Below are 57,671 nucleotides of genomic sequence, written 5' to 3'. Positions count from 1 at the left end.
ACGGCTTGGTCAGCCCTGAGGATGTCGGATTATCTACAGCGCTCGACAGATACCGGGGTAGTGTCGATCAACTGAATAGAATCGAATCCAACCTGGAGTACAGAGATACCGGTGTCGAGCACATATCGACCGAAGAATTACCGAAAGAGCTCAGACGAGCTCGGAGCCGAGTGGAGAATACACTCAATGATCTAGGGGAAACCCTGACGATTGCCGCTGACGAAGGGCTGGGCAGGACAGGGGATGGAGAATTCAACCAAATGACGTCCGCGAGGGAGAGAGAAATACTGGGATCCCTCTCCCATGCGGTCGATGAGATAGAGACGGAAATTCACAAGGTATCGAAGGTGGCCGACGATGCCGCACGGAATATCGACGAACATGCTCCTGATCACGATGACGACGCTTCTTCTTCGACAGCCGAGGAAGAGGAGCTGGCGACTGTCGAGGAACAGCGGGAGGCCGCGGAAGAGGAGCTGGCGGTTGCGGAGGCGGAACTGGCAGCCGTGCAGGAAACAGCAGTAACGCAGGAGGAACTCGCAGCGGCGGTGACGGCGGCCCAGGCATCCGGCACCGACGAGTCGGCGCCAGCGTCCGGTTCCGACGACAGCACTGGCGGTGCCGACAGTGACAATTCCGACGACGAGGATCCCGGCCCCGGCGATTCCGGCAGCCCGGGCACGGAGCCGGGATCCAACTCGGATTCGGAGACAGATCAGACCGACGAGGACGTCGCTGCGGCTCCGCCGGAAGCGTCATCGGACTCCAGCAGTGGCATGCTGGAAATGCTGCCGATGCTGGCGATGTCAGCGATCTCGGCTCTCGTACCTGCGATACAGCCCTTGCTCTCCGGTCTAGCGAACCAGTCGGATCAGCAGAACAACGACACCGAAACGGCTCCGGACGACACCCCGGCGCCCGCCGCTGGGGCGCCGCCGGAGCCTGGGGGAGCTCCGGACGCGGCGCCACCTCCCGACGCCGCAGCCGCCGACGCTGAGGCGGCTCCGCCACCGCCCACCGCGGCGATGTCGTGGGGGACCGTGGATATGACGTTGCCGGACGGGACGACACAGAAGGTGTCGCCGGCGGTAGCAGAAGCGGTGAACAAAGAGCTGAACAATCCGAACGGTAGCGATGCACGGGCGGCGTACACCGGCACGTCGGCGGGACCGTGGACCGCGGTCGACACGGCGGCCGTGCGGACGGGCGATATCCTTCAATGGGCCGAGATCGAGGACTCGGACGGAGTGTCTGGGGCCACCGTGCAGAGCGACCACACAGCATTGGTCGTCGAGACCGGTGCGGGGCGGCAGATAATCGTGGGCGGGCAGCTCGTTCCGTTGGATCCGAACAATCCGCCGATCGAGAAACCGGGTGGGCGTAGTGAGTTTCGGGGGTTCTTCCGTCCGAGTGGTGCCGGTGTCGAGGCCGGCGGTGAATCTGTGACCACGGGAGCAGCGGCTACGTCCGCGTGATTGATGCGGGGTCCTCCCTGGTTGCGAGTTCAGCCGGCGTGCAATGCACGGCTACGTGAGGAATTTCTGAAAACCATCCAGAGCTACTTCCGATTCCTCGTCGATTGTGACACGTTCGAATAGAGTATGACAGTGCTCTACCCTTTCCTTCCTGTCGTGTGATCGGTGGTGAACTTGATGGATCTCTGGGGTGCCGTTAAGGATATTGGGAGTGATGCCTTGGGTGCCGCGCCCGACATCTTGACGACGGCCATACCGGTCGCCACAACTGCAATTGGAGGTCTCACCCCGATACCGGGTGACGAGCTCGTTTGGGCTGCGGTCGGCGGGGCGGTCGGGGGCGTAATAGGCGCTGGTGTTGACGGAAATATCGACAGCTTCAGTGATGTCGTAAACTATGGCCTGATCGGCGGCGCTGTCGGTGCCGGAGGCGCCTTCGGAGCCGGGAAGCTAGCGAGTTCGATAGCGACAAAAGCGGGCAAGACGCTGTCGGATGGTCGGCTTACGGGAATCCGTGCAGCTGGCAGTGGGGTCTCCACCCACTACGCCAATGCATTTGGTGACAGCAATGGAAATTCAGAGCAGCCCTCCTCGTCCGATCAGCGCCGCGGTACGGTTCCTCTGGTCGCAGTGAACCCGACAGCGTGACAGGTTTGCGATGGCACCGCAGTGGCCCGATGGCGAATTATCTCGCATATACATGCCTGATCCGAACCATCGGAATGTAGAACTTGCTCCCGTCGTTGTGGACCTTTATGAAGGCCCCAAAGGAATCGCGGTATTTCTGCGTGATTGGTTCCTCCTCCTGAAGCGGGAGCCTACTGCGCCGCCGCCCGATCTCCCCGAGCTGGATATGACAGTACCTGCACAAGATGTGGGTATTCCAAACTACACGGTATACGCCGATAAACTGAACGTCGCTTTGTCAAATCTTCGTGATGCGCATAACTCCGTGCCGGAGCAGGCGGAAAATTCCAGCCGAAATTCGGACAACGCAAAGGCTTGGGTGGAGGGACTGATCAGTAACCATAACTCGAAAATAAGCGAATGGCCTGATCCAGGTGTGAGTCTCAGCGAGCACTGCATGAACGAGATCCTCGCGGCTACCAATGAGGCTTACGAAAAAATGCCCGGTTACGAGGAGAACCAAGAGGAAATCGCCGACGAAATCGATACTCTGACAAGCCAGCTCGAGGAGACGAGGCGGCAACTGGAAGAGGCTCGGCAGTCGGAGGACACATCCGGTGACGGCCAGGGGAGCCAGGAAGGCTCGTGGGATCCGGCAGGCCTCGACGACTGGCCGTCCATGGACGGAGCGGGCACATCGGACGGGACGGGAAGCGACGACGATGTGGCTCCGGGCAGTGAGACGGATACTCAGCAGGACGGTGCAGGCGTTACCGACGGCGTAACCGAAGAGCAAGATCCGAGTGACTACGGCTCGACTCCTGACGACTTCGAGACCGATACGCCGGATCCCGCCACGCCAGTTGACGATGGGGCGTATTCCGGCTACGACCCGATGGCCGGAATGATGTCGAGCTTGCCGTGGCAGCTGGCGTCGATGATGGGGAACGGCATGACGAATCCTTACGCGCAGGATCCCGCAGCACAGACAGATGCAAACGATCCGCGAGAAGTGATCGCCGCGCCGCCGCCGATCGCGCCCGCTCCACCGACATCGACCGCCCCACCTGCACCACCGGCAGCGGCCGGTGCAGCGCCTCCTCCGAGTCAACCGGCCGTGGCGCCCGGCGGACCATCGGCCCAGCCTGCAGCCAACGGCACGCCACCGAGGACACCCGGCGCCGACGGGACGGTCGACTACACCTTCCCGGACGGCAAGGTGCAAAAGGTCTCGGCGGTGGTGGCGCAGGGGCTGGACGCGGCATTCGCTAACACGGATGGCACAGACGCGCAGACCGCGTATGCGGCGACGCCGGCGAAGTGGACGGATAGGAAGCAGATCGGCGACCGGACAGATCCGTCTCAGCTGATGACCGGCGACGTCGCCGAATGGGAGAATCGAACAGCCCTCGTGCGGGTTCTCGGTCCCGATGACGGTGATTTGGTAGAGATCATTGTCGAAGGTCGGTTACAGCATCTGGTAGCCGAGAAGGCCGACAAGTTGACCGACAGTGGTGGCGAGTTCGGGCTGTTCGTCGGTTTTGCCCACCCGCCCGGTATCGGTGTCGCAGCGCCCGAGCCGGGCGCTGGCGCCCCCGCCGAGACGCCGGTGCCGGCCGATCAACCCGCTGGCCCCGTGGCGTCGTTCAGCGAATAAGGGACGATCGCGGCGCTCGACTCGCCGACGCTATAGGTTGACGATTCTTTGCTCGACGCGTGCGATGCAGGTTTCCGGGGCAGCCGACGAATATTCGAGTACGCCGTCGTCTCCGATGTAGAAGGTCGCCCTGCCGAGGGCGATTTTCCCTTCCGGAACTGGGACCGACACTGCCCATCCGACGCTGAATCGCTGGGCTGCCAACTGTGACGTCGGATATCCCGTGGTATCGAGCCCGAGTCCGGCGATGTAATCACGTACCCGGGCTATCGCTTCCTCGGCCGTGATTGGTTCGTATGTCGGTCCGACCAGGCCGGCGAGCATGTACTGGTGGAACGCGCCGTCGATGTCGAACCGTTCCTCCGCTCCGAAGACATGGTGCAGGTGGGCCCGGGTCACTCCACCCTCTTCGGCGGCGGCCACCAGGGTCGCGATTGCCTCCGCGCGACCGTCCGGGGCAAGGTCCTGTACGAGGCCAGTTGTGGTCTCGCGAGTCCACATTCCCGGTACGGCCGGGGCGCATTCAGCTGCCGACGGCGACTGACCGCGATACCAATGGCCGGCATCCCACCAGTAGCAGAACGAGAGCAGCCCGACTTCGACGCGTGGGTTCAGCGCGGGCTCTGCCACCCAGTCGGGCGCTCCCACATACAGGTCCGGCATGGGCGCGCCGTCGTTGTAGGTGGCATCCAGGGTCGACGCATTCCAGACGCCGCCTGACAGCACGGCCCGTCCTCCGGGTAGCACGTGCAGTGTGGATCCGTCGTGTGCGGTGCCTTCGAAGACACCGGTCCATGGCAGCATTCGCGGGCCCCGCTCGGAGCCGGCGGCAACGAATGCCGCGGCGATCGTGGCCCAGCGTGCCCACAGTGCCGGGAAGGGTGGGAACTCGTTCTCTGCCAACCTCGCCCATGCCCTGTTCGAGCGATCGAGATATGCCTGCCGAGCCGCCTGCCGCGGCCTGCGCCGCTGTCGGTCGCCGTGTGCGATATAGGCGCCCAGCCACACCGGCAGACGCTCACGCGGGTACACCGACAGGTCGGCGCGATACGCCTCGGGCGGGAACAGGTACCGCGCAGGGAACGGTTCGCTGCCGTGGTCGAGGTCGACCTGCATGGCGCCCGAGACATCCATTACTACCAGAATCCGCCACCATGCCCCCGATCTCGACCGTCCGGCCGCGGCTCGTGCATCCCGTGCCGCAGCGAAAGCGGCCTCGGAAGGATGAGCAGAAAACACACGACCACCTACGGAATACACGACGTCGCCAACTTCTGCAGACACCGTCATTGCGAAGACCGCATCGATGCGGCGCCAGCCCGCAGGCGCATGGGCTGCCAAGGCGTGGCTGAGCGGATGGTCGACGGTGAACTCGGGTGGCTCTGATGTCACGTGAGGAAACCGTATTGTTCCTGTCGAATTCTTGCCTGCGGTATTCATGAAGGTTTTCTGAGGAAGCCATTTCTTAAGAACTCCTGAATAATTCATACACGATGGCCGTATGCGCATCGGCGACATGGCATGGTGGGGTTCGGTGCAGGCCGGTCAGGGTAATTCGAAGAAGGCCGGAGATCGGCGGCCCACCGATCCGGACTTCGACGAGAGGTGGCGATGGACCCCTGGGAGCAGGAAGCGTTGCGTTCAGCGAACCTCGGTATGCGCAAACAGATCGACCAAGTTTTGGACGCGCTCGCCGATCAGCAGACGCGCTTGACCGCCATTCAGGAAGAGCTGGAGACGAAACGAGTCGCAGCAAGTTCGGTCGACGGCCTCGTCGAAATGACTGTCGACATTGCCGGCGTCGTGACCGACGTCCGGTTCAGCGCCGATGCCCGGCGCGTCACACTCGACCAATTGAGCAGATCGGTGACCGAGGCCGGGCGTGAGGCAGCGAGCCGGGCGCAGTTGTACACGCGCGAGATGCTCGCTTCGATCGCCGACGCGTTCCCGGATATGCCAGATCTGGTGGCCGGCGCACCCAGTTTGCGTGCGCGGTGCGAAACGAGATCGGACGGTCGATGAGAGGGGGCGACGGTTCGGCTCCGGATGAGGACCGCGGCACGCGACAGAGACGTATCCGGTGCCATGGGCGGGAGTGAAGGTTTGTCGGGTTCGACACCGTTGCTGTATGTCGACGAGGAGCTTGTCGACACATTGGTCAACGGGCTCATCGCGATTGCGGAGGAGTCGCAGCAAGACCTGGACGAGTTGACCGGCATCCTTGCACGGGAAGGCCGACCATGGGGAGACGACGAACCCGGCCGGATGATCAACGATGCCTTCGAGCCGCGTGCTCGGGAGACCCTCGACGGATACCAGAATCTCGTTGACAACCTGCACCGATTGAGCGCTGGAATATCGCGGGCCGTCGATAGTTTCGGTAGCCAGGATCAGGACGGGGCAAATCAGATCGAGAACACCGGCTTCGGCATGGCGGCGGCACAACAGCTGGGCACACAGCCTGCTGCGATGCGGGATGTCGGTGTGCCGCAGTCGGTTGTGCCGTTGAAGAGTTTTCCGCCAGTGGACTACGGACAGGTCGACGAGCAACAGACGGCACCGGATGCAGGTTCCCTATTGGAGGCGGCCCAGCCTGCCGCAGGTCTGGCTGATTTCTCGCAACCGCCCGTCGGCGGGCACGACCGGGACGATAGCTCACCCCGTGCGGCGACGCCGCCAACCGGTATGGATCCCGTTGCACAGCAAAATGTTCCGGGCAGTGCACCCAACTGGGCGACGGGAACAGCCGGGCGGTCGGCAGCACGACCGGCACCTCACCCGGTCGGCAGCGCGATGTCGGCCGCCACAAACCCCCACGGCGTCAACGCGCCGATAGCTCCGAAGCATGCCACGACGCCCTGGTCGGAGAAACCGGGCACACGCAGGGGTGTATCATCCGCCGTCAGTTCTCCGTGGTCGCGGATAGGTCCCGGAAACCACCCACCGAGCCGGGTCTTCGCGCCGGCGCCTGCAGGACCTGGTGCCGCGGCGCCTGCAGGACCTGGTGCCATGGCTGGTTCGGCCGAGCGGAAGCGAAACGACAGGGCCCGCAACAATCGCCGCACCTCGGACGACCAGGCCGAATGTCCGGTGCCGACCGATCCCGTGGCGATCGAAGCGATATGGGCGCTGGCTACCAAGCACGGTTTGCTGGTTCAAGGATTCGATGGTTCCGGCATCACCGTCGACGCGGTGGCCGAGATAACCTCGGCCTTCGATCACATTCTGGGCAGATATCCGTTTCTCGAAATCGGCGGAATCGAGATCGCCGGACTCGGAGGTAAGCAGATGTCGGACGTCGAATGGGGGAGGTTCGGTACCAAAACAGTGGGTCGTAGAGGCAAGCCGTGGATACAGCTTGACCGCGTAATCGCGGCGGACCCGGCCCTACTGGCAGAAAAGGTCGATGCCGCAATCCACGCTGGGATGCTGACGGTCGAATCCGCGAACAGGCCTATATATGGAAGCGTAGTCAATGCCATCGGCCAGATTATGGAGAGTTCCGCGGGGCCACGCCCTCGACGATCGGCGCAGCGCACGCTGATCACCGAGTATCATCGGTTGTACGGACCGTGGAACAAAGGCGCCACCCTTGCAGGGGTCGTTCATGGGTATCGCGAGTGGCGAAACAGACTGGGTGGCCGCAGCATCATCGACGGCCGATTCCAACCGCGTTCGGCCCTACTGGCGGCATTCGCCGAGGTCGAGCTGTGCGCTGATGCATGCCAGCCAGCGAAACCACTGCACCGGCTGCTGGTGGAGTGCGCCCGTGGCAGGTCGAAATCGGCAGAGCCGGAAAGCCTCGTCAACTCACCCGATCGGCCGTGCTGACCGTCGACGCATGGAATTCGTATTCATGGTGAGAACGGAGTGCAAAGGGGTCAACGGCGGTGGTAATCGAGATTCCGTCATATTTTCCCGACGAGGTCACTCGATGGGTAATCGGTCATATTCCGGACGGGGCGCGGGATGGAAATCTCGAGGCAACGCGGCGTGTGGCCGATGCCTTTGCGCGGTCGGCGCGGCGGCTGACGGGGACGCTACACCGGCTCGAGCAGCAACGCCGTGATGCCCTGGAGTGGGCGATCGAAGGGGAGACGGGTGCGGCAATTCGTGAAGGTGTCGATCGTCAGATTGCGGCTACTCGGGCGCAGCTCGATGCGAACACAGCGGTTGCGCAGTTCCTGTATGAGGCTGCGAACACCCTCGAAGTGTTGGTGTACGAGGTAATCTCGATTGCTTGCGCGCTGGTGGTGAGTTGGTTGTGGTGTGCGGCGTCGCCGGGAACCGCGTTGGCGGCCAAGTTGCGGGCCGATGTCGAGGCGGGGCTGGTGCGCCGGCGTGCGCTGACGTGGTTGATGCAGAGGTGGACCCGGTTCGCCGAGGCTTTCCCGAAGTTGGCGAATTCGGCCGGAGCGGTGGTCGCGGGGGCGTCGACGATGGGCGGGGTGCAGGTGGCTGCACAGTCGATGCAGATCGCGGCGGGAGACGGGCGACCGGGAAGCCGCACGAGTTTGGACTGGGGCCGGGTGGGTTCGGCGGCGGCGATCGGTGGTGTCGGCGGCGTGGCAGGTGTGCTGGCCGGCCGCTGGTTGCTGCCCCGGATCACCGATACCGGCGTACCCGCGCGGCTGGTGGCGCCTGTGACGGGTGCTGTGGCCGGTGCTTCGGGTGGTGCGGCCGCAACCTTGGCGATGCCGATGTTCGGCGGTGACGCGATCCAGCCCAAGACGCTAGCGGAGATGATGATTATGGGCGCCGCTGGGGGACTGGTGGTCAGCACCGCTGCTGCATTTCGTGTCCCGTCGACCGCGCAGGCCGACGGAACACCCTCGCCGTGGGCGACACCGGATAGCGTCTCTCGACGTGGCGTATCGCGTGATGACCTGATGCCGGGGGGCGGCGAGCCCGATACGCCTGGTGCGCGGGCGGCGAAATCGGACGCTGGGGACGGGCACACATCGAAACCCGAACTCTCGGCGGAACTCGCTGATCTCGGCAGGGAGATTGCGAGGGAATTCACCAGGAACGCGCGATTCGACGACCTGCCGCCGCATGCGCGCCACGGAGCAGCCGAGTTCATCAACGAACACGCCGACGCCACCGCGAACGGGAAACAGAGAATAGAGACCGTAGACCCGAGGCAACTGCGGGAACGCGCTGATGCCGAGGCAATGCAGGTACTCGCCGAGATGTCGGGTCCCGAAGCCCCGCCGCCCAACGCACCGCCCGGCGGGCAGTCGTCGCCCTCGGGTGGTGCGAGGCCGGTGTCCGGGCGTGGTCCTGGCTGGCGGGGCTGGGACCTGGTGTTCGACCATTTCCGCGCACAGGGGGCCGACCTGACCGCGCCGATGTCGGGACACTCGGCACTCGGGGGCCGGACACCTGGCACAGCGGCCGGTCATGGTGAAAACCGAGCTGCCCAGCTGAGTCTGGCCGGTGTCCTCGTAGACGCGGCACGGATCGACGGCGGGGTCGGCGTACGGTCCGGGCCGGACGCCGAGCCAGGGCTCACATCGACGAACGCCCATAGCCCTCAGGTGGATACACATACGGCGACCGTGACAGACGTCAGCACCCGCACTCCTGACTCATCGCCACAACCGGGAGCCGCGTCGGTGCCATCCTCAGCTCCGCCGGGCGGGTCGGATGCTCATGTGCATCGCGGCATCAGTACCTCCGACACATCAGAACCGCCTCCCGGTCACCCGCTGAACCATCCCTTCGTCGACATCCTGGGATCAAGTACCGACCGCCCTGGCTCAGGAACCTTCGCCTCGCAACCCGGTCTCGGCACACATTCAGCGCCCACCTCTGCAGAGCCGCCGCAACCAGTGCGGTCGTCACCTGTGACGGCCTCTGCGACTCCGGATGTGGTCCAGACTCCGAGTACCATGCCGCGATTCCCGGTACCGCCGTCCGCAGCAGGTGCACCACCTGCCACATCCGGCCGCGAAAACCAGCCTGCGGACCGGGACCCGGAAAGCCATTCGGACCTGCCGGCGACCGGCACCGACGACGACGTAGCCAGACGTGACCCGGAGGAATGGCGAAGTCCGAACGAGATCACGACGATCGCGGACCTCCCCGCCCCCGGCTACATTCCTGTTCCGAGCAACCCACCGGTCCCGGAATTCCCCACTGCGACACCAGAAGAGCATTCGCAACCGCCGCGGACTACATACGTCATTCCCGGCACGCCGAACTCTTCGGACGAGCCGCCCCCAAATACGATTCCCGTCGTCCCCCATCTACCGTCGGCTGCTTCCACCGAGGCCGACGCGCTGCCTCCCGCCTACCGACCACCGATCGACATCCCCGACACAGCCGTCCCACACAGCGCGAACGACGAAGCAGGCCGACACGCACCCCCACCGGAAGTCTCGCCACACCCGCGCCCCTCTGCTGCGCCCGCGACCCACCTCTCCGCCAGCCCATTTCCAATCCCTGCCGAAATGCCTCCCATCTCGCATTACGCTATCCAACCCGGTCCGGATACCCCAGGGGCGCCGCACGATCCGACAACTCGTCCCTTCCTGTACGCAGACAGTCTCGGCTACATCCCCGATCAACGTGGCATACCATCCCCCAATGAACTCCCGCCCTGGCAGTTGGCGCGAGCGCCCGGGCCCGTGGTCCCGGCTCGTCCGACACCATGGGCCAAGGCATCCGACATCAGCGCCGAGTCTGGCGGGCCGCGTCGCCGCAAACAACAGGCGCCCGCCCCGCCGGAACAGAATCCGCGGATAGCTCGCGCGGCGGCCGATGACGCCTTCGCTGCCTGGAGTCAGGGCCTTCGGGATCGAGGGGTCGATACCGACAAGATGCTGTCCGAACTGGCATCTATATTCGACTATTTGCGGCACGACCCGATGTGGGAGTTCGATCCCAGGGGCCATTACGATGCCGGCATCGTACTCGGTAGCCCATATATCGGTACGGCCGCCGTCGCGGCAAACTATTTTCCGGCGGATATTCCGGTCGTGTTCACAGGATGGTCCGGAAACGAGGAGAGCCGACCCGGGTCAACGGAAGACGATCAGGTCCACAGAACCCTTGATGAGTTGAGAATCAATTCCGAGGCCAAGCGGTTCAGGTTAGCCGCCGAGAAGCTGGGTCTGAACTCCGGCAGAAGCATCGAAGAACCGTTCGCGGAGAATACCAGGCAAAATGCTTCGAAATCTGTGGCCATTTTGGAACGTCATGGTTATAGTGTCGCCTCGCTTGTCGTCGCCTGTAAACAGGAACACGCGAGGCGCGTTTACCTTACATTCCGGAAACAGACCCCGTGGGTTGGTAATCTGAGTATCATCACCGCCGATGTATCTGTTGAGAACAACCTTCGATACGAGGTGCGATCGGATTCCAGCGAGAAGGGGAGGGACCAGATCGCGGTGGATATTCTGCTCGAAATAAGGGGACTCGTACAGTCGCCTGGCAAAGGTCATATAATCGGACAGCGCATACCGGCCGATATTCTGAAGAATTATCATCTACTGAGTTCCGTATTTCCCGAGGTCAACGAACGTGACGTGCGAATGTTGGTGGAGGCCGAGCTCGGTAAGGGCGCCTCGGCAGAGGCGGCGATAAGTGCCGTCGTGGAGTATGCACGACATCAGGTAACCGATATCTTGACGAAGAATGGATGGGAAGGGCTCGCGCGACTGTCTGACCGGCACCCTGTCCATTGGGCCTCCGCCCTCAGTGGCTGGGCGGCAAGCCAGTACGGGCACTGGCCCGCCATTCTAGAGTCGGCGAACGGGCTGGACTGGGCACTTGCCATCGATTCGCTCGACGAAGAAGCCCGCGCCCGGGTCGGACGGCTTCTCGTACGGTACCTTTACGGGGGGCAGATCGAGCACGAATTGATTGCCGAGGCGGAACCTGCGCTGCGCCGTATTGCGGACTTGATGATGTCGGAACGTAATTCACCGAAGCAGGATCGCGGCGGCGACCGTGGCCCCGCGCCTGATCAGGTAACTGCTCCGGTTATGCGGCCGCTGCCGGTGCCCATATCGGCCGGTCCGACCACACCATGGACACCGTCAGAACTCTCGAAGCAGGAACCCGCCGACGCAGCACCAGCGGTAGCAGGGAACCGGCACAACCTTCTCGAATTCAAGCGGGACCACCTATATCACACCGACAGACCACATCTGTTTGTCGAATCCGAGGACGGCCTGGCAACCTTCATCGCACCGTTTCATCTCCACGATCCGCTGGACGGCCGTTCCCTGGCACTGTTGTCGGCCGCAGAGCAGTGGTTCGACCGAACGGTCGGCATGCCGCGAGCTGTCAAACTGGAAGGCTTGGTCGTGGGCCGGCAGGAGGCGGTGCCTTGGGCAAGCATCGACGAAGCCTTCCGAAGTCAGCGTGGGGAGATCGGTGCAATCGCCTACATGGCAAAAAGCCAGGGGGTAAAGGTCGAAGGCTTGGAGGAACCTTTGGCGGATACCGGCGCCGGCCTGGTCGCTGCCGGTCACGGTATCGACGCTATATACGTGTACGCGGTCACGAGAATGCAGCGTCAAGGACTCCAGAGCGGCCGTGACCCGCGGGAGGTCCTGGAGGAAGCTGCCCGCGGGCAAGCACGGCGGTTCTTCCCGAACTACACAGGCGACGACCCTGTCGGATGGTTCCGCCAGGCGTTTCACCAGCTCTGTCCGGACTGGCCGCTCGGTGACGGTTTCCGCAACGACCAGGACGACATCGATCGCCTCCTCGACATGACCGGATCGGCCCCGCCCGCCGAGGGCACCGTGATCCACCCGGTGAAGGCAGTCGCGTTGGCCTGCCACGAGCGTCGCAGGATCTTTGCGGCGGAAGAGATCAACATCTCGATCGACGCAGGTAATGCTGTATTGGTGATTATGGGCGACCGCCACCTCGACCCGATTGCCGGCCTGGTGCCACAGTGGCGCAACCGACCGGTATTCATCCTCGACGCCGGATCTCCTCCCCAAGGCCCGGCCATTCGGTAACACAGGAATTTCGTGATATCCGGAGGATCAGTAACCCATCGGGGTTCGGGACGGATCGGCTTGCTGGACATTGGCGGCTAGATTCGAACCGTCACGAGACACTCCGTACCTGCTCATCACGTAATTCATGCTGGCCGCGATGTTGGCTGTAGGATCGGTTATCGAGTTGGAGGTCCCGGCAACGTGGTAGGCCTCGAAAGTACTGGGAATTGTCTGGGTGAGCCCTTGGGAGGGGTGCCCGGCAGCTGCATTGGAATCCGACAGATTTATGGCTTCGACATCACCACCGGACTCACGCGCGATCAGCGTCAGATACCCTTTGGTCCATCGTTCACGCGCCCGCGGGTCGGTGATCCCCAAGGAATCGAGGGCTTTGCCGATGAAGTACGTCAATTCGGCGGTGCTGAGAACCTCGTGGGAGGCGTTACCGTCCACACTCTCGACCGGCTGTGTATAGGAACTGTCGTACCCGCCCGTACTGTAGCCGAGCGGGCTTCCCATGCCAGAGCCGGTGCCGACGGCGGAATCGGCGCTACCTGTGTATGACGGAGTCGCGCTGCTGATCGCCTCGGCCTGGCCCTGTATCGCCGTCCGGGCTTCAGTGATCCTGTCATACGTCTTTCCGACGGCATCGGCGACGGCCGACATGAGGGTTGTTTCGGTACTCGTAGTCAGATACTTCGGAGGATTCGGGTTCGCCCTCGTCGGTGGATCCTGAACCGGCGCAGGCGCATTGTTCAAAGTTATTCTGAGTTCGATGACATAGCTCTTGATGTCCGAGAATGCGCCCTCCGATATCTCGGATGTCGCGAAAGTGGAAGTGTCGACACCTCGATCGCTCACCTGTATCGACTCCTCAGCGGTACGGATCGTCTCTGCCAATTCGGGGTAATTCTCGACCGTGAGGGACCTCGTTTGATCGTTGATGTCGACCACTCGGCCGTCTCCTTCCAATTGCGCCGAGTAGTCCGGAAGAGTGGCGCTGCCCGATCCCAAGGTTGCCAGCATGGCTTCGATCGCTGTACCGCCCCAATCTATGAGATTGTCGAGCGCCTGAGACGAGCCCTCTGGATGTGGCAAGGGATTTACCCGGTACCGATCTTCAGTCATCGCAAGAGGACGAATGAATCGTAGGAGAATGCGTGGAACGTCCTACCGGGCAAGGGACATTGCCTCCGCCTTTCAGTCAGCATCATTTCCTTCTTCGGGAACTACACTGATATAGGGGTCGGGAAGTTCGTCAAGCCTTTTCTGCATCCGCTGTGCGGCCTCTTGCATTCGGGCCTCTGCGATGGCACAGCCGGGAGAACCACCAGAGGCGATCAGCGATGAGGCAATGGCGATGAGCTCGAGCTTTCCCAGCTCGATTACTTCCGCAGTCTTGACAAGGTGCGTAGCCATATTGTAGCAGTACAAGACTCGGCGATGGAGGTGGGCGAATATTTCCAGATTTAACTGAGCCAATGGGGCGTCGATCACCCCCTGCTCCCCGGTCAGATACTGTTTATGCAACGTTTCATGAGTCTGCGCCATGATCTCTAGGTACCCGCCCATGGTGACCAATTCTTCAGCCTGGCGACGTATCGTGCGGTCGTCAACTGCCGGTAGGAATTCTGTCGCCAAGGCCATGGCGCGATCCGAAATTTCTTCGATTGGCTGTACCGTCATGAATAAGCTCGAATCTCGAGTCGATCTGTGTATCGAGTGGAGCGGATGCTTCTCGCTACCGTGACGAGGGTAGTTGCGCATCGATCGCTGCGACTTAGTCAACTACCTCCCGGCAACCGGGGCATGGTCTGCCCGCACACCCTCATGAACTCTTCAGACTCCGTACTGCGGATTTCGAGCGCTTCGAGGGGCAATGGTCGGCCGGGCTCGGGCTGCATCCAGTGAATTGCGTACACCGAATCGGCGGACGTTCGTCGACGCGGCCGTGTGCCGGCGATGACATGCGAGATGGTGTTGGATTCCCCTCTCGGGGGACAAATTTCAGAAATCTTTCAGAAACATCGGTGGCCCGGGCTGACATACTGCCTCCGTCCGGTGCACACAGTCGGCAACCTCGACCGGGCCCGTCGCAGAAGGCAATCGCAATGCTCGAACGGGTTGCGGGGTCAGCTGCCGACCTCGTTGGATGAATGGAAGCAAGTGATGCCTGTGTCGGCGACGACGAATCCTGAGATCGCTGCGACGACTCCGCTCGGTGGGGCGGTCACCGTCGGTGACCTGCCGGTTCGGCCGAGTTTTCGTGTGCGGAGACCGTACGATGCACCGCAGTTGTCGTGCCCGGTACGGCTGAACACCAACGAGAACCCGTTCTCGCCGTCGCGGGCGCTGATCGAGGATGTCACCGCATCTGTTCGTGCCGCTGCCGCTTCAATGCACCGGTACCCGGACCGCGAGGCCCTTCAACTGCGTACCGAGTTGGCCGAGTACATCACTCGTTACGATGGGGTACGGACGAACGCCGAGAACGTGTGGGCGGCGAACGGATCTCTCGAGACCATGCGGCAGTTGCTCGATGTATTCGGAGGGCCTGGTCGTAGCGCGCTGAGCTTCGCTCCCAGTTACTCGATGTACGAGATCATTACAGTGGGGGCGGAGACCGGCTGGCTGGACGGTGGCCGTGCGGCGGACCTCTCGATAGACGTCGATCGTGCGGTGTCGGAGATTTCGTCCACCCGACCCGATATCGTTTTTCTCGCGAGGCCGGACAATCCGAGCGGGCACTGTATCAGTCTGGCGGAACTCGAACATATACTAGAGTCCGCGTCAGGTGTCGTTATCGTGGACGAGGCATACCGTGAGTATTCTGAGCAGCCAAGTGCCGTGGGATTGATCGATCGTTTTCCTGCCACCCTCGTCGTCACGAGGACCATGAGTAAGGCATTCGGCTTCGCCGGCGGTCGGTTGGGCTACCTTGTAGCTTCGCCGGCGGTCGTGGGTGCTGTCCGATCCGTCAGCCTTCCGTACCACCTCTCGATCTTGACACAGGCGGCCGCAATGGCGCTGCTCCGACATTCCGGCGAAGTTCTGTCGCGTATAAAGGAGATTTCTGCCGAACGCGAGCGAGTCGCTCGCGCTCTCGGAGAAATGGGTTTCGATTCAGTACGAAGTGAGGCCAATTTCCTGCTGTTCGGTCATTTCCAGGATGCAGCTCGCGCATGGGAGTTCTACCTAGAGCACGGTGTCCTCGTGCGAGATCCGGGAGTGCCACATCATTTGCGCACCAGTATCGGGCTCGCTGAGGAAAACACCAGATTTCTCGAGGTCACGAAGAACCTGGCACATTCCTTGCCCTGCCGGTAGCGGCGAAGACCGGCGGCGATCCGTGGATGCCATAACCGCTCCACGGCCAGGTTGGTCGCTATCCGGTGGCTTACGCTGTGGCGACATGGTGTACGCCGTGTGGCAACGGTATGCGCTGGACCGGTGTGAGACCGGGGTTCTGGTCGGAGCCGACTCGATATACCTGCAGACCCGCCCCGGGGCGATCGGGGCTGCGGCCTTGGAAGACGGTGGCCAGAAAATATTTGCCAGTGACGTCGAAGGTTCCGCCTTCGGGGAGGACGCCGTCGAGCGGGTAGTCGCCGATCTTGGTCAGAATGTTATCGGTGTCGTTGAGGCGAAGCAGACTTACCGATGCAGATTCGTCGTATCCGGCAGCGCCGGATGGGAGCGCGGTGCCGCGCATGTTAACGGTGGCGACGAGGCGGCCGTCCGGACTGACGGCAAGTCCCTCCGCTGATCTGTCGGACTCGGCGGTGGAGGTGACGCGGTGATCCGCGGTGGTGCCGAGGTCACCCAACCGGATGACGCTGACCCTCGATCGCTCGGAGGGGAGCCGGCCGGAGATGTCGGTGGCGGTCAGATCGCGACCCCAGTCCGACGTAATGTAATGGCGGCCGTCCGGTGTGAACCGGCCGACGAAGGGATCCTTGCCGGTCGTCACGGAAGCGCCCCAGGGCCGTAGAGTAGCGGCTTCTGTCGAGGTGTCCATGGTGAAGAAGATGACTCTGTTCTGGCTCGTGATATTCACCGCGATCGCCCGGCCGCTGGGATGCCAGTGCACGTTGGTGGCGAGCACGCGGCTTCGGGGCTGACTCGAGTCCGCGACGGTGTCGACGGATACAAGGTCATAAGATTCCGGTTCGCCGAATCCGTCGGTGCTCCACGGCACCACCTGCAGTACTGCGCCGGATACGACAGCGACATGCGAGCCGTCCGGGCTGACTTCCAGCGCCTCGGGTGAAGAAGCGATGGTGGCCGTGTCGGTGATCGACAGTGCGTCGGAATCTGAGATATTCACGGCGAACAGACGATTGCCGGGGGACAGCTGCTGGCTCGTGGTGTCATTGGGCCGGCGCTGGGTCAACCGCTCGGCCACGAAGGCCGTGGATCCGTCCGGGGATACCGAGAGAATCTCCGGCGCGGCTGTCACCGAGTTGGAGACCTCGATGTGCCGTGTGCTGACTTCGCCGTCGGTAATGCGGAGGGTAGTGAGCAGGTCGCGGTGACCCGATGCGGTCGGTGCGAGTTTGCCGTCGGCGTATGTGCTGGCGAGGTAGTCGCCATCGGCGATGGTGACAATCCGTCCGATGGTGACGCCGCTGTCGCGATCCGGTGAACTGCAGGCGGCGACGGCCACCACAGCGAGGGTTGTCGAGAGCATTACGAGTCCGCGCATATCGCCAGTGTTGACGATCCTGTGATTGCCTTCAATCGGTATTTCAGCGTGTGTGATAGTGAAATACGATTACAGCGTGGATCTACGGTCGGTCGAGTGCTTCCTGCGGGTGTCGGAGACCCTGCATTTCGGCAGGGCCGCTGGCGACTTGCATTTGAGCCAGCCGGCGCTGAGCCAACGCATTCGAACGCTCGAACGCGATATCGGTGCCGTGCTGCTCGAACGTGACCGCCGCGGTGTCAGACTGACGGCGGCCGGGCAGGCGTTTCTGCCGTCGGCTCGCGCAGCGGTTGCGCACGGAGAGTCGGCTGCGGAGTCGGCGAGGCGGGCGGCGGCAGGCTTGCACGGCCGGTTTCGCCTCGGATTCACAGTGATCGCCTCGTACACGGTGCTGCCGCGAGCGGTGCAGGCGTTTCGTGACGCGTTCCCGGAGATCGAGGTCGACTTGGTCGAGATCAATTCACCGGCAGTCGAGGAGGCGCTCGATCGGGGCGAGATCGACCTCGGCGTGCTCCATCCACCGTTCGAGCGTGCCCACCTTCGCCTGGTGACGCTACCGGCGGAACCTCTGGTGCTGGCGTTGCCGGTCGGCCATCGACTGGGCGAGCGGGCAGTAGTGACGTTCGGCGATCTGGCCGACGAGCCGGTGATTACGGCGCCTCGGCATGTGGGGCCGGTGTTGTTCGACAAGGTCATTGCATGTTTCCGCGCGGTTGGTGTCGAACCGCGAATCGTGCAGAAAGCTACGCCGGTAACCACACTGGCAGGGCTGGTGGCCGCAGGAGCAGGCATCGGTTTCGTTACCCGCGGCGTGGCCGAAGCGACGCGACCCGGCGTCATCTTTCGCGAGGTGGCCGGCGCTCCGGCCGTACCGCTGGCGGCCGCGTGGATACCACCGGAACCGTCACCGACGAGCCGGAGGTTCATCGGCGTTTTGACCAGGTATTTCAGGCCCTCAGTGCCAACCATCACGGACGGCTGACGGATCTGGCCCCGGCGGTGGGGCTGGTTCGAATCGGTAATTCCGCCATCGGTTTCGGTTGGTCCAGCCGACATAGTCGAATCTCCAGCGGAACGGCCAGGTACGGGCGACGGTGCCGACAAGAACGGCGGACAGCGCAGCGTAGTCGTCGCGCGTCGACAGAACGGCACGCTGACCTCGCGGGGAGGCTGTGAAGAAGGAATGGAACGCGGCGATCGACTGCTCGCTGGTCAGCCTGCCGAGGCCCCGGAGGCCTCGCATTCGCAGCCAGTACACCAACCTCGCCGCGCGCGGCCACAGCAAAGAGATCGCGGGCGCGCCATGTAGTAATGCGGAAACAGCGGTATCGGCGAGCACGAGTGAATCCGCCACGCTGTATCCGGTGCCGGGGTTCATCATGCCGCCGCGAGAGCCGAACGGAATGGGTTGTCGCGGATTGTTGTCGGGCGGTTGCTGGTCCAGGGGATAGTGGGCCAGCTCGTGCCGTTCGGTGCCGGTCAGCCGGACGCCATGAGCGGCAAGTCGATGCACCAGTCGCCGGTGTAGTTCGTATCGCGGCATGCCTCGAGTAGGCCCAGGCTGGTCTCCTCGAAAAGGACAGTGCCATCACCGAGCGGCATTGCGTAGAGAAACGAAGGCGGGGCGTTCGACCCGGCGCCGTTGGTCGGACGCCAATCCATCAGTAGTCCGTTGTCGTCCGTGATCATCGGTGTTGCGTTGCGTTCGCTGAGGAACAGGCCGTATGTGCTGGCGGCACGGCGCCGACCGGTGACTACCGATCCCCGGGCGTCGCAGACGGCCGACGCGGTGATGACCCTGTGATCGTACAACTCGACCCGATGCGGCTCGACCCGTGCCGCGCGGCCGATGACAATCGTCGCGTCGTCGAGCGGCATGGCCGTCCGCAGCTCAGCTTTGGAAAGTACACAATAGGGTCGATCGATGCGATGCGCGACCCTTGTCCAGGCAGTCGGGGCCGGGATCGTGGTGGCGACTGCGGTCTGAGGTAGCCACGGCGGTAGCTCGTCGACCCAGCAGGCATAGGTTGGCGACCATAGTCTGTTCGGACGCGGATCTACCACCCTGACCCCGAGCCCGGCCTGCGTTGCGCGGTAGGCCAGGGCGCGTCCGGCCGGACCGAGTCCCACCACACACACGTCGACTTCCTGAGGTTTCTCGGGGGCCAAGGTCAAGCTCCTCCGCCGTCGGCGAGGTAGCGCACGAAGTGCTGGAGAGCGCGCTGGGCGGGGCAATCGGGAAGTGCACGCAGTTCGGCTTCCGCTATTCGCGTATGCGTTTGCAGCATTTTCTTCGTCACGACTGAATTCTCGCAGCTCGATATCAGGGCGGAGAGCTCCAGTGCAATACCTACGACTGCTCCCAACCTCGCCATGTGTTCGATTTGGTCAGGACTCGCGTCGGAGACCAGTCCACCGAGGCGAAAGCATGCGCCGACCAGGGATCCAGTCTTTTCTCTAGCCAAATCCAGATGGTGCTCAGCCGGGTTGTCTGCGGGCTGCGCCCCTAGCTTCTCGCGAACTTGCCCCGTCACCACGCTGGCGAATGTTTCTGCCGTTATTCGTGTCGCAGCGGGTCCGAGTTCCGATACCAGTGTAGTGGCGCACGCGGACAGATAGTCACCTGCCAGGATGGCGGCTTTGTTCCTCTGACTGGAATTTGAGCCGCAACGGACATCATGTGCCGGGGGCGCATCCTGGACTCGGCCGTGGTACACGGTGGCGAGATGAACGAGCTCGATGCCTGCAGCGGCGGTGGCGAGTTCCGACCCTGCGGGCCGTGGGCACAACTGTCCGGCGAGCGCGGTCATTAATCGGGATAATCCGTATGCCGTGGATCCGGAATGGCACCCGTGGGAGCTGCTCCAGGAGCGAACTTCGCTCAGGGAGTTCGTGGTGCAATAGTTTGTCGGCCTCTTCCACAACGGCATGCACTGCCAAGCTGGTTCCCGAATCGTCGAGTTCGAACGTGGGAACCATCGCGATAGCCGCCGCACGCCATGAAAAGCCCAATTGGCTCATCACCCGGGGGCGGAGTCACTGTAGGCGCGCCTCACGGTATCGACGGAAGAGGTGCGAGTGCGCAGCTTGCGGCGAAGTCTTCAGGACTTCTTCAGAAATGATCAGGCGAAGCCGCTATCTGTGTCCGGGCCCGTCGGCTGGTCGGCTCGGAATCGAGACTCGGAACGTCGCACCAGTCCCGTGCACAGGCTCTTCGCACGTCACGTCGCCGCCGTGCGCGCGGGCCCAGCCGCGGGCGATGGTCAATCCGAGGCCGGCGTTGATCCCGTCGGGATGTGTGGAGGGGGCCAGTCGGACCATGCGCTCGAATATGCGACTGCGAGCATCGACCGGGACACCCGGGCCGGTATCGGATACCACGACCTCGAATCCATCGACCACGTCGCCGACAGTCACGTGGACTCGGCCTCCGGCTGGTGTCACGCGGCAAGCGTTGTCGAGGAGGTTCGCCAGGATCTGGCTGACGCGGTCCGGATCGACGTGGGCAGGAACAGTCGTCGCACCGTCGATGGTGACCTCTATCCCCGGGTTGAGCAGTCGCGCGCGATCGGTCTGTGCCGTGGCAAGAACAGCAATATCGCATGGCCGGCAGTGTAATTCAGGCCTGTCCGCATCGATACGCGCAAGATCGAGCATATCCTCGAGTAGCTTTCCGGCCCGCACGGTCTCACCCACCATCAATCGGTGCAGCCGTAGGACTTCGTCTGGATCCGTGTGCGGTGGCTGCGCGAGCACCGCATCGGCAATGGCTCGAATGCCGGTTATCGGTGTCCGGAGTTCGTGCACGGCATCCGCGATGAACCGCTGGGCCCGATGTTCGGCGGCACGTACTCCGACGGCTGCGGACTTATAGCCGCGGGACGTAGGAGTGAAGCGAACGGCGAAACGCAGCAGGACTGCAGTAACGGTAATAGTCCCCGTGCCGGAAACAAGAGAAAATACGGTCAGTTGTGATCGGATGCCGGATAGCCAGCCTGTATGCACCCCGAGTGTGAGGTCGGCGTTACGAAATGGCCAGGCTTCGGACCGCAGGCCGGTTCGAAGTGTCTTCATCGGTTCGTGGTCGATTCGTCGCTGGTCCAGGCTGCCGACCGTCGTACCATCGGTGAGTATCAGCCGGACTTCCACCGCCCCCGTCTCGAGATGTGCTACCAGCTCGTCGGGGCCGATACCTCGATCGACCAATCTCTGTGCCAGTCGTGCTCTCTCGTCGAGGCCTACGTCCAACTTATGGTCGAATGTAGCAATGAACCATGCGCCCATTATCGCGACGAGCGCTATCACGGCGAGAGACAATATCATTACCGATATCGAGAAAGTCTTCGATACCATCGAACGGGCGACTGAATACGGCCGTGGGCCGACGGTGTCCCTGGCCTGTTCGTCGACGCACAATTGATCCGTCATATTGGACCGGCCATCGTGATCCACTACTTGTGCCAGCATTCGCGGGCCTATCAAGCGTCAAACTCACTTTCAACACAATGACAGGAGTGATGCGGTGCACTCGATCGATTTGTGGTCGAGTGCACCGCCGGGCACGAGCTACCGATGCTTACGGAACACGGCGCCCTCGGGAGCCGCTTTCATGCTGCCGTCCTTCATCACGATGACGCCGGGACTTCCGGCGGGAAGCGTCTCGAGGTCGTAGCCGGGCAGGTTCCGGGGGATATCGTTTCGGATCACCACTCGGTCGATGTCGGGACGTTCCTGACCGTTCATGATTATCACTTTGTCGCGGTCCCGGCCCGGATCAGCGGTCGCCGCTCCGGCGTTTGTCAGAATTGCCGCAGCCGTTGTAGCACCACACACGGCGGCGGCGAGAAGCCTCGATGTGCGCGTCGTCATGAGTTCAATCTCCTTGTGTCCGTCGGGATCCGGTATCGGTCTGCGATTGCCGATGCGGTTGTCAGCGTGCCCGGCGTATGTCAGTTTTCGGTCAGGATCGGCAGTGCTGGGGATAGTTCGTGGCCAATACTCAGGAATCCGAGTGACACTCTCAGGTATGACTGCGAGGATCTTGGTCGCCGAAGACGATCGCAAGCAGGCCGATCTCATTCGTCGCTACCTCGAGCGCGCCGGTCATCGTGCCACCGTGGTGCACGACGGCCGAGCGGCTGTCTCCCATGCCCGCAAGACGATCCTCGATCTGGTGATTCTGGATCTGATGCTGCCGGTGATGAGTGGATTCGACGTGTGCCGGGAGTTGCGCTCCGATCGCGACATCCCGATCATCATGCTCACAGCTCGCGTGACCGAGGACGACATGCTGCGGGGGCTTGCGCTGGGCGCCGATGACTATCTCACCAAGCCCTACAGTCCGCGGGAACTCGTCGCTCGCGTGCAGGCGGTACTGCGCCGCACTGTGCGCGCGCACGTCGCAGAGTCCGAGCGGTATCGGGTCGGTGAGTTGTCGGTCGATATCGGACGCCATGAGGTCCACGTCGGTGGCACCTCCGTGCACATCACGCCCGCGGAGTTCGCGCTGCTGTCCTGTCTGGCATCGGCGCCCGGTCGAGTGTTCACTCGTGACCTACTGTTGGAGCGAACCGGCGGTTTCCAGCATGACGCGACCGGCCGGGCGATCGACATGCACGTGCTCAATCTGCGTCGCAAGATCGAGGAGGTGCCTTCACGGCCTCGATACCTCCTCACTGTGCACGGAGTCGGTTACAAGCTCGCCGCACCGGAGACGAGCGAGGATCCCGACAATGCGTCGTAGTCTGCTGCTGCGATTGCTGACGTTGTCTTTGACCGTCGCCGCGCTGGCGGTCGTTGCCACTGCCGTTCTAGCCGCCTACGACACCGGAAACCGGGTGCGCAGCGAGCTCGATAACGACGCCTCGCTGCTGGAGATCGACAGCGAGATTCGTAAGGCCCTGGAGGTCTATGCCAATGCGCACGACAGCTGGGACGGTGTGGAGCCCCTCGTACGCGATTTGGCGGAACGGACCGGCCGCCGAATTGCACTCGAGATGCCGAGCGGAGAACCGGTAGTGGACTCGGCGCGCCTACTGGGCCGTACCGTAGAGGCCCTGCCGTCGGTACCGGCCGCACGGATTGATGCCGCAGATGTTCACGACCCGGCGATTCGTGCAGCGCTGGATCAGCGGACATCGGATGCGAATCACGAACTGGTTATTCACAGCGGGTGGCAGCTTACGGAGGCGGAGACTGCGGAGAGACAGGCGCTCTCCGGCCAGGCCGTCGCGTGTATGCGCGATCGAGGCATCGACGCCAGCTTTCGAGAAAGTGACGGCTCTGCGAATGGGTACAAGCGCCGGGTTGTTGCATCCGAGCGACGGCCAGCCACGGATTCGAAAAGTTCGTGCATTCCCGACGAGTTACTCGCCCCCAGCGCGGCAAGCCGCGAATTGAACGCGCGATACGTGGAGTTGCTCAGCTCCTGTCTTACGGTTCAGAACATCGCCTATGAGACGTCGCCGGATCCCTATGGCCTCGTGCGTGTACACCCTGCCGACAATGCCGCGGAGACTCCGCAATGGGATGTCTGCGAGCGAACCGCACATGTGGACGCGAAGCGACCGTATGTGGCTCCGCCGGCCCTGCTCTTCCTGGGGTCGAGTGACCGGTTCGATCCGCTGTCACCGGCCGGGTGGCGGCGTAGCGCGATCACAGTCGTCATGGTGTTGTTGGCGGCCGGCGTGATCACGGTCCTCGTGGGAATGCGGCTTGTGCGTCCGATCCGGGCGCTGACGGCGGCGGCGCAGCGAATCCAGACAGGCGGCCACGACGTTCGGGTGCAGGTCCGCGGTACCGACGAAGTAGCGAGGCTCGCGACGGCGTTCAACACCATGGCGACCTCGATCGCCGACAGCCGACAACGATACAGGGCACTGGTCGGCGATGTTGCACACGAACTCCGCACACCGCTGGCGAATGTTCGATGCCACCTCGAGGCCGCGCAGGACGGCGTACTGGGCCTCGACGCTGCGTTGATAGATTCGCTTCTCGAGGAGGCCAGTCTGTTGGAGCGTCTCGTCGCGGACCTGCACGACCTTGCTCTCGCCGACGCGGGCATGCTGCGCATTCACCCCGAAGAGCACGACGCGGCCGACCTGGCACGTCAGGTAGTGGCCGCACACCAGGCCGAGGCACACCGGTCCGGAGCCGTGCTCCGGCTGGATACCGCGTCATCGATGCCGATCAACGTCGATCCTGCGCGGCTGCGTCAGGCGCTCGGCAATCTGGTGTCGAACGCGCTCGAACATGTTCCGGCGGGGGGAACGGTCTCCGTCGCGGTCCGAGGGCTGGACGATTCGGTGGCGCTGTCCGTACGCGATACCGGGCCGGGCATCGCTGCCGAGCACCTGCCGCATCTCTTCGACAGGTTCTACCGTATCGATACCTCCCGTAGTCGCACCAGCGGTGGCAGCGGGCTCGGTCTGGCAATTACCAGGCACCTCGTCGAGGCGCACGCCGGTCGTCTGACGGTGACCAGCGAGTTCGGGGCGGGCTCGACCTTCACCATCGTGCTTCCGAGTTCCCTCTCGCACGGCGGCTGCCCGCGTGAACGGGTTGATGGTCGATGGTGTCCGCGACAGCAGACATTTGTCGGCCGCGAACGCTCGGAGTAGGGCCCTCACGAGGCGGAAGACGGCGGCCGATAGGTCTACGAAACGTGATGGCGTGGCACCGGTGGTCGCAGAACGAAGCCGCGTCCGTGGACTGTATGGACCAAGCGGGGCCCGCGTGCTTCCAGCTTCCGTCGCAGCATGCTGACGAAGACGTCGACCAGGTTGGTGTCGTAGTCCTCGTACCCCCAGACCGCCGCGAGGATCTGCTTTTTCGAGACCACCTGATCATGTTTCGCGGCGAGGTAGCACAGCAGTTTGAATTCCGTGGCTGTCAGCGAAATCGGCACACCACCACGGGAGACGACACCCGCCTGCGCATCGACCGCGAGGTCGTCGACATGGACCACCGTGGACACGCGGCCGGTTCGCCGGAGGACAGCGTTCACCCGAGCGACCAACTCAGCCAAGACAAAAGGTTTCACCACGTAGTCGTCGGCGCCGACGTGGAATCCGCGCAGCCGGTCGGCAACCCCGTCACGAGCAGTCAGCATCACGACCCCTGCCGGACTGGTGTGCCGCGTGATCTCCAGCAACACAAAACCGTCGCGACCCGGCAGTAGCACATCCAAGACGACCAAGTCGGGTCCGAACTCGGCGATGTCATCCTCGTAGTTCGTGCCATCGTGTCGAGACAAGACCTCATGTCCGGCTGTCTGCAGTCCGGTCTCCAGCGCGGCGCGAATCGCCGCGGAGTCCTCGACGATCAGTATTCGTGCACCTGACATCAAACACCTCGGTTACCGGACAGCCATTCGAACCCGTTCGAACAAGGCCGTTGGTTCGGGCCGTCCCAGATTGATCATAGGGGTGGACGTTTGCCGGCGAATGTGCCCACGTGGCAGCTTAACGACTCGACGTAGCCGAGGTGGAATTCCCATTCGTGGGTATCACGCAGTAACAATGAAGACCGGTCGGTCCGATGATCGCTCGGCGATAGGAAGATTGAACAAGTTGGCTAACGATCGGAATCTGAAAGAATTCTGAATATTGACGAAACTGCCGTCGGAGAAGGCGGACGCCGGCGGTGTCGGCGTTTCCGTGCCGCATGGGCCTCAGTCGTCTTCGATGGTGGCGGGTAGCCATACCCGGAACGCTGCTCCGATTCCGCCGTTCGGCTCCTCACAGACGAGGTCCCCGCCATGCGCACGGGCCAGGCCGCGGGCGATCGAGAGCCCTAGCCCCGACCCGCTGCTGTCGGCCTGCGGATCCAGCCGCACCATACGATCGAATATCCGATCGCGATCCGCAGCAGGCACGCCGGGGCCTGTATCGGTGACGACGACCTCAGCCCGGTTCGCAGTCCTGTCGACGGTGACCCGGACGTGCCCACCAGCGGGCGTGACCCGGCAGGCGTTGTCGAGGAGGTTCGCCAGGATCTGAGTGACCCGGGTTGCGTCTGCGTGCAACGGAACGGATTGTGCGCTGTTTAATGCAATGTCAAGATGCGAGTGCAACAACCGAACCCGATCCGTTTGCGCGGCCGCGAGGATGTGCAGGTCGACCCGCTGACGATCCAGTTGAATCCCGCCGGCGTCGAGGTGGGCCAGGTCGAGTAGTCCGTCGATCAATTGTCCGGCCCGCTGTGTCTCGTGGGCCAGTAATTCGTTCAATCGTTGTAGCTCCTCGCGTTCATCGTCTGCCGACTGGGCGAGCACGGCGTCGGCGATGGCGCGTATGCCGGTGATCGGGGTCCGCAATTCGTGTGCGACGTCGGCTGTGAAACGTCGGGTGCGTTCCTGGGCCGCCTGTGCGTCGGCCTCGGCGCCTTCGAGACTGTCGAGCATGCTGTCGAACTCCGCGGCGACCCGGCCCAACTCGGTGTCGGTTCGGCTGGGCAGCAACCTGTGTCCGCGACGGCCGCGGGCTATCTCGAGAGCCAGACGAGACATCGTGTCGAGCGGCCGCAAGGCGTATCGGGTAGTGACGTGAAGTGCGGCCGCTGTCGCGACGACAGACACCACGATGGCGCCGGTAGTCAGCCACATCATCCAGAAACGGACGCCCGACAGCAGTCCGGTATCCGCACCGAGGGTCAACATGGCGCGCTCGAATCGGCCTTCGACCTTTAACTGTGTCTTACGCAGTTTCACCGATCCGTCGTCGATCCGATGCTGTTCCAACCCACCGAAGACCGTGCGGTCGCGGAGAACCAGGCGGACCTTGACCACTCCTGTTTCGACCCGGCGAACCAGTTCCGCCGGCGATGCATGCTTACGAGCTTGTTGCTGCGCCAGTCGCAGTCGGTCGTCGAGGATGGAATCCATTGCACGGTCGGCGGCAACACCGAAGCCCGTGGTCAGGACCACGCCGACGATGGCGAGCACGGAGGCCATCACGGTGACGGACGTCCAAGTGACACGTCGACGCAGCGATCCGGTCCGCAACTGTGCGGAGGGCACATTCACCATCGGCTTCTTCGTAGATTTTCCCACCGGACCCCACTCCGTACTCGCCAGTATCAATGTCACTACCGACAGGGTTCGCGCGACAAGACGTGATCCTAACCGGTCACGCAGCGCAATAGGAACGGGCATGCGTGCGGTGTGGAAGGCGTAATCCATTGTGCGCACATGGAGCCGATATGTACATCGCCCACGGTCATCATAATCGACTCGAGCCGGATCTACGTGGACGGCGGCTTTACGACGCCAACGATGTTCTGCTGTTCGCCGACTGGGTAATTGTTCGTTTCAACCATATCATCGCTGGTGTTCCCTTCGATTGTGGATATCGTTCCATCGTCGCCCACCGACGCCACGATACCTACATGATCAGGTTCCCCGTCGCCCTCCCAGTCGAAAATTATCATATCGCCAGCTTTGGCGGTAGATGTCTTTCCAGCCAACTTCTTATCGATGGCGTCCTTCCAGATGTCGGGTACATAGTTCTTGTTCGTCCAGTCGACGTTATAACCGGCCTTCTCCCATGTCCAAGTGGCAAAGGCGGCGCACCAGGGTTGTCCGTCGAGGCTATATGGTTTGTAGGGGAAATCGGGATCGGTTTCTCCGACTCCGATCTCGTTTGCGGCTGCACCCACAATTCCATCGTGATCCCGGTCGGCGCCCGCCGAGGCGTACAGGTCCGCCGGCTGCGCACTGTAGCCAGCCGCGCTGACGGGCGAGACAGAGCCGTCGCTGCTACTCGCGCTCAGCACAGACGGAGCCGACCCCGTGATCTTGTCCGCTCGAGCCTGAACCTGGAGAGACGCGTCGTCCACTATTTCCTGCACATCGTCAACCGCATGCAAAGCGTAAGACATTGCACGTGCTTCCTCTGCCGCCGTTAAAGGAAGGTAGTGTCCGTCCTCGTCCACACGCTGGTTGATACTACGTAGATCGCTGTCGAGCGTGCCGACGCGGTTTTCGATCGACGAAAATGTTGCGTCGGTGAGGCTGAAGGTTTCGAATACGGAGTCCTCGACGGAGCTGTTCTGCTGCTCCATCTCATCCCTCTTCGCGTTGATTTCGTTCAGATGTGAGCCGTAGTTGTCGGCCATTACGGACTCGCCGGGTGCCTCATCGAGCGCGTCATCCTCGAGTAGTTCCCGCTGGCTCATCCAGCTCACCAGGTTCGGCTGCTCATCGGCACGGCCCGATGCGAACAGCAGGATCGATGCCTCAATCGCCTCCTGCGCAGTGCGAATCACCGATATGAGGCCGGCGCTGGGGAGTTGCGGTATGTATAGATTCTCGACGAATCCGATCAGATCATCGCGGGAAGTGGTCATCGGTGAGCCCTTGCCTATATCAACCGGGGGCGCCCGACGGCACCGTGCATACGGATCACACAGCATTGGTGGTACAGGCTGGTGAGGGATTGTCGGCGGGCTTCTTTACGGAATGTTCTGGAGATTGTTTCGGACTGATTCGTCGTGCTCCTGCATTGAATAGCGTGGTTGACTAAATCTGTAGTGGCTTCGACCACCTCCGATAATGGGCCGCTGGTCCGATTCAGTTCCCTGATGAGTCTTCCTTGCGAGCCGCGACCAATGCGTAACAAGCGAGATGCCGACGAAATGATTTTCCGGTGAGCTTGGCGGCAACGACATTGGAGTACGTTGCGCGGGGACGAACGGCGAGCTTATGGAGGAGCCAGCCGATCGGCTGATAGACCGTCGCCATCCACGAGAGGCGTTGCACGGATGGATACACATTCGGCGAAATATCCCGGGCTCGAGCATCGCTGAATCCAGTTTGCTGCGTCAGGTCGATGAACTCGGACACCGTGCAGATGTCGTTCACCGCCCACGACGCGAGCAGGCTGCGCAACAGATCTTCGTCGTTTTCCGACAAGGTTCGCGACAACCTGAACCCGTCGCCGACAGCCAGCTGTCCGCCAGGGCGGAGGAGTCTGAACGCCTCTGCGGCAAAGGCGCGCTTGTCAGCGGCATGACAGCAACTTTCCAGTGCCCATACAACATCGAACGAACTGGGATCCAATCCGGAGTCGACGAAGTCGGCGACCTGGAAGGTGACCCTGTCGTCGACATTGCGGGAGTGTGCGGATTCTCGAGCGCGGCGAATCTGGTCCGCACTCAAACTGATCCCTACGACGTTCACCTCGAAGTTCTCGGCTAGCCATATCGAAGATCCACCGACTCCACATCCCGCGTCGAGGACGCGCATTCCAGGCTCGATGCGTACCATGGCCGCGAGTTCGCGATTCATATTCAGCAGCGAATCGCCGTGACCTCTGGTAGTTTGATCCCAATAGCCGTGATGCATTGCCAGGTTCTCTGAATTCATCCACGCTATGCGATAGTCCAGCCATGTCGTGTCGTAATAGTTGATGATCTGTGTGCGGTCGATTGTCGGCATAATACTCCCGTCGAATAAACAATCTCGCATGCTCGCGGTCCGGAATTCGGTCGCCGCACTCCGTGTAATGCTCGTTCGATGATGCGGTCGTCGTGGGAATGGATATCACGTTGAAATTGGTGGATCAATATATCGAGAATTTCTTCACGATTCCTTCAGATATCCACCGGCTGTGGCTTCAATCCTCAGATTCTCTTCAGAACGATGCGGGCTCGTCGATATAAGCTGCAGGGGAACGACGACGCATCACGCCATCGGCGACGTCACTGTGGATCCGGATATGGATTTGTCCGACAAAAGGAGATTCGTATGTCTTTCAAGCTCCGGTGGTCATCGAGGAGGCGCGTTCTTGCCCGCGCGATGGTCGCTGCCGCTGCCGTTCTGATCGGTTCAGCGCCGTCGGTGTTTGCCGACAGCTGGCCCAAGGCCCTGCCTGATAGCGATCAGACACCGGTTTCTGGTGGTGGACACGCGAAGGAGAATATGCGTGTACAGAGCGAATGAGACTCCGATCGAGCGAGAACATGGGCCGCGATCGATACGTGCTCCCGGGTCGCTTTCCCGCCGACGCCTCCTGGCGGCCGCAGGGCTCGCGGGTGCTGGATGGTGGGTGGGCGGGTCGTCCGGAGTAGCTGCCGCAGACCGAGATTCGGCCGCCGTCGGCCGCCCTCCGAACTTCGTCATCATCATTGCCGACGATCTCGGCTATGGAGAACTCGGGTCGTTCGGCCAGCAGCGGATCGCGACGCCGAACCTGGATCGTCTCGCCGGTGAAGGAATCCGATTCACCGACTGCTACGCCGGTGGCCCGATGTGCGCGCCGTCGCGGTGCGCGCTGCTCACGGGCATGCATACCGGGCACAGCCGGATTCGCGAGCAAGGCGATCTCCATGAATTGCAGCCCCAAGACGTCACATTCGCGCAGGTATTACAGGCGGCCGGCTACCGGACCGGCATGGTCGGCAAGTGGGGGATGACGCGTGACGAGGATGCCGGGAATCCGAGCCACCCGAACTCGAAGGGATTCGACGAGTTCTTCGGCTATCTCACCCATACCGCGGCGCACGACTTCTATCCGGATCATCTGTGGGAGAACGATCGTCGGATCGAGATCGCCCAGAACACGCCCAACGGGCCGGCCGCGCAGCGAGTATTCGGTCCCGACCTGCTCAACCAGCGTGCTGTCGAGTTCATCGAACGCCACAGGAACCAGCCTTTCGCGCTGTACTTGGCACACAACCTGGTGCATGCGCCGAGCAACGCGCCCGCTACCTCGCCGTATACCGCGAGCCCGTGGCCGGAAGGCGAGAAATGGCACGCGGCGCGAGTCACCCTGCTCGATCGCTATGTCGGAGACGTTGTGGCGACTCTGCGCCAGCATGAGCTCGATGCGACCACGGTAGTGGTGTTGTCCAGCGACAACGGTCCCCACGACGTCGGCGGCGGACCCGAAGGCCGTGGTGAGGATTCGGGCCGATGGCATGACCCCGATTTCTTCGACAGCAACGGGCCGCTGCGGGGCTACAAGGCCAATCTCTACGAGGGTGGAATCCGTGTGCCGACCATCGTCTGGTCGCCAGGACTGATCGGGGCCCGCGGCGGCCGTGTCGACCCCACCCCGTGGGCGTTCTGGGATGTCCTTCCGACACTCGCCGACTTCGCGGGAATCGTTCCGCCAGATGATATCGACGGAATCTCGATGAGAATGGGATGGCTGGGTTATGAGCAACCGGACGTGCGTCGACCACTGCTCTGGTACCGGTTGGGCTTTCTCGCCGGCGTTACCGGAGCCTCGCGCGCGGCGCACACCGAGTTGGGGGCGCGGCATCTACCGACCGCCTCCGAAGCGGTTCGGTGCGGACGCTGGAAAGCCATCCGGTTCACACCGTTCCCCTCGGTCGAGGTGCCCGCCGAGGCGATCACCCTCGCCGGGTTGCCGGGTGAACGGATCGAGATCGTGGATCCCGATGTGATTCATGGGCTCCCCGCCGCACAGTGGACAGTGGAGTTGTATGACCTCGCCACAGACATTGGTGAAACGCGGGATGTTGCGGTTGCACAGCCCGATGTGGTCGAGGAGCTGGTGGGATTGATGGAAGCCGGCTGGACATCGACACCGGCCGGGCGGACCGCGTGGCCCGCGAGTCCTGTAGGAGCGCGGTGATGGCGTCGTTCCCGATGGCGCCCAACGGCCGCCCGAGCGGCGGGAGCTGCTGTGCACCGAACCGCGGGAGCGAGCGACTCGATGCCGCGTCACGTCGACCAACCGGTTCTCCGGCCCCCCGGCGAGCGGAACTGCGCGGCATGCGCACCCTGCCCGGCGGCCGCTTCCTGATGGGGTCGGACGGCCCACTGGCCAATCCGGGTGAGGGCGAGGGGCCGGTGCGGGAAGTCTCGGTGGCGCCGTTCGCGATCGATGACACCGCGGTGACCAACCGGCGATTCGCACTGTTCGTCAAGCAGACGGGATATGTGACCGAGGCCGAGCGGTACGGGTGGTCCTTCGTCTTCGGCGGTCTCCTTTCACAGACCGTCGCCCGTCACAGCCTGCGGCGACCGACGGCCGCACCGTGGTGGCGTGTGGTCGACGGTGCCTACTGGAAGGCGCCGGAAGGGCCGGGGTCGGGGATCGGAGAGCGGCCGAATCACCCTGTGGTGCACGTTTCTTGGAACGACGCACAGGCATATTGCGAGTGGGCCGGCAAGCGCCTGCCGACCGAGGAGGAGTGGGAGTACGCCGCGCGAGGCGGCCTGGTCGGGATGAACTATCCGTGGGGTGACGACCTGTGCCCCGACGGCCGGTGGCGCATGAATATTTGGCAGGGAACATTTCCTGAGGCCAACTCTGTGAACGATGGCTATTTCGGCACAGCGCCGATCAAGACGTACCCTCCCAACGGATACGGGCTGTACGAGATGACCGGAAATGTTTGGGAGTGGACAGCTGATCGGTGGGGGTCCGGAGGGCACTTCGACGACCAGCGGGTGCGCAGGGGCGGCTCCTACCTGTGTCACGCTTCCTACTGCAATCGCTATCGGGTGTCGGCCCGTGACCACAGCCGCCACGACGATTCGACGGGCAATATCGGTTTTCGCTGCGTGGTAGATCTGTGATGAAGACCGCGCGTACTACCCGTATGGCATTCGCCGGGATCATCGCCCTCGCGGCGTCCCTGACCGGTGACCTGCGACAAGCTCACGCACAGGCGGAAGACCCATCGATGGTGCCTGGCTCGAAGCCGGACATCATCATGGTGATGGCCGACGATCTCCGCTACGACGACCTGCGCGTGATGCCCCGGACCCGCGAGCTGCTCGGTGAGCAAGGTACGACCTTCAGCACCAGCCTCGTGTCCTCACCGCTGTGTGCGCCTTCGCGAACCGGTTTCTTCACCGGCGCAATGACACACAACCATGAACTCGGCGCCGGCGGCAGCTTTGTCGATGTAGACCTGGCCAACTCGCTGCCGACATGGCTGCGCGAATCCGGCTACTACACCAGTCACGTCGGGAAACACATCAACGGTTACGGGCTGACGACACCACTGGCCCGGACCGGGTCGGGCGATCAGTGGACCGGCCCGACATACGTCCCGCCCGGTTACGACGACTGGTTCGCCCTGGTCGATCCCTCAACCAACGCATATTTCGACTTTCTCGCCAACAACAACGGGCACCTGGAGCACTTCCCCGGACCGGACCACTACAAGTCCGATGTCCTCACCGAACACGCCGTGCGTGTGATCGAAACCCAGCGCGATAATCCGCAACCGTTGTTTCTGACCCTGGCCCCCAATACGCCGCACGACGAGGCGGTCTGGCCGCTGCAACAAGAGCCCCTCACCGAGGGAATCATGACGCGCGACCACCCCGATCCGGCGCCACGTCATCGAGGTCTCTTCGCCGACGAACCGCTTCCGGCACCTCCGAGCTTCGACGAGGCCGACGCATCCAGCAAGCCGGCCGAAGTCCGTGACCGGCCACGATTGAGCGTCGAGGAGATACAGACCACCACTGCCAACAACCGCGCGCGCCTGGCGGCGCTGCAAGCGCTCGATGAGAACATCGCGACAATCTATGACGCGCTGCACCGAACGGACCGACTCGATGACACGGTCTTCGTTTTCACCGCCGACAATGGTTGGACGCTGGGAGAACATCGCTACTCACGCACGAAAACAGTGCACTACGAGCCTTCCAGCCGTGTCCCCCTGCTCGTCCGTGGCCCGGGCTTCCCTGCCGGTACAACGCGCGAGCAGCCGGTCTACAACCTGGATCTGACGGCGACCTTCGTCGATCTCGCTGCTGCGGTGCCGACGCGGCCGCTCGATGGCTGGTCACTGTTGCCGTTCGCTGCCGACGCGAGCTATGGCTCCCAGCGCGTTCTCGGATTCGAACTTGACACCGGCCGACCGGCCGGCGCCAATGCCCCGATCCGGAGCTTGCTGGGCGGAGATTCGAGTGAACCGAGCACCCACTACTCCGCCGTGCGCACCAGGAGCTGGAAATATGTCCTTCATACGGACACCGGTGAAGAAGAGCTCTATCACCTCGCCGAGGATCCCGACGAATTACACAATCTGGCGCTCGATGCTGCCTACGTACGCGAGAAGAACGCCTTGAAGCGCGAACAGGACGCCATGACTACGTGCGTGGGAATTACGTGCCGGCGCATAGTCGAGCTGCCTTGAACCATCGCAGCGCTGTGCAAGGCATCCGTCGATAAGTGGCAATCCCGAACAGACCGTGCAGGACGAGGAGTTACCTGGCGTGATCACAATGAGCCGCCGCCGGCTAATGGCAACTATCGGCATTGTCGCCGGAGCGTGCGTGAGCGGCAGCGTGCGCAGCGCTACCAACGCTGTGGCCGACATAGTCGCATGCGACGGTCGTCCCCCGAACATCGTGATCATCCTTGCTGACGACCTCGGCTACGGCGAGATCGGAGCCGGGCAGGTACGGATCGAAACCCCCAACCTGGACCGGCTCGCGGCGGAGGGAATCCGTTTCACCGACTGCTACGCAGGTGCCCCGTTCTGTGCCCCGTCTCGTGCCTGTCTGCTGACCGGGCTTCACACCGGCCACGGTCCCCATCGCGGCGGAACGATCGAAAGCGATCTCCGTCCCGGTGACATCACCATCGGTGATGTGCTGCGCGCCGCCGGTTACACGACCGGAGTGTTCGGCAAGTGGGGCTTCGGTCCCCTGACCGGGCAACTCGGACTTGAGCCCGCCAGCGGCTCGTCCGACAGCCCGAGCCACCCTGTCCGCCGCGGCTTCGACGAGTTCTTCGGACAGCTGTCCCACGCGCACGCAAACAGGAAGTACCCCGACTACCTGTGGGAGAATTTCGACCGCTACGACATCCCGGCCAACCGAGACGACGGCCGCGCGATCTTCGCTCCGGACCTGATCAACCAGCGCGGCCTCGATTTCATCGAACGCCATCGCGGTCGGCCGTTCTTCCTGTACCTCTCGCATAACCTTCCCCACGCGCCACACCAGCCCCCGTCCGCCCGTCCGTATGAGGATCGTCCGTGGTCTCCACTGGAAAAGGCATGGGCGGCCTCGATCACTCGTCTCGACCATTACGTCGGACAGGTATCGGCGACATTGGAGCGCTTCGGACTGGCCGAGGATACGATCATCTTGTTCACCAGCGACAACGGGGCGCGGTCGTGCCTCACCGACGAGTTGATCTGCCGAGGCGAGCACAAGGACGAGTCTTTTCGGATCAACGGCCCGTTCCGCGGTGGCAAGGGAACACTGTACGAAGGCGGGCTCCGGGTACCTGCGATCGTCTGGTCTCCGGCGTTGACCGAGCCCTCACGCAGGGGAACGGTCGTCGACGCACCCTGGACCTTCTGGGACCTACTCCCGACCGTCGCCGACGTCGCGGGGATAGCGCCGCCCGACGACGTGGACGGTATCTCCGTGCTCCGCACATGGTTCGGGCAGCATCAGCCGGACAGTCACGACTATCTCTTCTTCTTCAATTCCACGCTCGGTGAAGGGACCTGGCCGACCGGCCAAGGGCACCTCGCGCGCATGGGGCAGGCGATACGTCGAGGACACTGGAAAGCACTCCGATTCTGCGAGCCCGGCATCGGCGAACTCGCTCCGTTGGTCCACCACATTCCGGACCATGCATGGACTACCGAGCTCTACGACCTCCACGCGGACCCCGGGGAGACACGCAATATCGCAGCGCAGCATCCTGAACTGGTCGCCGAACTCATCGCCCTGATGAAGAAAGCTTGGCAACCACCGACGGAGACTCCGCTCCGCGTTCCATGGACCCCTATGTGCCGCCGCGGTTGACGATGGTGACAAACTCGTCGTATTCCATGCGCAGACAGCTGACCGCGGCCTTGTAACTCGGTCATTCACCGGCGTATGTATTTGAGAGTCCTGTCGGCAGGTGATCGTCGGGTTATTCAGGGTTCTTTAAGTAGGATCGCCGCACTGCAACGACTGTTTCGTCACAGCCTGGACATCGTCGGCGTAAAGCCTGAGCGCGTGAGCCTGATCGAGGGTCATGGTGCAGGGATCAGCATCGGTGACTGCGTCGAGATCGGCGCGCTACAGAAGGTCTACGATTCCACCCCGGCCATGTCTCGTTCGGCTCGGCTCGGATCGGTGAAATCCAATCTCGGTCATGCGCAGCCGCCGCAGGGATGCTTGGGCTCATTAAAGTACTACTCTGCGGAATGAAGGGGCAGACGGTTCCGTCTCTCTTCTCCGATCGCCCGAGCGAGCTGGTGGACTGGAGTTCCGGTGGCCTGATACTCGCAAACGCACTGGAGCCGTGGCCATCTCACGACGGCATCCGCTACGCTGCTGTCTCAGCGTTCGGGCTCTCGGGAACAAATGCCCAGGCGATCATCGCCATGCCGAGTCAGGAGTACTGATCGGCCCCATGTGAGCCTCGAAGAGGTCGGCTTCCACGTAGATGTGTGCACCGGTGCAGTACTCCCTGAGCGCGCGACCGGGTTGCGATCGGGTTGTCGTCGAACTCCGGACCGCCGACGGTGGAGTGAAGAAGGTCTGAAGATCGCGCTAGATTTCTTGAGCCTCCGCACCCTGCCGGGCTATTAACGGAGGGAATTTGTGTACTGTGACGCTGACCGTATCCTGTCCACTTCGACATTGAACCGCTTGTTCTCCAGCGGTACGGTGCACCGCTCGGTTACTCGCTGCCCGGGGAAAATGTTATCCCCTGAGTTCGGGGTTCCGCCCTGGGAAAGGTCATTATGTTGCGCAACACTTCCGATTCGTTTGGTGAGTTCATGAAAGTATTTCGGCACGAGCTGTTCGAATTGCCGGAAGGGCAGACCTACGCACAAAGGTGTGCCTTGGCATACCGGCAGATGAAGTTCCTCAATGACCTCGGATACACCGCACGTTCCCTACGCAAAGATCCAGCCAGGCTGCTTAAATTGCTCGAGTGCGCCGCTGTGGCCAGCCCGGTGTTGGCTATGTTGCTGGCCAACCACCATTTCAACACCCTGGGCACAATCTTCGAGCACGCTGGCGATTACTCCGAGCAGATCGACATGATTGACGAACTGGACAGCCTGCGTGCGGTCGGGACGTTTGTAATCACCGAGATCGGTCACGGTAACAGCCACGCCCGGTTGAAGACCGAGGCCCGATTCGACCGCGAGCGCGGAGACTTCGTGCTGCATACGCCGGACCCGTCTGCGCGCAAGTACATGGCGGCCAACAGTTTGCCCGGGGTGGCCAAGCATGGTGTGGTTATTGCGCGGTTGCTCGATGGCGACACCGACCACGGCACATTCCCGTTTCTGGTGCCGCTACGTTCGGATACCGCGGTCCTGCCCGGTATCGACATCCGCCCGATGCCGGAATCGCCATACTCCCCGATGGATTACTCGATCATTTCGTTCGATAAGGTTCGGGTCCCGGGCGCATGCCTTCTCAGCAGCGAGGTCGACGTCGCAGAGGACGGCGCACTGCAGGTTGTGGGTGACAAGGCTCGGCGCGATGCGCGCACGCTGCAATTGCGTCGATATGCCTGGATTGCGCTCGCTGTCCGCGCCGCCGCGACTGGTCGAGCAGTAATCACTGTCGCGTTGCGCTTCGCTCACCGTCGGCACACCCAGTCCTGGGATTCGGAGGCAGAGCGACCTGTACTGGACTATCGGCTTCAGCAGTACGAGCTGTTCGGCGCGCTCGCGTCGGTCTATGCGACGACATCCCTGGTGGAACGGGCAAAAGCAGGATGGCTCGACACGCTCGATCCTCGTACTGTGGACTCGGCGTGGGCGCCCGGACAGGCGTTTCACCGCACGCTCAGTCTGGTCCGGGTGGCCGCCGCCCGCGACGTTGAGCGGGTGGCCGCAGCGTGTAGCTGGCGCAGCGGGGCGCACGGGTTGTTCGGGTCGAACCGGATCGCCGAGTACCACGGTCTCGCGCATATCCTCAATCCCGCCTCCGGCGACGGTGAACTCCTCTCGATGATCGCGGTCCGGGAGATGGTCGCTGAGGAGCACTACCGGCCACCACAGCCAGTGCGGGTCGACCCCGATCCGTGCGATCCGCGATTCTGGTGCTCGCTCGCAGCGATCCGCGAGTGTGCCGTACATGCTGAACTGGTGGCGCGTGTCAGGACCGCACGGAAAGCCGGGGGTGACGAGCACAGTGTGTTCAACGACGTCTTCTTGATCGGGCGCTCGCTGATCGACGCCCATCTGAGCCGACTGACGCTGGAGTGTTTTCTGGATATGGCGGAGGAGGCGCCACTGCGCTGGCTGTGCGCGCTCTATGCCCTGCAACGGCCGGCCGAAGCGTTCGCCTGGCACCTGGCCAACGGATCACTCGCCACGGACACGTTCGCGCAAATCCCGGATGCGATCAACACAGTGTGCGAGCGCCTACAACCGCACGCTCCCGAACTGACCGATGCCTTTGGCCTGCCCGACGAGATAATCCGTGCTCCTCTTGCCACCGAGACGTACCCGGATTCGCTGTTCACCGCAGGTCGCTGGGAAGGTGTCATCAGGTAGCCCAACGACACGATAACGGTAGTTGTCCGACGGTCGCCGCGAACACAAACGAGACCGTGGCAGGCACTGCCAACCACCCGATCGACCTCAACAAGGATGCGGGCAATGTGCACTACGGTCGACCGCGCGGTGACTCTACTCACCCGCTCACGGTTCCTCACGCTGGCCACCTCCGACCCGGCAGATCGGACAGGACCGTGGGTGGCGACGGTCAGATATGTTGTCAGCGACACCGGCACACTGTTGTTCGGATCGGTACTCGACGCCCGGCACAGCCGACACATCGAAGCCCAGCCGCAGGTAGCTGCCACCGTGTGGCATCTCGGCGCCGATCCCGAGGTCACCGACAGCGTGCAAATGCACGGATGGTGCACTCGGGTCCCCGCCGACGAGGCGCCTCGGCTCCACGAGCAGTTGCTCGCCAAAGGTTTCCCCAATCCCGATACGCGGGCGGAAGCCCTCTCCGGACTGCCGCTGGCACGGTTCCAACCGGGCGGCACCCACCGGCTGTACACGATCACACCCACCGACTGCTGGGTGCGCGACAAGACCGCCTGGCATCAGACTCACATTGACCGACGCATCAAGGTCCCTACAGACAACTTGATCAACAGGTTGCGGGCTGTCCGCTGAATGGGGTGAGAAGAGCCCAGGACGATGCCACGCGAATGGGTTGCTGCGCGGAGCGGTGACAACTGGACCTGCCCCACGCTCTGGGCTCCGGCCGCGGTCGCTGACCGACGGCGGAGACGGGGGTCTTCTAATTAACGCCGCAGGTCAACGAGCTGACCGAAATGTGCGCACTCCCGCGACGGGCGGACGACCTCCCAATTCCCAGCGATAGGGCCGCGGCGCCATCACCGGTGAGTGGTGACGTCGCCGCGCCGGAACGCGGTTGTGGTGCGGACAGGACGCGGGCACGCGCCCGCGCGGGCTCAAGGTCGGGCGGCGCGCTGCGCGGTCTAGTGGGTTACGGGGACCGGGCGCAGCCGCAGCACACCGCGCTCCTCCCCGCCAGGGGGTAGTCACCGCACCAGCGATCCGGCACCGCCGAATCGGAGTTCGCGGGAGCGGCCCCGGCGAAGCCGAGGTGGTGGTCGAGACGCTCGTAGTCGCCACGGTGAGGGACTGCACGACAGGGGCGGACGCGGACATGCGCGGGCCTCCTGGGATCGGTGAGGGCGGACACAACGCCGCCGGGACGGGCAGGGGTGAAGCAGGAGAGGCCAGAACTGCTGCGGTGAGCCAAAGCGGTCACGCAGTGACAGTCGTCGGCTATGCCCGCGCGGAGTGATCGGCGTGAAAGTGCAATTCGTGATCGACACAGATTATTTCAGAAAATATTCAGAATTCTTGGCTACACCGACAAGGTTTGCCTGACTAGCGTAGAGAATCGCAAGCTCAAATCACCCACCCCACGCGAGTGTGTGCAGACACAACGTCCAGGGTGGAGTCGGAGAGATCTGCTGCACCGGAGAGCGAGTAAGTATGACAGAGCGCACGGAACCCGGACTGGGCATAGAGCCAACTGACGTGCATCCTGCGTCCGCAGTCAGGTCGGCCGACGGCAACCTTTCGAACGAGGATGCGAACGACCACATGTGGTTGGTAGCGCTTGTATCGCCAGCGGGTGCCTCACAGGTTCTCGCAAGCTACATACGACAAACAGAGATAACAATTCAAGAACTGGTCGACTGTCTATCGACCGATGAGGCGGGCCAGCCTGTGGAGAATTACCCCCCATATTACCTCCCACCATTAACCGAGGAACCGCAGTCTTTCTCCGGCCTCGCTGGCACGGCCTAGGTGGACGTCTGTAGTGAATTGAAGTCGGCAAATTCCGCATGGCAGAGCACTGAAAAACCCGTGGAAGCAACCATCGACAATATGAGGCTGATCTCCGATTCTGCAGCTAACCGCATGAACCTGTTGATCAGGGATCCAAACTTTACGCTTGGATCTGCAGTCGTGCGTGGACCTTCGCCAGCATCGAATCAGCAAACCGGGGTGTATATGACTGCGGAAACCGAGCAATCTTTGGCGGCGTCGCTCCATGCTGCGATGGATGCCGCATCCCAATGCATTGTAAACGCAATGAACGCGGCGCACGTAGAAGTATTTGGTTTGCCGCCCGTTCCGGACATCCCCGGACGCTTGCGGTCACCATTCTCGATGCGTCTGCGAGATCGACACGGACCGGACGCCCCATCCCCGTGTAGCCCCCCGAATGTCGACTGCAACGGCTGCGAAACATTATGCGAGCGTTATTTGAGATATGAAGAAATTATGAAATTGACAGACTGGGGTCCACTGTGGTCACATGCGTGAAGTCGACTGGGTTCGTAACGATCGAAGCGTTACACCGCATCACTCTAATAAGGAAGGCGGTATGTGACTTTACTTGAGGCAGCCCAATGTGATGTGAATCTGTACTAAACCTAGGAGTTCGGATGTACGTGGTCATGGGGGGGATCGCCGCTATCGGTTGCCCCCTGGTCGACGCATTGTTCGTGGCGGACAGGCATGTCCGGGCGGTCTCGCGTCAGCCCGGCGCAGGCTTTCTCGATGAAGTGGAGGTTGTATCCCCCGAAACGGTCCAGGCTGCCGTGTCGGGTGTGGAGAGCGTGTTTGTCCACCCGCGGGCGAGCAAGGATCATGTCAGCGAACTGCTGCGACGGGCAGTGATATTCGGTGTCGGCCAAGTGGTTGCCATGTCGGCAAGCAGCGCCGATGACGAACCCGCGCATCAGCCCTCCCGGCACAACGGTGACCGCAACACAGAGGTGGAGCAGGCCCTCGTGGCAAGCGGACTGCCGTGGGTGAGCGTGCGACCGAGTCCATTTGCCATGAACACAGTGGCGATGTGGCGCAAGCAGGTGGCCGCTGGAGACACCATCTTCGACCCGTATGCGTCAATCACCGGTCCCGAGGCCGTGAGCCTGGAGCGGATGGTCGCCGTCATCGGTGCGGTGATCGGCAGACCGCTTCGCTACCAGCATATTCCGCCTGAGGCAGCCGCGCGCGCGATGATCGAGCACGGTCTCGGCGAGCGGTTCGTGCTAGCGCTCATGGACCGCTACGCCCGCGAACTGGACCGAACCCTCACGGTCACCGACGAGGTGGACGCGATTCTCGGGCATCCGGCCTGTTCGTTCGCGACCTGGAGCGCCGATCATCGGGAGGAGTGGACGTGACCGTACCACCGTTCTGCTCCAGCGACGATCAGCACCGCGCGGTCTGGCATCTCGGCGCGCTGGTTCAATTCGACGCCACCGCGAGCCAGACCGACGGCCGGTTCGCCATCACCAGGCATACCTGCCGTCGCGGTACCGCGGCTCCGCTGCACCGGCACGAGCACGAGGACGAGATCTTCATTGTCCTGGCGGGCGAACTCACCGTGTATGTTGCGGGACGGTGGTTCCACGTCCGGAGCGGGTCCACCGTCTTCGCGCCGCGCGGACTAACCCACGCCTATCGGGTGGATTCACAGGTCTGCCAGTTTCTTTCCGTGATCACGCCGGGCGGGTTCGAGCAATGGTTCGCCGAAACCGGCCGTCCGGCCGAATCCCTGTCTCTTCCTCCTGCACCGACCAGTGCGCCCGACACCGCCGAACTCACCGCCGCGGCTGCCAACCTTGGCGTCGAAATACTCGGCCCTACTCCGATACTGTGACCGGACCTCTCGCCTCGGGGGCGAGGCGTAACCGACGGGGCAGGCCGAATAGACCTTCGTTTCTCCGTTGCTTCCGGCTTTACCCGGTTGCGGCATCGCCCCTGTCCGATGCTCTCTTGCCGCACCACAAGAAATATTCATGCGTCTCAGCATGTTCGGTGCCAATTAGCCTGGGTGCACGGATTGCCTCACATTCGGAGGGTAACGATCCCCGCATTCGAAGTCGCATTGTGAGACGAGAACCCCTTCAAATCAGCCTATGAGAGACATCCATCCCAACGTGCGCGCCGCACTCGGCATGGCGCGGGAGTTACGGCACCGCCTCGCCGATATGCGTGAACGGGCCGATGAGATCGTTGCGCGTCGGCCGTCTCCAAGTGGGTTGGTTATTCCCGAGGTCGACGCGAGGGGACGGCTGCGTGACCTGTATCTGGCCCCGGGAACCTGCAGCCGATTCGGGAATTCGGAACTGGCCGCCGAAATCATAGCTGCTATCACCGAAAGCGCCAGCGACGCGCGGCGGCAGTACGTCATCGCCATGAACGATACCGACAATCTGCCGCGGCCGCTTGCGGAGCTCGTGCGGGAATGGCGGGCGGCGGGCGAGTCGGACCAGCAGGTCCCCAATTCTGGGAAGGTGGAATAATAAATTGAGATAGTCGGCCGGAGGGCGAGTCGAGCATGTCCCAATACCTGGAAATTGATCCGAATGAGCTGCGCAGAATTGCCGAGCGTCACGAACGGGTTGCTGCCAACATCCGGAAATGGGGTGAAATTCCACGCGCGTGGCTCGCCGACTTCCCATCCAGGTACGGCACGATCGCCGAGCCGGTGCGGGCTGCCCTGGTGGACTACTATGATAGGCGCCATGCCAGGGCGGAACGTCTCGCGGCTGACAATTTGCGGACACGAGATGAATTGATCGCGTCGGCGCGAGCACTCGAAGACGCCGATCGGTCCGGCGCGAGTGAGATCGCAGTGCTGGGTGGTTTCGACGGCAAAGCATATCGAGTCGGTCCCATGCCCGGCGCACCGACGGATCTCGCGCCGCTGGTGAACGGCACCCAACTGGCGGAGCCTTCTACCGCCACACCGCGGGCTCGGGACGTGCCCAGGGAGACCGGCCGCTCCGAACAGACACCCCTGGCGCCCCCCGCATCCACGCCACGGACCTATGCCGCCGCGCCGATCGGGACGATGCTGCCCTCGGTTGACGCATCACACTCCGGCCCAGCGGACGTACACGTGACGCCCGTCATCGATGCCGGCAACGTCGCGAGCATGGCCGTCGACGGGAGTCATAGCGCTGCAAGCACGGTCGGTGGGATAGGTGCCCCCTTGGCGGCGGGCCTCTTCGCGGGGCGGGTCGTTGCGAGTGCTGCGGGCATGGGCAGCGGGGTGCTTACACCGCTCGCGACTGGCGCGTTCGTAGCGGCGGTCCATGCGGCCGAGAGCAAGCGGGCGCTGCCGTCGTTTGTCGTCGGTCAGCAGGTTGAAGAGGATTTGGTGCTCGCCCGCACGCTGCTGGCTACCATCCTTGCCGCCGTGGCTGGTTCGACGCGTGGTCTGGAATGGGCAGTGGCGGTGGGGCGGACTCCCGTCGGAGCCGTCGTTGTGTTGACTTCGAACGAAGGGCGCGGCTGGCTGCCTCCGGGATTGTTTCTGCCGTCGGAGGTCGTTCTTCCGTGGAGGTGGGACTCGGTCCTCGGCTCTGCGGGTCGGAAGGCCGTCGCGGCATTGGAAGGCACCGCCGACCCGGCTCGGATACTTGCCGAGTTCGGTTTGATCGTGGGTCGTCGCGGGAGGGTCAGGATCAGCGCCCTGGTGTCGTCCGCGGCGGTTCCCGAAAGCCTGCGCGCGGCGCTTGGCGACAATGCCGCCGTCGAGGGCCGGGTGTGCGCCGCTGAGTCCGCGGTCGACCTTACCGCGCCCGGTGTGGGTTTGGTGGATCGGCTCACGCTGGCCGGGTCGGACGGGTTACTGCGCGAAGCTGCGACCGTGCCAGAGGCCAACATTCGGGCGAAGTGTCTCGAGCTGGCCCGAGCGGCGGATGCGCGCGTCTGCGCCTCCGTCCCCGTCATCGACGTGGAGATCTCCGCCCACCGCGCCCGGCGGCGACGAATCCTCGATGCATTGCAGGCCGGTCTGCCTGTTCCGGAGAGCTGGTGGGACCAGATACGCGCCGCCGACGCAATGACGGCGGCGGCACTACGGTCACGGAGGGTGGACATATCCCACCTACCTGTCGGTGCTCGCATGGAGGTATCCGGCACGGAAGCTCTACGCGGCATGGTTTTCGAGCGCCGTGCCGACGAACTGCTGCTGTTGCTCGCCGGGGGCGAACCCGAGCGGCAGACCCTGCGCGATGCGTACTACACCTACGGCCAGATAGTCGAGCACCCGCTGCTCCCGACGACAGCGCGTGCGGTAGCGGCACAGACGACGGAGACAACGGGCACAGCCACGGCGGCCCGGGACGCACTGGCCGCCCGCAGTGTTGGACCCGGTTCCCTCGGTTCTGTCAGCGTCAGTTCCATCGGCCTCGGCGGGGCTCGCCGGTCCATCACCGAATTGCGGAGCGGTCCAACGGACTCCGAGAGCTCCAGCGCGCGGAGGAGTGACTAATGAGCAAGGTAGACGACGCCGTCGATTTGATCGACGGCCACTACGAGGATTCGTTCTGGGGGAATGATCAGGCAGGATTTCAGAACGACCAAGCCAGAGAATCGTTGGATGCACTGGCCGATTTGAAAAATCCGGACGAATTCGAGGAGGCATTCGACAGACTGTCTCCCACGTTAAGGGAAACTCTCGCTGAGACAGCCCAACGTCAGGGCCTCGACGATGACGACAAGTACAGTCACATTATCAACTCGCTCGCGACCGGCGACCCTTCAGTGGTCGTCAATGCCCTGAGGGAGCCGGAGTTCGACGACGATTCCGGGGGGTGGTCCGGGCTGGGGCCCGACGAGGGAGAACATGCGCAAGACGCTTCCCTGTGGATACCGCGGGGTGCCAGTGAGGCGCTGAAATCGCTGATCAAGGACACCGAGTTCACGATGCAGTGGGGATTCGACACACTCGGCATCGGTAATCCGGGGGCCGCACCTGACTTCACCACGGTGCTCGACGGCGAACGGGTCACGACCGCGGACGGCTGGTCACAGATCATACGCCAGCATGGTGACCTGAATGAACGGCTGACCAAACGCCAGGATGAGTACACCGGTGAGGACGGGGGCGTCAAAATCACCACGTTGGACACCGAGATCACGGGCTCCGACGTCTTCCAGGATCTCAAGAAAATCAAGGACAATCTCAACGAGAGGCTCCAGTTCGAGTTTCCGGGTTATGTGCGGGACGGCGACGAGATCCAGTACAGCTATAGGGATGTCGACAATTATCGGACGGGGATGGTCGTTTACAAGAAGAACGAGGATTCGGGCAATTTCGTCCTGACCGCTGAAGCGGAACAGCAATACTTCGTCAAGTACATCGACGAGGCCGCCGAAAACTGGGAGAGGAAGTACGCAGAAGCGACCGAGCAGTTTCAGCAATACGCCGATCAGATCGACAAAGGCAACGCGGGCGATGATGGCGGCGATGCCGGCGACGATGGCCGCGATACGGGCGGCGATACCGGTGGCGCTGGCGGCGATTCGGGCGGTGATGGCGGCGATACCGGCGACGATGGCGATTCTACTGACCCGATTCAGGATAGTAATTTTCCGTTACCGGTTCAGGGTGCTTCGACGACAGAATCCGGTTCCCTCGAGGAAGATTGGAGTTCCACGTACGACGATTTGCTCGGGGGGGCTGTGGATACCGCTGGCTCGTTGGACAGTACCTCTCTAAGCGGTGTCACGCCCGAACTCGACAGCACCAGTGGTATCTCGTCGGGCACGGACCCCGGTTCTCGGATCTCGGCGGCGCTGGGTTCCGGAACTGGTTCGGTGACCGGCATAGGAACCGAAAATACCTCGATTCCAGCTAGTTATGACAATGGCGCGGATGTACTGAATCAACTTGCGATGATGTCGGCTCTGGGACAGATGGCGAACCCAGGCAACCGTCTCGCCCGCGACGACAGTGGCCACGACGATCGAGATTCACGAGAGTACCCTCAACACATGGGGGAGCGGAACGGCACCGCGCCAGCGGCTACCACCAACCCCGCTGTTCAGACGGCTCCTACCGGCGTGACGGCGCCGACCAACGCTGGTACGCCGCCGCCGGTGACGACACCGGGCGCGATGGTGGATGTCCCGATCGACAATACGACGGTGAAGGCGTCGCAGCCGGTGGCGGAGGCGTTGCAGAAGCAAGTGCAGAACGTCGCGATGGATGCGATATCCACGTACCGGGGCACTGCGGGTGAATTGTCCGCGGACCACCCGCCTGCGGTGATCAATAGTCGTGACCCAGGCGCGTTCAATACGGGCGATATTCTTCAGTGGGAGCGGCACAACGCGCTTATCGTCAAGGAAAACAATCAACTTTTTGTCCTCGATAACGGCCGTCTCATTCCCTTCGATGCCAACAAGCCCCCGTTGGAGGAGAAGTACGGAATGTTCACGGGCTACATCCACCCGACCGGCCTGGATGGCGCCGCCGGTGGCGACCCCGCAGTCGCGGCTGCGCCCGCTCCGCCGACCGTGAGCGCACCGCAGCAGCCTGCCGGTGCGCCGCCTGTCTCACCACCGCAGATCTGAGCGGCTGGAAGGGGTAGTCCAGAGGAATGGCATCGTCATCGGTGCCGAGCCACGAGTGGCCCGCGGCCATTCGCGGGCGGAAGAACCACCTCGGCACCGCGCACCGGTTCCCGCATTACGCGGTACTCCATGTGGGTATGCCGTAGACGTTGAGTTTGTCGATGCCGTAGTCGGCGGAAAAGCCCAGTCCCACTGCCGAGTATCGCAAGGTCGCCCCCGCCGATCCTGCCGCCAGGGCAAGGGCCTCGACGCCATGGGGCGTGCCGTGGTGCCGGGACGCCAGTTCGTATGCCAGCCCGGTGAAGTCGTCGCGGCGGCGGGCGACCAAATGAAGTGAGAAGTCAGGGGCACCTCGACCGCGTGCACAGCAGACGAAGAAGCTATGCCGGTGGAGTTCGGCTGCGTCGACACCACACCGAACGAGCTCGGACAGGACCTGCCATGCCGGATCACCGAAGTGACGGATCATTTTCATCGGCACGCCGACATCGTTGTATCGGGCCTTCAGGTAGATCTTGTGGTTCACCTCGCCGTGCGCGTCCACCTCGATCGCGGCGCCAACAGGCGTGATGAGCTTCTCATGGTCGGGTACCGACGCCAATCCGGCGAACCCGGGCAATGCCCTGCACAACTGGTACAGCCCGCCCGGCCCGGTCGATGGACCTCCATATACCTTGAGGCGCGCTACATCATGTGGCGCTGCGGCGTGATGGACAACCCCTATCCACAGCGGGGAGCGATGCCGCCACATCGGAGTTTTCATGGTATCGGGATATAGCGTCGTGACAAAGGACAGCAGCAGGTCTGCCACTGCCTGGTCTCCGTACGGCAACCATGCGACGAGATCTCGGATCGCGGCGAGTTGAGCAGCGACGCGAGAGCCGAACTCTGTCTCCGGTACCGCGGTGGCGGTGACGTAGCGAATGACCGGAGTGAACTGGCCTCGGCCACCGGACACGCTGGCTTCCAACGGAACACACGAGCTGGTCAGCACGCTGGCGCGGTGCACATCCGCCCTTCGTGCGTCCAGCTGTCCTCCACGAACGCGCTTCACCATGGCGCGAATGGACGCTGGATCACAACCGATTCTCAATCGCTCGGCCAAGTCGACCAGAAATTCTCCCACAGCTTCAGCCGCCGCTGTTGTCAAGGCTGTTGTCAAGCATTGTGCCGCAGGAGGAACTTCCGGGGTAACGTGTGTATTCTTTGACATTCTTGCCCAGATCGACGAACTCTCTCATCCCCCTCCTTCCAATTCTTCCGTATCCCCGTCCGGGGGAGGTGCGCATGTGTGGCCTTGGTCTGCCTTGTCGATCGACAGCATCCCTCAACCGGGGTATCCAGCGGTACTGCACAGCGACAATGGCTCGGAGCCGGAAGGTGCGGCGATGCGGGAGTGAGCCGGTGGACAGGCGTTGCGTCCGGCAGAGTGGTGTAGGAATCGGACCGGCCGGTTCGACGATCGGCGTGTCGTAGCCGAGTAGAGGTGGTCACCGCGTGATCCTTCAACAGACCTACCAAGTCGCTGAAGGAAGAAAGCTTCACGCGATGACCTCTGTCGAGCCTATCGACCCGTCCAAGTTGCTGTCGGACCAACTCGCCGTAGCTAGCCCGGATCTGCTGCGCAACATGATGTCCACGTTCATCCAGGCCCTGATGGGCGCCGAAGCCGACACTGTGTGCGGCGCCGGCTACGGCGAACGCTCCGACGAGCGGGTGAACTCACGAAATGGCTACCGCCACCGCGACTTCGACACTCGTGCCGGCACGATCGACGTTGCGATCCCTAAACTGCGCTCGGGCAGTTACTTCCCGGATTGGCTGCTCGGGCGCCGCAAAAGCGCCGAACGCGCACTCACCAGTGTGGTGGCGACCTGCTACCTGCTCGGGGTCTCCACCCGCAGCATGGAGAAGCTTGTCGAATTGTCGTGTGAAGGCTCAGGACCTGGTTGACTCGGTGTTCTCGGGACCTTGTTGACAAGATCGGTTCGTCCGGCGATGCTTGCTGGCCGTGCCGAATGGGCAAACAAGTCGGGATTGGTTGGTAGAGCAGCGTTTCGCGCTGTGTTAGAGGTGTTGGACGGATCGCCGGTCAGTGAAGTGGCGGTCCGGTACGGGGTATCGCGGCAGTCGATCTACAACTGGAAGGCCAAGTACCAGGCTGGCGGGGTCGACGGGTTGCGAGCCGTATCGAGCAGGCCGCGGACGAGTCCGACGCGTGTGCCCGCCGACGTAGAGGCCCTGGCGTGTGAGATGCGCCGTGCGCACTCACGTTGGGGTGCGCGGCGTATCGCGTTCGAACTCGCACAGGCCGGTGTGACCGCGGCACCGTCACGAGCGACTGTGCATCGGATTCTCGTTCGCAACGGCCTGATCCGAGCGCAGGAACAGCGGCACCGACGCAAGTATCGGCGGTGGCAGCGGGAAGCACCGATGCATCTGTGGCAGCTGGACCTGGTCGGCGGTATCTACCTCGCCGATGGGCGAGAGTGCAAGATGCTCACAGGAATCGACGACCATTCACGATTCGTCGTCATCGCCGCGGTGCTGGCAGTGCCATCGGGTCGCGCGGTCGCCGACGCCTTCCTCAAGGCAATGAGGGTCTACGGAGTGCCGTCAGAAGTGCTGACCGACAACGGAAAACAGTTCACCGGACGCTTCACCCGGCCGCGGCCGGCGGAGGTGTTGTTCGAGCGAGTGTGCCGGGAGAACGGGATCACCACCCGCCTGACCAAACCGTTCTCGCCGACCACGACCGGAAAGATCGAACGCTGGCACCAGACGCTACGCCGAGAGCTGCTGGATGCGTCTGGCCCGTTCACGGATCTGCCAACCGCCCAGGCCGCGATCAGCGAATGGGTTCACACCTATAACCATTCCCGGCCGCATCAAGCCCTCGACATGGCGACCCCGGCCAGCCTGTTCCGCCCCAACGCCCAGCCCGAACCGCTCAAAGTCACCACCGATCTGCCTGCGGTGTCCGATGTCGCCGCCATTCCTGTCAGCCCGACGGTCGAACCGGACCCGGTGCCCGGCCTGGTGCTGGCGTCCTCGGCCGGGGCGGTCGAGTTCGACACGGTGATATCCGCCAGCGGCCAGCTTTCAGTCGCAGTCCACAGAATCAAGATGGGCGCCCAGCGGGCCGGGCAACTCGCGCATGTGTGGGTCGACGAACACAGCATCCACATCCTCCTCGACGGACAGCTCGTCAAGACCATGCCGTCCAACCTCGACGCCGAAGACCTCCACCAGCTCAGAATGCGCGGCGCGCGCCCGGCAGGCCCACCCCCTGCGGGACGGTCCAGCCAGAAGGCAGGCGCGTTAGCCGCCGACGCGGTAATCGAAATCGACCGTGCTGTCGGCAACAACGGAGCACTCATCCTGCTCGAGCACCGCCTCAAGGTCGGTGCCGAACTGTCGGGCAAGCGCGTCACCCTGCGCCTCGACGGTCACCTCATCCACGTGGTCCACGACGGCGTGCTCGTCAAGACACTGCCCTCACCGATTCCCGCCGACGAACGCGGCAAGCTCCGCGGAGCCCGCGTCGCCACCACCCAGCTTCCGCCACCGGCTGCCGGACCCATCAGCGTCCAGCGCAAAGTCCCCGCCGACGGTGTCGTGATGGTCGCCCGCCAAAACATCCGCATCGGCCGCACCTACGCCGGTCAGATCGTCAGCATCCACGTCGAAGACACCCACTTCCGCGTCCCCCTCAACGGCGCCGAACTGTCCATCCACGCCCGCAAGACCCAGCACCCCGTCCGCCGCTGGAAAGCCAAAATCCACGCTCCCCGAATCTAATCCGGGCGTCCGACACCTCTCGAGACCTTCAACCAGGTCCTGAGCCACCCAAGCCAAACAGCTCCTGAGACCGCACACGACAGTCGAATCACTCGGTGTGACAAAGCTTTCCAAGTCGCAGGTGTCGATCATGGCCGCCGAGCTCGACGCCCAGGTCGAAGCGTTCCGCACCCGCCCACTCGACCAGGGCCCGTACACGTTCGTCGCCGCCGACGCCCTGGTGTTGAAGGTCCGGGAAAACGGGCGCGTGGTCAACGTGCACACCCTCGTCGCCCCCGGCGTCAACGCCGACGGCTACCGGGAGATCCTCGGTGTCCAGGTCACCAGCGGCGAGGACGGCGCGGGCTGGCTGGCCTTCTTCCGCGACCTGGTCGCCCGCGGGCTGTCCGGGGTCAGCCTTGTCACCTCCGACGCGCACGCTGGGCTGGTGGCCGCGATCGGAGCCACCCTGCCCGGCGCTTCGTGGCAGCGGTGCAGAACCCACTGAAGCTGTAAAGATTCAACTTGGCGTTTCGTAGTCCTTGTTCGTGGCGATGAAGGTGAAAATTTCGGTGGCGGTGGTGAATCGGTGTGTGGACGGGGTGATGGTGTGGCCGTTGTGTTGCAGCAGGGGTAGGACATCGTCGATAGCGTTGCGGATGGTGCCGCGGCTGACGCCGAACAGTTCGGCGAGGGTGTGCTGGTCGCATAGTTTCCGCTGGTCCAGCACTGTGGCCAGGATCCTGTCGGCGTCGGTGATCTTCTGGCGGAACATGCCGCCGCGGGTACCGGGTCGTCGTTCGCCCCGCGCTGATGGTGCCTGCGTCGTTCGATCGCGGCGCGGTAAGGGACGGAGATCCGGTCGGCCAGGGCGTGGAAATGGTCGCGGGGCATGCCGGTCAGGCTGGGATGGGCCAATGCCCGTGAAAATTCCATTTTGCTTGTGGCGGTGTCGTTCTCGAGCCGATCACGCAGGTCTGAGACGCTGGAGAAGTAGTGCGGGGTCTGAGAGATAGCGATCTGTTGTTCCTCGAGGAGAGCCGGGTTTCCCTGATCGCTTTGCCGATGCTGTTCGGGTTGATGCCGAGGAGGTCGACCAGGACTTTCTGCGGGCAGACCCGGCGCAGGTAGACCACGGTGACCAGAACCTTGTCGGCGGGCCTCAACAGCGGCCGGCCGTGGTCGCCGCGCTCCTGGCGGCGCGGTCCGCCGCGCTGCAGGTACTTGCGTTGCTCGGCCAGCGCGGCTTGTGCCGGGGCCAGCCGGTCGCACAGCCGGCGCAAATCCTCGCTGGACATTGGGACAGGTCCCGCTCGTCGGTGGTGACGGCCCGGCCGCTAGGCACCGGTGTCCAGTTCGGCGTGAACACGCAGCCCAGTGCGGGTCCTGGTGGCCGCGATGCTGTTCACGACCACCTCGTGGCTGGTCAGCGGTCTACCGCGCCAGTTCATGGTGATATGGGAGAACAACCGGTGCTCGATCTTGTTCCATTTCGAGGTGCCAGGCGGGAAGTGACAGACGGTCACGGTCAACCCTGTCTCGGCGGCGAACGCGGCGAGTTCGGCCTTCCACAGCCGATAGCGGTAGCTGTTGGAGCCACCGCAGTCCGCGGTGATCAACAGCCGATCGGCATCCGGGTGGTCCAGCCGCCCGCGGGAGCGCCACCAGCGCCGGATCGATTCCACGGCGAACACCGAGGTGTCGTGGTCGGTTCCCACGTTCACCCACCCGGTGTCGTTGGCGATGTCATAGATGCCGAACGGGATCGCCACCTCAACGTCGGGGCCGATGAAGTAGAAGCTGTGATCCTCGACTTCGATCGGTTCGCCTTTCGGGCGCCACTGACGTCCCGGGTTGGGCAACTGCCCAAGCTGCTCCTTTCTTCTTGGCGTCGATGCTGATCACCGGCTGCCCGTCCGCGTGATGCTGCTTGACCTGCTCGTTGATATACCGGAACTGCACGCCCCGATCGGCGTGCTGGGTTCCTTCCAACGTCTTGGCGTTGGCCTGCAGGCTGAAACCCTGCTCCTTGAGCAAACGGCACACCGTCGGCGCGGACACCGCATGCCCCGCCCGGGTCAGCTCTTGTGCCAGATTCCGCAACGACTTCACCGTCCACCGCAGCGGCGACATCGGATCCCCACGCTCGTCCGGTTCCACCAAGGCCAGCAGCGCCTCAACCAGTCCCGGATCCAACTTCTCCCGCCGACTTACGGCCACCGCCGGCCCGCCGCACACGCCCGCCCGGGCAACGGCTGCTCACCGGCCTCCAGCTCGAAAACACCTCTGCGCACTGTGGTTTTCGCTGACCCCTGCCGCCCGGGCCGCCACCCGAACCCCGCCATGCCCCAACGCCCGGGCTTCGCTGGCCAACGCCAACCGCCGCTGCCGCTCGTTCAGATGCGGCAGCAACACCGCCAACCGCCCAGACAAGCCAGCCCCGACCCCACTCACGACCGCCATAGCACACCGAAACACCTTGCGCCACAACACAACACGTTATTACGTTACAGCTTCACTACACGGTGAATCTGATGTCGATCACCCCGAAATCGTCGTGGCCGTGGGTACGGACCCTGTTGCATTCGGTATTCGATCAAGCCGACGCCGAATCCGTTGCCGCCCAATATCATCGGATGCTCGATGCTTTGACCGAGAAGCTACCGAAAGTGGCCGGGCACCTCGACGCCGCCCGTGCCGACTTACTCTCGTTCACCGCGTTTCCTGGGTCTATCTCTAGCTCCTCTGTCAAGGAGCGCTGGCGATTTCGTAAGCGTTGTGGTCGGCGATCATGGCGCGGAAGATCACGTCGGAGAGTCTGCGTTTGAGGATCCGCATCGCTTCCATTCCGCCGTCACCGCCGGCTTTCCGTCGAGCGAGCAGCGCTCGGGCGTCCGGGTGGCAGCGCGCTTGGGTGAGGGCGATCCTGTGGATAGCGGCGTTGAGCTGACGATTTCCGGTGCGGGAGAGTCGATGCCGGGCGCGGTTGGATGACCAGACCGGTAGCGGAGCAGTGCCGTTGTGACGAGCGAAGGCGTCTTTGGAACGGAACCTGTCGACGCCGGCGGTCTCGCCGAGGATCTTGGCCGCAGTCAATGCCGCGCACCCCACAATGGCGAGCAGCGACGGCGCCACGGCAGTCACCCGAACGCCGATCTCGTCGCTGAGGTCGTTGATCTCGTCGGTCAAACGTCGGCAGTGCTCGATCAGTCTCGCCGCCAGACGGGTGACCAGCCCGTCGAAGTCGGCCAGATGTTCTGCGACGCGGTCATAGGCGCTGGCGCGCTCGAGCTTGACCGGTGGCGTCCAGGCCGGGTCGAGTTCGTGCAGGTGCCAGCGCAGCCGGGCGATGATCCGCGTGCGTTCGGCCACGAGATCTTCGCGGTGATCGACCAGCAGCCGGATCTCACGTTCGGTGCCGTCGAGTCGCGCGATCGGCAAGTCCGGTTCACGCAGGGCCGCCCGGGCAACCGCGAGTGCGTCGATCGGGTCGGATTTGCCGTAGGTCCGCCCCGAATCGCGAGCGTGAGCCATAAGCTTGGTCGGAACGCGGACCACACGTTCACCGGCTGCGATCAGATCGCGTTCGAGTCGCCTGGTCATGTGTCGGCAGTCTTCGATAGCCCACAACCTGTCCGGATCCTGTTGCGTCTGCGCCCATTTCATTAGCGCAAGGTGATCGTTGCTGGTCGTGCCAACGGTCTTCGCCGATAGCCGACGGCCGAGTTCGTCGGCGGAGACTGCTGTGTGGGTGCGCTTGTGCGCATCGATCCCGATGACCATCATTGGTTCGCGTCAGCCCTTTTCGATCGCGGGTATGGCACGGACCGGTCGGCAGGCAATCCCCAGTAGGGGCGATGCCACGCTCCTCTTAAGCCATGCCGGCCGATCCCTGGGTGTCGACCGGCCGCAGTAGAGATACAAGCCACGGAGGCGGAGCTAACGGTGGAGCGAACCGGTGACCCGTAGATCGTGACACTGGCGCTAACGGTGTTTGCGGCGATTTCCATCAGTAGGTTTGGGCGTTGGGCCAGCGGTCGGCGAAGGTGATCGCGAAGGCGTTGACCGCGGGTTTCCAGCGCATGGTCCATCGTGCCCGACCGGCGCCGGTGGGGTCGAGGGAACGGGTGACCAGGTAGAGGCACTTCAGCGCGGCTTGCTCGGTGGGGAAATGGCCTCGGGCTTTGATCGCACGTCGGTAGCGGGCGTTCAAGGATTCGATTGCGTTCGTGCTGCAGATGACACGTCGGATCTCGATGTCGTAGTCGAGGAACGGGATGAACTCCTCCCACGAGTTCTCCCAGAGACGCACGATCGCAGCGTATTTCGTGCCCCACCGCTCGGTGAGCTCATCCAGCGCTGCCCGTGCCGCGGTGGCGTTGACGGCGGTGTAGATCGGTTTCACATCGCGGCGCAGCGCGTCCCAGTGCTGGCGGCCGGCAAGCCGGAAGGTGTTGGGGTCGGCCTGGAGCGCGGTGCCGGGGTTGCCCTTCGGTCCGTTTCTCCAGGCCGTCCGCCGAACCCGGCGTGCGGCTCTCACCGCACCGGGCTCTCCACGAATTCTGCTGGTCATGCCTGGTGCTGAATCGTCCATGGGTCCGGGATCTTCGTTCCCCGCTAGCGGTAGCGTTCGATCGTCACCGTCGCGGGTTGGAAGACCCGGAATCCGTTGGCCGACGGCCACCATTGGCCGGGGCCGTAGTAGTGGCGGATGATCCAGCGCGCATTCCGGTTCGGGTGTTTGCTGCGCAGCCAGCGCCAGACGCGCCACCACAGGTGGTGGTTGAGCGCGCCGAACGCCCGACTGGAGGACCCGTGCCGGAAGTATTGCGTCCAACCGCGTGTGATGCGCCCCAACTGCAGGAACATCGTGTGTGCGGGTAGGTATGTCGATTCTCGCCCGGTGACTGCGGTGAGCTTCCGTCGGATGCTTGTCAGCGACTTCTTCGACGGATAGCTGTAGATCAGTCGCCGGGTACTTCCCCTCTGCCGGTGCCGCTGGATGCGGAACCCCAGAAAGTCGAAGCCCTCGTCGATTCCGACCACGCGAGTCTTCTCGGGTGACAATCGCAACCCGATCCGACCCAGGACGGATTCGATCTCGTTGTATAGGTTCTCGGCGTGCTGGCGGGTGCCGAACACCATGACCACGAAATCGTCCGCGTAGCGGACGAGTCGAAAGGTCGCCGCACCCTTTCGGGTGGCGCGCCAGCGCTGGGTTTGTGTTCCCATCGCCTCCCACCGTTGCCGGAAATGCTCATCGAGCACCGACAACGCGAGATTGGCCAACAGCGGGGACAGTATCCCGCCTTGCGGGGTGCCGGTGGTGGTGTCACGATGGACGCGCATCTCGTCCAGTAGTCCGGCCTTAAGAAACGCCTTGACCAGCAACAGGACGCGCCTGTCACCGACTCGTCGACGCAGCCGATCCATCAGGACCGGATGGTCGATCTCGTCGAAACACGACGCGATATCGCCCTCGAAGACCTGCTCATAGCCGCGAGCGGCATAGAAGCGGATCTCCTCGACAGCGTCCTGACACCGGCGTTCCGGACGGAAACCGTAACTGCACGGATCGAAGTCCGCTTCCAGGATCGGCTCCAGCACCAGCTTCAACGACGCCTGCACGACCCGGTCGGTCACAGTCGGAATCCCCAGGCGCCGCATTTTGCCATTCGCCTTCGGAATCATCACCGTGCGCACCGGAACAGGACGGAAAGACCTGTCCCGCAGCGAATCCCTCACCTCGGAGAGAAACCCGACCACACCGCGCTCGCTGTGCTCGATCGACCACGCCGTGGCCCCATCGATGCCAGCGGTCTTGGCGCCCTCGTTTTCCCGCACCCGCGTCCACGCCTCTACGAGGAACGCGGGGTCGGCCACGAGGTTGAACAAATCATCGAAACAACGGCCAGGATCGGCCGTTGTCCAGCAGTGCAGCTTCGTCTGAATCTCCAGTACCCGCCGGCGCGCCACCGAACGGCACTCCAGCAGCGCGCCGATATTCACCAGCGCCTCTTCCGGCATGACAGCTCCGATCTGCCTCATTCGCTGCCGCCCTTCGCCATGTGACCGGCTCTCCCGGCCTCGGACTACTACGGCGGCTCCGCCCTGCCGTTGCCGATCAGCCGACAGCGGACCCAGCCCGGACCACCACGCTGGATGCGCGGAAAGACCAGGCAGACAACGACAGTTCCCGTGTTCACTCGATCACCGATCGACGAGTCTGGTGCCCAGCTATACCCCGGCGGCCCTCGCAAGTACGCCGCAGACCTTCCTCGCGAACTACCTCTGCCGATGGCCTTCGGCAAAGACGGACGCCGCCACCGCAACAACGGCGACGCGCACCGCACCCCGGCCCATATCCGCCAGATTTCGAGCCGGTTCCTGCTAACGAGGCTTCATCGCTGGTTTCTCGCGTGCACCCTCTCGTCTCGCTTGCCGGACCCGCACCATCTGGCAGTACTGGCACGTCCCGGCTTCGTCAGGGCCGCTTCCCACCCTCCCCGGCGCTTCCCGGATCAGGCTGCCCTCAGCTTCACCGAGCCGCTGCGACGTCCCAGCGTCGAAGGTCTCCCACCTCCAATCGGTGAATCAAGCGCCTCACGGCGCAC

At 63.1% G+C, this 57,671-nt stretch carries 40 protein-coding genes and 7 pseudogenes (1 of these 47 running past the window's edge); 27 read left to right on the top strand and 20 right to left on the bottom strand.

Annotated elements, in window-relative coordinates:
- Positions 1–1,475 carry the 3' portion of a hypothetical protein gene (locus ON34_RS36475; RefSeq protein WP_157172482.1) on the top strand. Its footprint begins 667 nt before the window's first position, so the window shows 1,475 of its 2,142 coding nt (coding positions 668–2,142); the start codon falls outside the window, past its left edge; its stop codon occupies positions 1,473–1,475.
- A 700-nt stretch (positions 1,476–2,175) separates the two neighbouring features.
- The gene (locus tag ON34_RS29520) at positions 2,176–3,759 is read left to right on the top strand and encodes a hypothetical protein (protein ID WP_157172481.1); all 1,584 of its coding nucleotides are present in this window, start codon (positions 2,176–2,178) and stop codon (positions 3,757–3,759) included.
- A 30-nt stretch (positions 3,760–3,789) separates the two neighbouring features.
- On the opposite strand, the gene ON34_RS29515 is transcribed toward ON34_RS29520, so the two are convergent.
- On the bottom strand, positions 3,790–5,247 hold the full coding sequence (locus tag ON34_RS29515; RefSeq protein ID WP_245548256.1) for a hypothetical protein: 1,458 nt from the start codon (positions 5,245–5,247) through the stop codon (positions 3,790–3,792).
- Positions 5,248–5,370: 123 nt separating this feature from the next.
- Here ON34_RS29515 and ON34_RS29510 point away from each other — a divergent pair, with 123 nt between their 5' ends.
- The 3 genes from ON34_RS29510 (at position 5,371) to ON34_RS35125 (ending at position 12,740) form a co-directional block, all read left to right on the top strand.
- A complete protein-coding gene (locus ON34_RS29510; RefSeq protein ID WP_051023306.1) occupies positions 5,371–5,781 on the top strand; it encodes a YbaB/EbfC family nucleoid-associated protein in 411 nt (136 codons plus the stop codon).
- A gap of 99 nt (positions 5,782–5,880) precedes the next feature.
- On the top strand, positions 5,881–7,590 hold the full coding sequence (locus tag ON34_RS36470) for a hypothetical protein (protein WP_083889888.1): 1,710 nt from the start codon (positions 5,881–5,883) through the stop codon (positions 7,588–7,590).
- 59 nt (positions 7,591–7,649) lie between these two features.
- Positions 7,650–12,740 carry an ElyC/SanA/YdcF family protein gene (locus tag ON34_RS35125; RefSeq protein WP_157172480.1) on the top strand — a complete coding sequence of 1,697 codons (5,091 nt, stop codon included), beginning with the start codon at positions 7,650–7,652 and terminating at the stop codon, positions 12,738–12,740.
- Between the two features lie 27 nt (positions 12,741–12,767).
- Here ON34_RS35125 and ON34_RS37275 read toward each other — a convergent pair whose 3' ends face one another.
- Positions 12,768–13,850, bottom strand: a complete 1,083-nt coding sequence (locus ON34_RS37275) for a transglycosylase SLT domain-containing protein (protein ID WP_245548255.1) — start codon at positions 13,848–13,850, stop codon at positions 12,768–12,770.
- 72 nt (positions 13,851–13,922) lie between these two features.
- Positions 13,923–14,408, bottom strand: a complete 486-nt coding sequence (locus tag ON34_RS29485; RefSeq protein WP_157172479.1) for a hypothetical protein — start codon at positions 14,406–14,408, stop codon at positions 13,923–13,925.
- A gap of 483 nt (positions 14,409–14,891) precedes the next feature.
- Here ON34_RS29485 and ON34_RS29480 point away from each other — a divergent pair, with 483 nt between their 5' ends.
- On the top strand, positions 14,892–16,049 hold the full coding sequence (locus ON34_RS29480; protein WP_040785834.1) for a histidinol-phosphate transaminase: 1,158 nt from the start codon (positions 14,892–14,894) through the stop codon (positions 16,047–16,049).
- 70 nt (positions 16,050–16,119) lie between these two features.
- On the opposite strand, the gene ON34_RS29475 is transcribed toward ON34_RS29480, so the two are convergent.
- Entirely contained in the window at positions 16,120–17,412 is a 1,293-nt protein-coding gene (locus tag ON34_RS29475; RefSeq protein ID WP_051023311.1) for a beta-propeller fold lactonase family protein, read from the bottom strand.
- Positions 17,413–17,479: 67 nt separating this feature from the next.
- Between ON34_RS29475 and ON34_RS29470 the strand changes: the two genes are divergently transcribed.
- Positions 17,480–18,409 (top strand): LysR family transcriptional regulator, encoded by a 930-nt coding sequence (locus ON34_RS29470; protein WP_306303663.1) that lies wholly within the window; start codon positions 17,480–17,482, stop codon positions 18,407–18,409.
- Here the strand turns inward: ON34_RS29470 and ON34_RS38225 are convergent.
- From ON34_RS38225 to ON34_RS36465, 5 genes are all read right to left on the bottom strand, one after another.
- Positions 18,383–18,970, bottom strand: a complete 588-nt coding sequence (locus ON34_RS38225; protein ID WP_281032472.1) for a lycopene cyclase family protein — start codon at positions 18,968–18,970, stop codon at positions 18,383–18,385. The two genes, ON34_RS29470 and ON34_RS38225, sit on opposite strands and share 27 nt — an antisense overlap.
- On the bottom strand, positions 18,907–19,596 hold the full coding sequence (locus ON34_RS38220) for a lycopene cyclase family protein (protein ID WP_281032471.1): 690 nt from the start codon (positions 19,594–19,596) through the stop codon (positions 18,907–18,909). Before ON34_RS38220 ends, ON34_RS38225 begins: the two co-directional genes overlap by 64 nt.
- 2 nt (positions 19,597–19,598) lie before the next feature.
- Positions 19,599–20,237 carry a polyprenyl synthetase family protein gene (locus tag ON34_RS35120; RefSeq protein ID WP_157172478.1) on the bottom strand — a complete coding sequence of 213 codons (639 nt, stop codon included), beginning with the start codon at positions 20,235–20,237 and terminating at the stop codon, positions 19,599–19,601.
- A 325-nt stretch (positions 20,238–20,562) separates the two neighbouring features.
- Positions 20,563–21,855, bottom strand: coding sequence for a sensor histidine kinase (locus ON34_RS35115; protein ID WP_169333911.1), 1,293 nt, complete (start codon positions 21,853–21,855; stop codon positions 20,563–20,565).
- A gap of 138 nt (positions 21,856–21,993) precedes the next feature.
- Positions 21,994–22,296 (bottom strand): hypothetical protein, encoded by a 303-nt coding sequence (locus ON34_RS36465; RefSeq protein ID WP_157172477.1) that lies wholly within the window; start codon positions 22,294–22,296, stop codon positions 21,994–21,996.
- Positions 22,297–22,453: 157 nt separating this feature from the next.
- On the opposite strand from ON34_RS36465, the gene ON34_RS29450 reads away from it, so the two are divergent.
- Together ON34_RS29450 and ON34_RS29445 are read left to right on the top strand one after the other, a co-directional pair.
- Positions 22,454–23,170 carry a response regulator transcription factor gene (locus ON34_RS29450; protein WP_085997166.1) on the top strand — a complete coding sequence of 239 codons (717 nt, stop codon included), beginning with the start codon at positions 22,454–22,456 and terminating at the stop codon, positions 23,168–23,170.
- Entirely contained in the window at positions 23,160–25,046 is a 1,887-nt protein-coding gene (locus tag ON34_RS29445; protein ID WP_063821763.1) for a sensor histidine kinase, read from the top strand. The genes ON34_RS29450 and ON34_RS29445 overlap by 11 nt, the downstream gene beginning before the upstream one ends.
- A gap of 35 nt (positions 25,047–25,081) precedes the next feature.
- Here ON34_RS29445 and ON34_RS29440 read toward each other — a convergent pair whose 3' ends face one another.
- The 4 genes from ON34_RS29440 to ON34_RS29425 form a co-directional block, all read right to left on the bottom strand.
- Complete coding sequence (locus ON34_RS29440) at positions 25,082–25,771, bottom strand: response regulator transcription factor (RefSeq protein WP_040785776.1); 690 nt, start codon at positions 25,769–25,771, stop codon at positions 25,082–25,084.
- A gap of 327 nt (positions 25,772–26,098) precedes the next feature.
- Positions 26,099–27,454 (bottom strand): sensor histidine kinase, encoded by a 1,356-nt coding sequence (locus tag ON34_RS29435; protein ID WP_040785771.1) that lies wholly within the window; start codon positions 27,452–27,454, stop codon positions 26,099–26,101.
- Positions 27,455–27,669: 215 nt separating this feature from the next.
- A complete protein-coding gene (locus tag ON34_RS29430; protein WP_040785769.1) occupies positions 27,670–28,773 on the bottom strand; it encodes a CHAP domain-containing protein in 1,104 nt (367 codons plus the stop codon).
- Positions 28,774–28,996: 223 nt separating this feature from the next.
- On the bottom strand, positions 28,997–29,863 hold the full coding sequence (locus ON34_RS29425) for a class I SAM-dependent methyltransferase (protein ID WP_051023304.1): 867 nt from the start codon (positions 29,861–29,863) through the stop codon (positions 28,997–28,999).
- Positions 29,864–30,172: 309 nt separating this feature from the next.
- Between ON34_RS29425 and ON34_RS36460 the strand changes: the two genes are divergently transcribed.
- The 14 genes and pseudogenes from ON34_RS36460 to ON34_RS29365 all read left to right on the top strand — a co-directional run bounded on the left by ON34_RS36460 (position 30,173) and on the right by ON34_RS29365 (position 47,277).
- Positions 30,173–30,367, top strand: a complete 195-nt coding sequence (locus ON34_RS36460) for a hypothetical protein (RefSeq protein WP_157172476.1) — start codon at positions 30,173–30,175, stop codon at positions 30,365–30,367.
- Between the two features lie 106 nt (positions 30,368–30,473).
- Entirely contained in the window at positions 30,474–32,027 is a 1,554-nt protein-coding gene (locus tag ON34_RS29420) for an arylsulfatase (RefSeq protein WP_051023303.1), read from the top strand.
- A gap of 14 nt (positions 32,028–32,041) precedes the next feature.
- The gene (locus tag ON34_RS29415) at positions 32,042–32,977 is read left to right on the top strand and encodes a formylglycine-generating enzyme family protein (protein WP_083889893.1); all 936 of its coding nucleotides are present in this window, start codon (positions 32,042–32,044) and stop codon (positions 32,975–32,977) included.
- Complete coding sequence (locus ON34_RS29410; protein WP_040785767.1) at positions 32,977–34,554, top strand: sulfatase family protein; 1,578 nt, start codon at positions 32,977–32,979, stop codon at positions 34,552–34,554. The genes ON34_RS29415 and ON34_RS29410 overlap by 1 nt, the downstream gene beginning before the upstream one ends.
- A 139-nt stretch (positions 34,555–34,693) precedes the next feature.
- Positions 34,694–36,184 carry an arylsulfatase gene (locus ON34_RS29405; protein ID WP_051023301.1) on the top strand — a complete coding sequence of 497 codons (1,491 nt, stop codon included), beginning with the start codon at positions 34,694–34,696 and terminating at the stop codon, positions 36,182–36,184.
- A gap of 75 nt (positions 36,185–36,259) precedes the next feature.
- The gene (locus tag ON34_RS35110) at positions 36,260–36,577 is read left to right on the top strand and encodes a hypothetical protein (RefSeq protein ID WP_083889880.1); all 318 of its coding nucleotides are present in this window, start codon (positions 36,260–36,262) and stop codon (positions 36,575–36,577) included.
- Between the two features lie 542 nt (positions 36,578–37,119).
- A complete protein-coding gene (locus tag ON34_RS29395; RefSeq protein ID WP_157172474.1) occupies positions 37,120–38,892 on the top strand; it encodes an acyl-CoA dehydrogenase in 1,773 nt (590 codons plus the stop codon).
- Between the two features lie 105 nt (positions 38,893–38,997).
- Positions 38,998–39,525, top strand: coding sequence for a pyridoxamine 5'-phosphate oxidase family protein (locus ON34_RS29390; protein WP_051023299.1), 528 nt, complete (start codon positions 38,998–39,000; stop codon positions 39,523–39,525).
- Positions 39,526–41,342: 1,817 nt separating this feature from the next.
- Positions 41,343–42,086 carry an NAD(P)H-binding protein gene (locus ON34_RS29385; protein ID WP_040785765.1) on the top strand — a complete coding sequence of 248 codons (744 nt, stop codon included), beginning with the start codon at positions 41,343–41,345 and terminating at the stop codon, positions 42,084–42,086.
- A complete protein-coding gene (locus tag ON34_RS29380) occupies positions 42,083–42,565 on the top strand; it encodes a cupin domain-containing protein (RefSeq protein WP_040785822.1) in 483 nt (160 codons plus the stop codon). Before ON34_RS29385 ends, ON34_RS29380 begins: the two co-directional genes overlap by 4 nt.
- Positions 42,566–42,824: 259 nt before the next feature.
- Positions 42,825–43,211, top strand: a complete 387-nt coding sequence (locus ON34_RS35105) for a hypothetical protein (RefSeq protein ID WP_174372089.1) — start codon at positions 42,825–42,827, stop codon at positions 43,209–43,211.
- Between the two features lie 35 nt (positions 43,212–43,246).
- Positions 43,247–43,528: pseudogene (locus ON34_RS38665) on the top strand (type VII secretion target); the annotation flags it as partial.
- Positions 43,529–43,585: 57 nt separating this feature from the next.
- The gene (locus tag ON34_RS29370; RefSeq protein WP_040785764.1) at positions 43,586–45,190 is read left to right on the top strand and encodes a hypothetical protein; all 1,605 of its coding nucleotides are present in this window, start codon (positions 43,586–43,588) and stop codon (positions 45,188–45,190) included.
- Complete coding sequence (locus tag ON34_RS29365) at positions 45,190–47,277, top strand: hypothetical protein (protein ID WP_040785763.1); 2,088 nt, start codon at positions 45,190–45,192, stop codon at positions 47,275–47,277. The genes ON34_RS29370 and ON34_RS29365 overlap by 1 nt, the downstream gene beginning before the upstream one ends.
- Positions 47,278–47,392: 115 nt before the next feature.
- Here ON34_RS29365 and ON34_RS36455 read toward each other — a convergent pair whose 3' ends face one another.
- A complete protein-coding gene (locus tag ON34_RS36455) occupies positions 47,393–48,427 on the bottom strand; it encodes a hypothetical protein (RefSeq protein ID WP_157172473.1) in 1,035 nt (344 codons plus the stop codon).
- Between the two features lie 398 nt (positions 48,428–48,825).
- Between ON34_RS36455 and ON34_RS29355 the strand changes: the two are divergent.
- The 3 pseudogenes from ON34_RS29355 to ON34_RS29345 all read left to right on the top strand — a co-directional run.
- Positions 48,826–49,200, top strand: a pseudogene (locus tag ON34_RS29355) (IS256 family transposase); the annotation flags it as partial.
- 79 nt (positions 49,201–49,279) lie between these two features.
- Positions 49,280–51,078: pseudogene (locus tag ON34_RS29350) on the top strand (IS481 family transposase).
- A gap of 82 nt (positions 51,079–51,160) precedes the next feature.
- A pseudogene (locus ON34_RS29345) lies at positions 51,161–51,562 on the top strand (IS256 family transposase); the annotation flags it as partial.
- Positions 51,563–51,577: 15 nt separating this feature from the next.
- Here the strand turns inward: ON34_RS29345 and ON34_RS37870 are convergent.
- The 3 genes and pseudogenes from ON34_RS37870 to ON34_RS37860 all read right to left on the bottom strand — a co-directional run.
- Complete coding sequence (locus ON34_RS37870) at positions 51,578–51,832, bottom strand: GntR family transcriptional regulator (protein WP_083889877.1); 255 nt, start codon at positions 51,830–51,832, stop codon at positions 51,578–51,580.
- A 124-nt stretch (positions 51,833–51,956) separates the two neighbouring features.
- Positions 51,957–52,355, bottom strand: a complete 399-nt coding sequence (locus ON34_RS37865) for a hypothetical protein (protein ID WP_245548254.1) — start codon at positions 52,353–52,355, stop codon at positions 51,957–51,959.
- A gap of 42 nt (positions 52,356–52,397) precedes the next feature.
- A pseudogene (locus ON34_RS37860) lies at positions 52,398–53,520 on the bottom strand (ISAzo13 family transposase); the annotation flags it as partial.
- A 53-nt stretch (positions 53,521–53,573) separates the two neighbouring features.
- Between ON34_RS37860 and ON34_RS35090 the strand changes: the two are divergent.
- Positions 53,574–53,885 (top strand): annotated as a pseudogene (locus ON34_RS35090) (transposase); the annotation flags it as partial.
- Here the strand turns inward: ON34_RS35090 and ON34_RS29335 are convergent.
- From ON34_RS29335 to ltrA, 3 genes and pseudogenes are all read right to left on the bottom strand, one after another.
- Positions 53,806–54,843, bottom strand: a complete 1,038-nt coding sequence (locus ON34_RS29335; protein WP_040785754.1) for an IS110 family RNA-guided transposase — start codon at positions 54,841–54,843, stop codon at positions 53,806–53,808. The pseudogene ON34_RS35090 and the gene ON34_RS29335 sit on opposite strands and share 80 nt — an antisense overlap.
- 223 nt (positions 54,844–55,066) lie before the next feature.
- Positions 55,067–55,513 (bottom strand): annotated as a pseudogene (locus ON34_RS29330) (IS256 family transposase); the annotation flags it as partial.
- Positions 55,514–55,674: 161 nt separating this feature from the next.
- Positions 55,675–57,105: a group II intron reverse transcriptase/maturase gene (gene ltrA, locus ON34_RS29325; protein ID WP_245548253.1), complete on the bottom strand. Its 1,431-nt coding sequence runs from the start codon at positions 57,103–57,105 to the stop codon at positions 55,675–55,677.
- Positions 57,106–57,671 lie beyond the last annotated feature (566 nt).

Source organism: Nocardia pneumoniae NBRC 100136 (assembly GCF_000308755.1).
GTDB classification, from domain to species: Bacteria; Actinomycetota; Actinomycetes; order Mycobacteriales; family Mycobacteriaceae; genus Nocardia; species Nocardia pneumoniae.
Note: the sequence above shows the minus strand (reverse complement) of the source record. Positions and strands in the feature narration are given on the sequence as shown.

Excerpts from the sequence above, each read along its gene's own strand:
- ON34_RS35120 (WP_157172478.1), bottom strand. The coding sequence starts at position 20,237 with ATGACCGCGCTCGCCGGACAGTTGTGCCCACGGCCCGCAGGGTCGGAA.
- ON34_RS29440 (WP_040785776.1), bottom strand. The coding sequence starts at position 25,771 with ATGTCAGGTGCACGAATACTGATCGTCGAGGACTCCGCGGCGATTCGC.
- ON34_RS29415 (WP_083889893.1), top strand. The coding sequence starts at position 32,042 with ATGGCGCCCAACGGCCGCCCGAGCGGCGGGAGCTGCTGTGCACCGAAC.
- ON34_RS37275 (WP_245548255.1), bottom strand. The coding sequence starts at position 13,850 with ATGACTGAAGATCGGTACCGGGTAAATCCCTTGCCACATCCAGAGGGC.
- ON34_RS36465 (WP_157172477.1), bottom strand. The coding sequence starts at position 22,296 with ATGACGACGCGCACATCGAGGCTTCTCGCCGCCGCCGTGTGTGGTGCT.
- ON34_RS29520 (WP_157172481.1), top strand. The coding sequence starts at position 2,176 with ATGCCTGATCCGAACCATCGGAATGTAGAACTTGCTCCCGTCGTTGTG.
- ON34_RS36460 (WP_157172476.1), top strand. The coding sequence starts at position 30,173 with ATGTCTTTCAAGCTCCGGTGGTCATCGAGGAGGCGCGTTCTTGCCCGC.
- ON34_RS35115 (WP_169333911.1), bottom strand. The coding sequence starts at position 21,855 with ATGACGGATCAATTGTGCGTCGACGAACAGGCCAGGGACACCGTCGGC.
- ON34_RS29425 (WP_051023304.1), bottom strand. The coding sequence starts at position 29,863 with ATGCCGACAATCGACCGCACACAGATCATCAACTATTACGACACGACA.
- ON34_RS37870 (WP_083889877.1), bottom strand. The coding sequence starts at position 51,832 with ATGTTCCGCCAGAAGATCACCGACGCCGACAGGATCCTGGCCACAGTG.
- ON34_RS38225 (WP_281032472.1), bottom strand. The coding sequence starts at position 18,970 with ATGCCGCGATACGAACTACACCGGCGACTGGTGCATCGACTTGCCGCT.
- ON34_RS29515 (WP_245548256.1), bottom strand. The coding sequence starts at position 5,247 with ATGAATTATTCAGGAGTTCTTAAGAAATGGCTTCCTCAGAAAACCTTC.
- ON34_RS35110 (WP_083889880.1), top strand. The coding sequence starts at position 36,260 with ATGTATTTGAGAGTCCTGTCGGCAGGTGATCGTCGGGTTATTCAGGGT.
- ON34_RS29370 (WP_040785764.1), top strand. The coding sequence starts at position 43,586 with ATGCCCGGCGCACCGACGGATCTCGCGCCGCTGGTGAACGGCACCCAA.
- ON34_RS29385 (WP_040785765.1), top strand. The coding sequence starts at position 41,343 with ATGTACGTGGTCATGGGGGGGATCGCCGCTATCGGTTGCCCCCTGGTC.
- ON34_RS29485 (WP_157172479.1), bottom strand. The coding sequence starts at position 14,408 with ATGACGGTACAGCCAATCGAAGAAATTTCGGATCGCGCCATGGCCTTG.
- ltrA (WP_245548253.1), bottom strand. The coding sequence starts at position 57,105 with ATGAGGCAGATCGGAGCTGTCATGCCGGAAGAGGCGCTGGTGAATATC.
- ON34_RS29445 (WP_063821763.1), top strand. The coding sequence starts at position 23,160 with ATGCGTCGTAGTCTGCTGCTGCGATTGCTGACGTTGTCTTTGACCGTC.
- ON34_RS29365 (WP_040785763.1), top strand. The coding sequence starts at position 45,190 with ATGAGCAAGGTAGACGACGCCGTCGATTTGATCGACGGCCACTACGAG.
- ON34_RS29435 (WP_040785771.1), bottom strand. The coding sequence starts at position 27,454 with ATGGTGAATGTGCCCTCCGCACAGTTGCGGACCGGATCGCTGCGTCGA.
- ON34_RS29450 (WP_085997166.1), top strand. The coding sequence starts at position 22,454 with ATGACTGCGAGGATCTTGGTCGCCGAAGACGATCGCAAGCAGGCCGAT.
- ON34_RS37865 (WP_245548254.1), bottom strand. The coding sequence starts at position 52,355 with ATGTCCAGCGAGGATTTGCGCCGGCTGTGCGACCGGCTGGCCCCGGCA.
- ON34_RS29335 (WP_040785754.1), bottom strand. The coding sequence starts at position 54,843 with ATGATGGTCATCGGGATCGATGCGCACAAGCGCACCCACACAGCAGTC.
- ON34_RS29430 (WP_040785769.1), bottom strand. The coding sequence starts at position 28,773 with ATGACCACTTCCCGCGATGATCTGATCGGATTCGTCGAGAATCTATAC.
- ON34_RS29410 (WP_040785767.1), top strand. The coding sequence starts at position 32,977 with ATGAAGACCGCGCGTACTACCCGTATGGCATTCGCCGGGATCATCGCC.
- ON34_RS35105 (WP_174372089.1), top strand. The coding sequence starts at position 42,825 with ATGAGAGACATCCATCCCAACGTGCGCGCCGCACTCGGCATGGCGCGG.
- ON34_RS29480 (WP_040785834.1), top strand. The coding sequence starts at position 14,892 with ATGCCTGTGTCGGCGACGACGAATCCTGAGATCGCTGCGACGACTCCG.
- ON34_RS29390 (WP_051023299.1), top strand. The coding sequence starts at position 38,998 with ATGTGCACTACGGTCGACCGCGCGGTGACTCTACTCACCCGCTCACGG.
- ON34_RS29475 (WP_051023311.1), bottom strand. The coding sequence starts at position 17,412 with ATGCTCTCGACAACCCTCGCTGTGGTGGCCGTCGCCGCCTGCAGTTCA.
- ON34_RS29510 (WP_051023306.1), top strand. The coding sequence starts at position 5,371 with ATGGACCCCTGGGAGCAGGAAGCGTTGCGTTCAGCGAACCTCGGTATG.